Origin of the sequence: Streptomyces sp. NPDC047515 (assembly GCF_040643055.1) — a bacterium.
Lineage (GTDB): Bacteria > Actinomycetota > Actinomycetes > Streptomycetales > Streptomycetaceae > Streptomyces.
In genome coordinates, this window is the sequence record NZ_JBEYTM010000013.1 from 1 (window position 1) to 44,782 (window position 44,782).

Annotated in this window: 41 protein-coding genes and 1 pseudogene; 9 read left to right on the forward strand and 33 right to left on the reverse strand. The window is 67.6% G+C overall.

From position 1 onward, the window contains the following. Positions 1-41: 41 nt before the first annotated feature. Positions 42-434 (reverse strand): DUF317 domain-containing protein, encoded by a 393-nt coding sequence (locus tag ABZ826_RS13670; protein ID WP_361446955.1) that lies wholly within the window; start codon positions 432-434, stop codon positions 42-44. 187 nt (positions 435-621) lie between these two features. Between ABZ826_RS13670 and ABZ826_RS13675 the strand changes: the two genes are divergently transcribed. Next, entirely contained in the window at positions 622-813 is a 192-nt protein-coding gene (locus ABZ826_RS13675; protein WP_361446685.1) for a hypothetical protein, read from the forward strand. Positions 814-991: 178 nt separating this feature from the next. Here ABZ826_RS13675 and ABZ826_RS13680 read toward each other — a convergent pair whose 3' ends face one another. The 25 genes and pseudogenes from ABZ826_RS13680 to ABZ826_RS13800 all read right to left on the reverse strand — a co-directional run bounded on the left by ABZ826_RS13680 (position 992) and on the right by ABZ826_RS13800 (position 21,837). Continuing rightward, positions 992-1,867, reverse strand: coding sequence for a DUF317 domain-containing protein (locus ABZ826_RS13680; RefSeq protein ID WP_361446687.1), 876 nt, complete (start codon positions 1,865-1,867; stop codon positions 992-994). 30 nt (positions 1,868-1,897) lie between these two features. Beyond that, positions 1,898-2,101 (reverse strand): hypothetical protein, encoded by a 204-nt coding sequence (locus ABZ826_RS13685; RefSeq protein WP_361446689.1) that lies wholly within the window; start codon positions 2,099-2,101, stop codon positions 1,898-1,900. 388 nt (positions 2,102-2,489) lie between these two features. After that, a pseudogene (locus ABZ826_RS13690) lies at positions 2,490-2,801 on the reverse strand (hypothetical protein); the annotation flags it as partial. Continuing rightward, complete coding sequence (locus tag ABZ826_RS13695; protein WP_361446691.1) at positions 2,798-3,271, reverse strand: hypothetical protein; 474 nt, start codon at positions 3,269-3,271, stop codon at positions 2,798-2,800. The pseudogene ABZ826_RS13690 and the gene ABZ826_RS13695, both read right to left, overlap by 4 nt. Then, positions 3,268-4,077 carry a hypothetical protein gene (locus tag ABZ826_RS13700; RefSeq protein ID WP_361446693.1) on the reverse strand — a complete coding sequence of 270 codons (810 nt, stop codon included), beginning with the start codon at positions 4,075-4,077 and terminating at the stop codon, positions 3,268-3,270. The genes ABZ826_RS13695 and ABZ826_RS13700 overlap by 4 nt, the downstream gene beginning before the upstream one ends. Position 4,078: 1 nt before the next feature. Then, positions 4,079-4,684 carry a DUF4913 domain-containing protein gene (locus tag ABZ826_RS13705; protein ID WP_361446695.1) on the reverse strand — a complete coding sequence of 202 codons (606 nt, stop codon included), beginning with the start codon at positions 4,682-4,684 and terminating at the stop codon, positions 4,079-4,081. Between the two features lie 94 nt (positions 4,685-4,778). Further along, entirely contained in the window at positions 4,779-5,669 is an 891-nt protein-coding gene (locus ABZ826_RS13710; RefSeq protein ID WP_361446697.1) for a DNA cytosine methyltransferase, read from the reverse strand. A 22-nt stretch (positions 5,670-5,691) separates the two neighbouring features. Beyond that, positions 5,692-5,982 carry a DNA cytosine methyltransferase gene (locus ABZ826_RS13715; protein ID WP_361446699.1) on the reverse strand — a complete coding sequence of 97 codons (291 nt, stop codon included), beginning with the start codon at positions 5,980-5,982 and terminating at the stop codon, positions 5,692-5,694. Then, on the reverse strand, positions 5,972-6,574 hold the full coding sequence (locus ABZ826_RS13720) for a hypothetical protein (protein WP_361446701.1): 603 nt from the start codon (positions 6,572-6,574) through the stop codon (positions 5,972-5,974). The genes ABZ826_RS13715 and ABZ826_RS13720 overlap by 11 nt, the downstream gene beginning before the upstream one ends. After that, positions 6,571-7,749, reverse strand: coding sequence for a DnaB-like helicase N-terminal domain-containing protein (locus tag ABZ826_RS13725; RefSeq protein ID WP_361446703.1), 1,179 nt, complete (start codon positions 7,747-7,749; stop codon positions 6,571-6,573). The genes ABZ826_RS13720 and ABZ826_RS13725 overlap by 4 nt, the downstream gene beginning before the upstream one ends. Further along, positions 7,746-7,982 carry a hypothetical protein gene (locus ABZ826_RS13730; protein WP_179886750.1) on the reverse strand — a complete coding sequence of 79 codons (237 nt, stop codon included), beginning with the start codon at positions 7,980-7,982 and terminating at the stop codon, positions 7,746-7,748. Before ABZ826_RS13730 ends, ABZ826_RS13725 begins: the two co-directional genes overlap by 4 nt. A 99-nt stretch (positions 7,983-8,081) precedes the next feature. Then, positions 8,082-9,875: a TraM recognition domain-containing protein gene (locus ABZ826_RS13735; RefSeq protein WP_361446705.1), complete on the reverse strand. Its 1,794-nt coding sequence runs from the start codon at positions 9,873-9,875 to the stop codon at positions 8,082-8,084. A 77-nt stretch (positions 9,876-9,952) separates the two neighbouring features. Beyond that, the gene (locus ABZ826_RS13740; protein ID WP_361446707.1) at positions 9,953-10,390 is read right to left on the reverse strand and encodes a hypothetical protein; all 438 of its coding nucleotides are present in this window, start codon (positions 10,388-10,390) and stop codon (positions 9,953-9,955) included. Between the two features lie 29 nt (positions 10,391-10,419). Further along, positions 10,420-11,127, reverse strand: coding sequence for a hypothetical protein (locus ABZ826_RS13745; RefSeq protein ID WP_361446709.1), 708 nt, complete (start codon positions 11,125-11,127; stop codon positions 10,420-10,422). 16 nt (positions 11,128-11,143) lie between these two features. Then, positions 11,144-11,641 carry a hypothetical protein gene (locus tag ABZ826_RS13750; RefSeq protein WP_361446711.1) on the reverse strand — a complete coding sequence of 166 codons (498 nt, stop codon included), beginning with the start codon at positions 11,639-11,641 and terminating at the stop codon, positions 11,144-11,146. A gap of 32 nt (positions 11,642-11,673) precedes the next feature. Then, positions 11,674-12,447, reverse strand: a complete 774-nt coding sequence (locus tag ABZ826_RS13755; protein ID WP_361446713.1) for a hypothetical protein — start codon at positions 12,445-12,447, stop codon at positions 11,674-11,676. Positions 12,448-12,473: 26 nt separating this feature from the next. Further along, positions 12,474-12,935, reverse strand: a complete 462-nt coding sequence (locus tag ABZ826_RS13760; RefSeq protein WP_361446715.1) for a hypothetical protein — start codon at positions 12,933-12,935, stop codon at positions 12,474-12,476. An 88-nt stretch (positions 12,936-13,023) separates the two neighbouring features. Continuing rightward, complete coding sequence (locus tag ABZ826_RS13765) at positions 13,024-14,391, reverse strand: hypothetical protein (protein WP_361446717.1); 1,368 nt, start codon at positions 14,389-14,391, stop codon at positions 13,024-13,026. Between the two features lie 263 nt (positions 14,392-14,654). Next, on the reverse strand, positions 14,655-16,160 hold the full coding sequence (locus ABZ826_RS13770; RefSeq protein WP_361446719.1) for an ATP-binding protein: 1,506 nt from the start codon (positions 16,158-16,160) through the stop codon (positions 14,655-14,657). 19 nt (positions 16,161-16,179) lie between these two features. Then, positions 16,180-16,635, reverse strand: a complete 456-nt coding sequence (locus tag ABZ826_RS13775) for a DUF6238 family protein (RefSeq protein ID WP_361446721.1) — start codon at positions 16,633-16,635, stop codon at positions 16,180-16,182. 44 nt (positions 16,636-16,679) lie between these two features. Next, positions 16,680-18,149, reverse strand: coding sequence for an SCO6880 family protein (locus tag ABZ826_RS13780; protein WP_361446723.1), 1,470 nt, complete (start codon positions 18,147-18,149; stop codon positions 16,680-16,682). Positions 18,150-18,239: 90 nt separating this feature from the next. Next, complete coding sequence (locus ABZ826_RS13785; protein ID WP_361446725.1) at positions 18,240-19,610, reverse strand: ATP-binding protein; 1,371 nt, start codon at positions 19,608-19,610, stop codon at positions 18,240-18,242. Positions 19,611-19,641: 31 nt separating this feature from the next. Beyond that, on the reverse strand, positions 19,642-20,328 hold the full coding sequence (locus ABZ826_RS13790) for a hypothetical protein (RefSeq protein ID WP_361446727.1): 687 nt from the start codon (positions 20,326-20,328) through the stop codon (positions 19,642-19,644). Beyond that, on the reverse strand, positions 20,328-20,636 hold the full coding sequence (locus ABZ826_RS13795; RefSeq protein WP_361446729.1) for a DUF6112 family protein: 309 nt from the start codon (positions 20,634-20,636) through the stop codon (positions 20,328-20,330). The genes ABZ826_RS13790 and ABZ826_RS13795 overlap by 1 nt, the downstream gene beginning before the upstream one ends. A gap of 73 nt (positions 20,637-20,709) precedes the next feature. Then, a complete protein-coding gene (locus tag ABZ826_RS13800) occupies positions 20,710-21,837 on the reverse strand; it encodes a C40 family peptidase (protein ID WP_361446731.1) in 1,128 nt (375 codons plus the stop codon). 637 nt (positions 21,838-22,474) lie between these two features. Here ABZ826_RS13800 and ABZ826_RS13805 point away from each other — a divergent pair. Further along, complete coding sequence (locus ABZ826_RS13805; protein WP_361446733.1) at positions 22,475-23,224, forward strand: site-specific DNA-methyltransferase; 750 nt, start codon at positions 22,475-22,477, stop codon at positions 23,222-23,224. A 95-nt stretch (positions 23,225-23,319) separates the two neighbouring features. Here ABZ826_RS13805 and ABZ826_RS13810 read toward each other — a convergent pair whose 3' ends face one another. The 7 genes from ABZ826_RS13810 to ABZ826_RS13840 form a co-directional block, all read right to left on the reverse strand. Next, the gene (locus ABZ826_RS13810) at positions 23,320-24,255 is read right to left on the reverse strand and encodes a DUF5655 domain-containing protein (RefSeq protein ID WP_361446735.1); all 936 of its coding nucleotides are present in this window, start codon (positions 24,253-24,255) and stop codon (positions 23,320-23,322) included. Positions 24,256-24,466: 211 nt separating this feature from the next. Beyond that, entirely contained in the window at positions 24,467-25,768 is a 1,302-nt protein-coding gene (locus ABZ826_RS13815) for a DNA sulfur modification protein DndB (RefSeq protein WP_361446737.1), read from the reverse strand. A 27-nt stretch (positions 25,769-25,795) separates the two neighbouring features. After that, the gene (locus ABZ826_RS13820) at positions 25,796-26,311 is read right to left on the reverse strand and encodes a hypothetical protein (RefSeq protein ID WP_361446739.1); all 516 of its coding nucleotides are present in this window, start codon (positions 26,309-26,311) and stop codon (positions 25,796-25,798) included. Positions 26,312-26,544: 233 nt separating this feature from the next. Beyond that, positions 26,545-27,381, reverse strand: coding sequence for a phosphoadenosine phosphosulfate reductase family protein (locus tag ABZ826_RS13825; RefSeq protein ID WP_361446741.1), 837 nt, complete (start codon positions 27,379-27,381; stop codon positions 26,545-26,547). 2 nt (positions 27,382-27,383) lie between these two features. After that, a complete protein-coding gene (locus tag ABZ826_RS13830; protein WP_361446743.1) occupies positions 27,384-30,953 on the reverse strand; it encodes an ATP-binding protein in 3,570 nt (1,189 codons plus the stop codon). Next, positions 30,950-32,047 carry a DUF4007 family protein gene (locus ABZ826_RS13835; RefSeq protein WP_361446745.1) on the reverse strand — a complete coding sequence of 366 codons (1,098 nt, stop codon included), beginning with the start codon at positions 32,045-32,047 and terminating at the stop codon, positions 30,950-30,952. The genes ABZ826_RS13830 and ABZ826_RS13835 overlap by 4 nt, the downstream gene beginning before the upstream one ends. A gap of 57 nt (positions 32,048-32,104) precedes the next feature. Beyond that, complete coding sequence (locus ABZ826_RS13840; protein ID WP_361446747.1) at positions 32,105-33,274, reverse strand: cysteine desulfurase family protein; 1,170 nt, start codon at positions 33,272-33,274, stop codon at positions 32,105-32,107. A gap of 454 nt (positions 33,275-33,728) precedes the next feature. On the opposite strand from ABZ826_RS13840, the gene ABZ826_RS13845 reads away from it, so the two are divergent. From ABZ826_RS13845 to ABZ826_RS13875, 7 genes are all read left to right on the forward strand, one after another. Continuing rightward, positions 33,729-35,348: a DEAD/DEAH box helicase family protein gene (locus ABZ826_RS13845; RefSeq protein ID WP_361446749.1), complete on the forward strand. Its 1,620-nt coding sequence runs from the start codon at positions 33,729-33,731 to the stop codon at positions 35,346-35,348. Further along, positions 35,345-37,213: an ATP-binding protein gene (locus ABZ826_RS13850; protein WP_361446751.1), complete on the forward strand. Its 1,869-nt coding sequence runs from the start codon at positions 35,345-35,347 to the stop codon at positions 37,211-37,213. Before ABZ826_RS13845 ends, ABZ826_RS13850 begins: the two co-directional genes overlap by 4 nt. Then, positions 37,210-38,121: a phospholipase D family protein gene (locus tag ABZ826_RS13855; protein ID WP_361446753.1), complete on the forward strand. Its 912-nt coding sequence runs from the start codon at positions 37,210-37,212 to the stop codon at positions 38,119-38,121. Before ABZ826_RS13850 ends, ABZ826_RS13855 begins: the two co-directional genes overlap by 4 nt. A gap of 167 nt (positions 38,122-38,288) precedes the next feature. Further along, the gene (locus ABZ826_RS13860) at positions 38,289-38,933 is read left to right on the forward strand and encodes a hypothetical protein (protein WP_361446755.1); all 645 of its coding nucleotides are present in this window, start codon (positions 38,289-38,291) and stop codon (positions 38,931-38,933) included. A 416-nt stretch (positions 38,934-39,349) separates the two neighbouring features. After that, a complete protein-coding gene (locus ABZ826_RS13865) occupies positions 39,350-40,153 on the forward strand; it encodes a phosphoadenosine phosphosulfate reductase (RefSeq protein ID WP_361446757.1) in 804 nt (267 codons plus the stop codon). A 508-nt stretch (positions 40,154-40,661) separates the two neighbouring features. Continuing rightward, entirely contained in the window at positions 40,662-42,155 is a 1,494-nt protein-coding gene (locus ABZ826_RS13870; protein ID WP_361446759.1) for a hypothetical protein, read from the forward strand. 273 nt (positions 42,156-42,428) lie between these two features. Beyond that, positions 42,429-44,782: AAA family ATPase (locus ABZ826_RS13875; RefSeq protein WP_361446761.1), on the forward strand; the 2,354-nt coding region annotated here is incomplete at its 3' end.

Here is a 44,782-nt window from a genome sequence, read left to right on the forward strand (position 1 = left end):
CAGCAACATGCTGGAACAGTTCTGCCGCACCACCGGGGCGCCTATGCCTGACCTGCGGAAACCAACCGATCACACTCGAAAGAACAACAGCCAGTGAGTGCCGCGAGGAACCCGGCGACGGCCTGGGCCGGGACCCTCGACCCGAAGGTCTGGCTCCATGCCACCCGTCCGTCGGCTTCTTTGACCTGGATGTGCCACAACTCGCCGCGCTCCGCCTCCTTGGTTTCGGGGAGGAACCCGACGTACACACGCTGGTCGGGGCTGGAGCAGTGGACGTTGGCGGCGAGGTCGGCGATGACGTCCCACCCCCGGCCTTTGAGGAGGTCGACGACCGGGCCCGCACAGTGGCAGTCGAGCAGCCACTCGCGGTCGCCGAGCGCCGAGTGACGAGGTGCGGCGGGGACATGGGACAGGGCGGTGGCAGTAAGCGTCACGAGCAGCAAACCCTTCGTTGACCTGTGGTTTTTCGAAGCGGTCGTACGTTGACATGGTCGAGGAGTAGGTCTCCAGTCCTTCCCAGAGGTGGGCGTCTGCCGTGGGCGAACTGGCCATGGCAGCGCCCGCCTGTGACCACTCGGAGGAATGGATCGGTCGCCCCGGGAGCTGTTTCCGGGGCGACCGATGGAAGGCGGGAAGAGCGACGTGCTGGACCACGAGATGGGTACGTACGACGAGACCGTGGATGACGTGGTAGCGGCGTCCTTGGGCCGATCCCGCATGGCGGACGGCAGACGGATCGATCTGAGCGTCGAGGAGCTGGCGGTGGGCGCTGGCGGGGGCGAACTCACCTGGAGCGTCGTGGGGCCGACGTGAGCTAGCGGCGGCTCGTGCGAGCTGCCGGGCTGGTGGTGCCGGGAGCCGCCGCCCGCCGGCGTCCTGGGTACGTAGGGACGACCACGACCGCCTCGGTTGAGCGGGCGCGAGCGGCCTCTACCTGCATCGTGGTCGAACGTGCCAGTGCGCGTGAGAGGCCGTCGGTGCGGGCTGCCGTTCACGAGCGTGCCGCCGCGGCCCGCCGTCGATGGGCGAGGCGGGTCGGTGGGACAGCACTGGGGCTGCCCGTCGTTGCGGACGCCGCTGGTGGTCGGCGGACGAGGTGACCCACGTGGGAGCGTGCGCGTGCGGCTGCGGCACGTCGGACGTCCAGCGGAGTTGGCACCTGGGGAGACACGGGACGTATTCGGGCGGCGCCGCGGTTTCGCTCCGGGACCTCGAGCTCGTAACGGAGCACGGGACTGGGGTCGGCCAGGCGGGCGGTGGTCGCCGTGATCAGATCTACGGGGACGCTGGAGGTGAACGTGGCGTACCAGCGCGAGCTGAAGCCGTCCCGGCCGCCCCAGAGCAGCCAGCGGTCCTGGTCGCCGCGGAGTTCGGCGTGCCGATCCAGGACCCCGCCCCTGTAGGTGAGGCCGGCGAGTTCGTCGGGCGCGGTGAACAGAGTGGTGAGCTGCCAGCTCCCTCGCTTCCATCCGGCTTCTTCCAGGGGCCGAAAGCCTTCCTCGGCCGGTCGCCGCGGACTGGTCAAGGCGGCGTCCGGATCCTTGGCGTAGCTGGTGGCGAGGGCGGTGGTGAAGGCGGTCACCAACTCCGTCGGCGTGTTGGAGTCGAAGGTGGTCAGCCAGTCGGGCGGCCCGAACGGGTCGCTGTGGGCGGCGACCTTCCACAAGGTGTTGTCCGGGCCCTCGGGCAGGAAACCGAGCCGGACATGCTGGTCGGGGGAGGAGACGTAGACGTTCGCCAGCTCGTCGCTGTGCGCCATGAAGCCGTGGTCGAGGAGTGGTTGCATCGCCGGGTCGCCGACGGTGGTGGAGCCGGCGAGGTACAGCGGGGTTACGTGGACGTCGCCGTCGAGCGTGTGTGAGGGCATGCGGGATCTCCGGGTGTGAGCGGCGGGCCGTCAGCGCTGACGGCGTGAACGACCGTGCGCGGCAGGTGATGCGGGCGAGGTTGCGGCCTCCGCCCCGGGCGCGGCTGCGTGGACGGCGTACGGCCGACGGGCCAGGGCCGCCTGAGCCTGGGGCACGGCGGCCATCGGCTCGGCGAGACGCACGTGCACCAGGTCCCGGTGGCGTTCGGGGATGTCGCCGGCGAAACGCGGCACAGCGTCCGCGCTGGTGAGAGCGGCGGCGGCAGCGGCGCGCAGGTGCTAGTGGGGTACTACTGCTGAAGAAGGCCCTCCAGGTCGGCACGTGAACGGGATCGACGCCGCCGGACAGTCGCCACATGGACTTCTCCGGCGTCAGCAGCTCGGTGTACTCGTCGAGCCATCCGCTGCGCGTGCGCAGGGCCGCGCGGCTGTCGGGCGAGACGATCCAGTACGGCCCACTTCCATGAACCGGCTCCCAGTTGCTCTGGCGCAGCACGTCCTCCTGGCCGAGGCCGGTGTGGTGCTTGCCGCCGCTGAAGTAGTCGCGGAAGTGGTTGGGCAGGCTGTCAACGAGCGTCTTGGTGAAGGCGACGATGATCTCGCGGGGCGTGTTGCGGTCGAAGGTGGCGATCCAATCCGGAACGCCGAGCGGGTCCTCGGCGTAGGTGGTCGTCCAGCCGCCATAGGCGCTCTCCACGGGGTTGGCGATACGGACTCGCTGACACGGGCTGGCGTAGTACGTGTCCGTGTCGAAAGCGACGGTCTTCGTCCAGCCGGCGGCGTTGTCGAGGACGCTGAAGACGGCCTCCCTCGTCCCGGGACCCGCGAGGTGGACGGGTGCGACGAGGACCTCGGTATTCGGGGCGAGACCGCCGAGGTCGAGAGGCGACATGGGGAGGTACCTCCGGGCGGCGGATGAGGGGCTGGGCGTCATGACCGGCGGCGAGCACGCGGCGGAGCCGTGGAAGCGGCGGGGGCCGGCGAACCGGCGTGTGCCGGACCTGCGCTCCCGTGCGGGGATCGGGACCGTGCCGCTTGGGCGCGGCGGCCATGGAGCGGTGCGGTCCCGGCGGATGCCTCACGTTCGCGGTCCAGGCGGCGAGCCGCGGTGCGGTACGCGGCCTGGTCCTGGCGCTCGCCGACCGCGAGGAGGTAGATCTCGCGGCGGTGCTGCGAGGTCGCCGGGGCATCTCGGTACTGGACGACCATGCGCCAGCGGGTCTCCGGATCGACGTAGATCTTGTGGCAGCCCGCGAGCTCGCGGGTCAGCGCCGCTCCGCGTTCGTTGCCGTGGACCAGGTGCTGCAGCTCCAGCAGGGCCAGGTCGCGGATGCTCTCAGGAACGGAGCGCAGATCGGCCAGGGCTTCAGGGTGCGCCGCGAAGGCGTACCGCGCCCGGCTCACCGCGCACCCCGGTGAGAGCGCGGTGCGGAAGGAGACACGGGGTGAGGAGTCGCGACGGGCGCCGGGGGGACGGCGATGCTGGCGGTTCCGGCGAGCGGGGAGCGGGTGCGGGCAGCCTGGGCCCTGTGGACGACCGTGGCCTCCGGGGCCGGTGCCAGTGGGAGAGGAGTGCTGCGGTCCATGGCCCAGTCGTCCGCCGCCTCGGCGTTGGCGAAGGCTCCGTCGCGCACCGTGTAGGAGCGGAAGTCCTTGGCTGTCTCTTCGAGGAAGAGCCGGTAAGGGGCGTGCGCCGAGTCCGGGTGGCTGTCGTGGACGAGGGTGCGCACCTCGGCGCCGAAGTTGAACGAGCCCGGGGTCTCGGTGTGGTGGGCGATGACCTCGTACCGGCCATCGGGATTGGTCCGGAGCAGGTCCTCCAGCCGCGAGGTGAGCGCATCGGCGGGGCGTGGCCCGTGGTTGCGGCTCGGAGCGGTGGCCTCCGGCGGGCAGCCCCGGCGGATGAGCCAGTTCTGGGCGAGCGGGACGGTGGGGGCCCGCTCGTACTCGAAGTCGAAGGTCCGCTGCTCCACGTCTCGGGTGAGGTGGAACGCAACGTACTCCGCTGTGCCGGGTACGTCCCAGATGGCCGCCCGGTCGTGGAACAGCAGGTAGCTGTCGCGTCCGTCGTCGCTGTGGTGCTCGGCGAGGGGTACGAACATGTCGTCCGAGAGCGTGACCGAGAAGAAGTCCTCCTCGATCCGCTCGGTGGCTGCTTCGAAGCCGTCGATCCGGTAGTCCGGAGCCTGGGGCTCGTATGTGGCGGTCATGTCAGGCTCCCGCGGGCTCGGGCGAAGCCAGGAGCCGGTGGTTGGGGCGGGTCGGACTGGTGGTGCACGCCCCGAATGGACCGTCGGGAACGCGGAGTTGGAGAAGAGTGGGGTCGAGGTGGTCGCGGTGCCATGTCGAGGGGCCGGTGAGGCCGGCCTCGGTGTCGGTGAGCTGTTGCCAGGCCAGCCACAAGGCATGGAGGCGGGCCACGGCCTCGGGGTGCTCCTGCCACTGCCGGCACCACGGCCGGCCGGTGGTGATCTCCCGCCCGTAGACCGGCAGCAGCAGGTCGTGCACCCAACTCGTCAGCGCCGCGAGTTCCTCGACGTATGCCTTGCCGTCGAGGGCCAGGATGAAGATGGACGCCGGGCGTTCCTGTGAGTCGCCTGGCTCGGCCGCCGACGTCGCGGCGACCGAGCCCTCGCCATCACCGCGCTCGGCTCCGTCGCCCTCGTCGTCCGGGGGCGGGGCGTCGTTGGTGAGCTGGGCGAGCGTCTCGCCCTGCTTACGGCTCTCCGTGACCAGCCTCGCGACCGTGGCGACCAGGTCGTCCAGATCGTGGTCCGCCACGCGAATCGGCTCGCTCTCCTGAGCGGGTTCGGCCATCGCTACCCCTCCGCAAGATCGGGTGGTTGGGGTGGCGAGGATCCGAAGAAAACCGGGTTTGGCCAGGCCGGGAATCCGGTGTAGAGAGCGCCGTTCACCGCGAGCCGTGATGGCTGCAGACCGCGACGGGAGGAGCGAGGATCTCCAGCGCGCGAGCGGCCTGCTGCGGCACGACTCCGTTGCCCAGAGCGGATAGTTGGGCTGGGCGTCCCAGTCCCGGAGTGGCCGTCACCCAGCCGGGTTCAAGCCCTTGCATCCACTCGACGAACAGCGGGCTGAGGCGCCCCGCCTCGTCCGTGGGCAGGGGCGCCGGGCGCGTTGCCCTCTCCCATTGGGCGATGGCGGCGGCGTACGGTCCCCACGCCCTTCGTCCGTCGGCGTCTGAGTCGTGAACATGAGGAGCACTACTGCTGAGAGCGGGGGCCGGAAGTCCGCGCCCGGTCGGCGTCCCGGAGTGCCGGTGTCGCTTGCCCGTGGGGTCGGCAGCAGTCGGGCAGCCGCCGAGGGCAGTGTCAGGCCCCCGTTCCCGTGACGCTGGTTGGGCGATCCCTTGGCTCCGTCCGACGCCTTCGGTGTCGGCAGCAGCCACTCGACCTCGTCCGCCAGATTCGGACCGTGCCCGCCCTGCTTCCTCTTCGTCGGGTGCTGACTCCCTCCGTTCGTCGCCAGGTTGCTCGTCGGCGTCTTCAGCAACGGCGGCCCGCCAGGAGGGCCAGGCGGCGAGGAAGATGCGCTCACGGCGGTGCGGGGCTCCGACTTCAGAGGCGCGAAGCACGCACCAGCGCGCATCGAACCCGAGGTCGGCCAGGGAGCCGAGTACGGCACCGAGTGCGCGCACAGCAGGCTGGCCTGCGGTGTCTCCCAGACACCACGGGCAGGGTTCCACGTCGCCAGGGGAACCGGCGGGGGAGGTGAGGAGTCCTCGGACATTCTCGATGACCACCAGGCACGGGTTGAGGGCTTCGATGGCACGGACGATGTGCAACCACAGACCGGACCGGGTGCCATCAGCCAGTCCGGCGCGACGGCCGGCGACCGAGACGTCTTTGACAGGGGAACCCGGCCGTCAGGACGCACACCTCCGGGACATCGGCCCAGTTCACGGCTGTGATGTCGCCGAGATTGGGCACGGCCGGCCAGTGTCGGGACAGGATCCGGGCTGGGCCTGGATCGACCTCGGCATGCCAGGCGATCGTTCCGCCGAGGACGGCTTGGACGCCGAGATCCAGACCGCCGTACCCGGAACACAGGCTCCCGATCGACGGCGGGTGCGCCGCTGCCTGGAGATCAGCGCGCATGGCGGGACACCGGCATGTAGGCGAGACGGATCGGCTCGGTCGCGGGCAGCTCGGCCGGGACGCGGTAGATCGAGTTCGCTGGGCGTGCCGAGCGGCTCAGTGCCGCGAGGACACGAGGCGGGGTGCCATCGATCCGGTCGGCAGCGTGCCGCAGAGCGACGAAGGCTTCCTGCAGCGAGTCCACGGTGAGGTCCAGCCGGTCCTGCACGACGTCGAACGCGGCCTGGCGGGCGCCATGGAGGTCTGCCGAGGCTGGGGCTTCCGCGTGCTGACGCAGGAAACCGAGCTGCTCGAAGGCTTCGGTGTAGTTGGTCACGGCGCGTCCCGCCGGGGCGGACGCGCCGGTGTACGCGGCGATGACCGGACCGAAGTCGAGGCCCGGGTCGTTGTCGGTGACGCGGAAGAGGACCTCGTCGGACAGGTCCTTCACCAGCCCCGTCAGCGCGGCGAGGTGGTGGGACGCGGTGACGAGGTCAGGCAGGGAGTTCGTTGTGTACGACCCGACAATCTCGTGGCGGGCCTCCTCGAACTCCCCGGCCACTGCGCACAGTTCGTCCTTCTCCAGGCCGGCGCGGCCGGTGTGGTCGGTCATGACGGACTCCGAAGGTTGTGGCGGGAGGGAAGCGCGGCGCAGGAGGCCGCGACCGGCGCCGCGGGGGCCGTCGCATCCGCGAGGCGGCTGCGAGCACGGGCGGCGTCGATACGGGCGGCAGGAGGCGGCGCACCGGGACGGCTTGCCGGCCGCCGCTGCTCGGGTTCGGCTTCGTGCGCGAGGCGCAGTCGGCGGCGCACGTCGTCCAGCGGGCCGAGCGCGTGCAGGGCGTAGCCGATGAGCTGCCCGGGCGCGAGCGCGTCGCGGTTGGCCAGGGCGCCGACCTGCCGGGCCGCGAGGGCAGCCGTGCGGACGAGGGAGGCTTGGACGACCTGCTCGCCGAAGTGCTCGGCGGCCCCGCCCACGAGCGGATCGCAGATCCGCATCACACGCTCGGTGTCGAGCGTCCCGTCTGCGAGGGTGCCGCGACGCTGGATCTCCCACAGCACGGTCAGCTGGTCGATGGGTTCGCCGCGATGGTGCAGGGCTCCCAGCGCGCGGTAGATCTGCTGATGGCCCGGGTCGGCGAAGTCGCCGGGGCGGAGCCGCCGCACCAGGCCGAGCAGTTGCTCGGGGCGGGAGGCGAGGCAGCCGAGGAGGAATTCCTCGTCGGCGAGGACCTGCTCGCCCACCGGCTGCGGGCGCTCGGCCTGGGGTGCGTACGGGGTGGGCGGCTGCACGGGACGTGCCTCGGTGCCCCAGCCGCGGGCCAGGTCGGCGAGTACGTCGGTCAGGACCTGGGCGTGGTGCAGAGTCTCCTCCACCGTTCCGGCCCGGCCGTCGGCGAGCGCGGCCTGGTGGAGGCGGGCGGCGTGCTGGGCCACGCTGCGGTGGATGGCCCCCTCCAGGACCATCCGCCCGTACACCGGGGCGTGGTCGGGGCGCGGGCACGCCGACGCGAGGGAGTGCAGATACGAGGCGGTGAGCCCGCGGGTCCGTGTGCTCGCCTCCCGCAGCGTGTCTGTCACCCAGGCCAGCGGGACGGGGAAGCCGGCCGTTGTGGCTGCCGCCGGGTGACCGTCGGTCTTGAGCTGGAGCATCGCGGCGTAGATCGCCGTGTGCGCGGGGCGGGAGAAGTGTTCCGGGCGCAGCCAGGGCGAGAGCCTGTCGAGTTGGCCGGGCTCTAGGAATATCGCGCCCAGCACGGCCTGCTCGGCGTGGACGAGCGGGGTCACGGCCGTGCCTTGCGCGGGGGCTTGCCCTGGGCGCGGATCTCGGCGACTGCACGGTCGGCCGCGGCTAGGTCGGCGGCGAAGCGGTCCAGTTCACCGGTGAACGCGGGGTCTGAGGCGAGCAGGGAGCCGGACGGGGACACGAGCCACCAGTCGGCGCCGCGCCGTACGACGGGTGTGCCGGCGAGGCGCTCGGACCGGCGGATCGAAGCCCAGGACGGGGCGGGGTGGGACATGGGAGTACCTCAAGGAGATGGGGGCGAAGGCCCAGGGACGCGACGGTTGGGGGCGTGCACCGTTGCGTCTCGCCAGCCGGGCACCTGGCAGCACCGGGGTCATGCGGCCGGACCGAAGTCGTCTCGGCGCAGGTTCTTGGCCAGCGCGCGCTCAGTGATCGCCGCGGTCGCCGTGGCGGACGCGGCGCCGAGCCGGTCGGCGTCCGGCTCCCGGTACCAGGGCTTGAGGTCGAGGAGCGCGGGGCGGATGCCGGTGGCCAGCAGCAGGGCGGAACCCTTGCGCAGGGCGCGGATCGCGTCCGCCGGCAGCACGCGCTCCTGGCGCATGGAGACCGATGTGGACTTGCCCGACTCGCTGGTGGAGACCGAGACCGTACGGACGTCGTGATCGCCCACCAGGCGGCTGAGTTTGTCCGCGAAGTCGGCGTCGTCGATGCCCGAGCCGACGAGTTTGATCGTCGCGGCGGACCACAGGGCGTCCATCCCTGCCTCGCCCCAGACCCGGACGCCCTGGCGGTAGGACTGCAGGATCGTGATCGGGATGACGCCGCGGGAGCCGAGGTGCGAGTACAGGTCCGGCAGGTCGGCGATCTTGCACACGTTGGCGGCCTCGTCGAGGATCGCGAGCAGCGGGGCGTCGAGCCGCCCGCCGTCGCGCTCGGCCTGGACGACGGCCGCGCGCATCACCGCGTCGGCAGCGGCTGCGATGATCGCCGAGGCGGAGCCGCCGCCGTCCTTCGACAGCAGGAACAGGGTGTCCTTGCTGGTGGCGAACGCCTCCGGCTTGAACTCGCAGATCTCGCCGAGGCCGCTGGGCGGCGTGACCCAGGCGGCGATGGCCGGGTCGAGCAGGCAGCTCGCGTACTGCCGCGCGGTCTCGAAGATGCCGTCGCGGGTCTCGACGGCGCCGGCCACGGTGCCCTGGAGCTGGGCGGCGACCGCGTCGAGTCCGGCGTCCTGGAGCAGGTCGATGGGGGAGCGGTCGGCCGGCGAGGCGAGCCAGGCCAGGACGTCGGTGATCGGCCGCCGGTCGCGGGCGGCGGCGAGGAACAGCGCGGTGAGCGTGTTCGCGGCGGCGGTGGACCAGAAGTCGCCCGCGTTCGACTCGTCCACGGAGGCGGTCACGAAGTGCCCTGCCAGACGGCGGGCTCCGGCGAGATCGCGGGCGTCGGCGAGGATGTCCCACCACATCATCTGGGGCGCGTGGGCGATCTGCTGCGGATCGAGCGTCCACACTGTGCCGGCTTCGGCGCGGGCCGCGAGCGTGGCGGTGTAGGCGTCGCGGGCCGCCTTGTTGGAGGTCAGCAGTACCGGTCCGGGAGCGCGCAGGATTGCCGGGATAGCCAGGCCGGAGGTCTTTCCGGACCGGGGTGCCATGATCGCCAGGATCACGTCCTCCCACGAGGAGCGGACCTCGCGTGCGCCGGGCGTGAGCGTGCCGAGCAGGACGCCGCGGTCGTCGGGGACGACGTCCTTGGGCTTGGTGCCCTTGAGGCTCGGACGGAGATCGATCGCCTTGGCCGCGATCTTCTTGGGCATGAGGTCGGCCAGGTCACGCTGGTCGGCCAGCCCCTTGGGGTTGCCGCGCAGCCGCAGCCACACCTTCGCGCCGAGCAGCGCGGCGGCCAGGAGAACGAGTGCGGGCAGGACGTAGCAGGCGCCGACGAGGACCGGCTGTGGAAGGTGCGGCCAGACCTCGTGGGGGTGGAGCAGCGCGTCGGTGGGTTCGTACGGGGTCCAGGGGCCGGACCTGGTGAGGGTGTGGGCGGTGTTGCCGAACAACCAGGCCAGCGTCCCGGCCCCCATCCCGAGGCCGGCGAGGGACAGCATCAGGTACAGCAGGAAGTCGGTGCCGGTGGTGGTCGAGGGCGTGCTGGTGCGTGCAGGAGACAAAGCGCGGTCCCGTTACGTGTTGCGAGAGGGGCGATGGGCTGGGGCCGGCGGGTTCTTCTGGTGATCACGAGGGGCTCCTAACAGCTGCGGTGGGCGGAGGTGGAGGGAGCCGCGGGCGCGGCCGAGGCCATGGTGTCCGGGGGTGCGGGTGGTGCGACCGGGCCGGCGGTCGGCGAGGACGACGAGGCCACGCCGCTGATCCGGTGCCGCAGGATCTCGTCGCGCACGGCGGCGACGGCTTCCTCGGAGACCAGGTCCTCGGCGACGTTCGCGTCGAAGCCCCTGGCCCGGAGCAGACACGCGGCGCGCGTGGCCCGCTGCGCTTGTTCTTCCTCGGACAGCCCGCCGGGTAGCTGGTGCCAGACGTAGTGCGGCGGGACGGTCTTCTTCACGAAGCCGCACGCGGCAAGCACCTCGTGGGCGCGCGGGTCGCCGCAGTCGGCGATCACCTCGTTGCTGAACGGCTTGCGGTAAATCTCGACGTCGGTTCCGTACTCTTCGTGCAGGAAGGACACGCAACGGCCTTTCTGATGAGGCGGATTGGTCAGCGCGTTCGGTTCGGCCTGGACGCGGGCGGTGGAGTGTCCGCAGGTGCCTCGGGCGTGATGGCGGACGTTCCCGCGCGCTGGGTGGCCGGGGCGGTCGCGTAGTAGTTGGCGACTCGCGCCTGCCAGCTCGGCTTCGCCGGCCGATTGAGTGCCCGCAGTTGGTCGGCGGCGTCGTGCAGGTCTTCGCCGAGGTCGGTGAGCGTCGCTGCGGCTTCAGCGAAGTCGTAGGACAGATCCCAACCGGCGTCGGTTTCGGATGCCTTGGCCTGTTCGGCGGCGGCTTCGAAGAACTCGCTGAGGCGGACGAGCACACCATCGTGGGGGTCCAGGACGTGCTCGGTGAGGCCGGCCGCAGTCTCGTACGTCTCGGCGCCGTTGAGTTCGTCGGTCAGCCGCAGGACCTGGTGGCCGTGGACGTGTTTGCCCTGGGGGTCGGAGGGCGTGGTGAGGGGGCCCACGTGCAGATCGGTGCCGAGGTCGACGCGGTAGCCGACGGCGGTGAGCATGCGGGCCGCGTGGCTGGCCATCTGGTTCTCGCGGGCTTTGCCCATGTCCCAGGGCAGGCGATACCAGAAGGACCGGGGCGTCGTCTCGATGACAAAGCCCGCGCGCTTGAGGAGTGTGGTGGCGAGTTCGTCTCCGCCTTCGGCGGTGACATTGCCGGTCGGATGGCGTGTGATGACGACGTCGGGCGGGGTGGGCATCGTGGGGGTTGTCCGTTCAGAAGTGGGGGTTCTCGGTCGGCCGGTCGCTCGTGGAGGCGGCGTCCAGCAGCTCGGGCAGGTCCGCGGGGTCGGCATCGCGCTGATCGAGCCACCAGCCGGCGCGGGTCAGCGGCCGTACGGCGTTCTCGATGGCCTCCCACTCCGCCTCGCTCGTGGTTCCTTCGACGACGAGCGCGGTGTACGCGGAGGAGACGAGCTGGTGGCGACAGCGGGTGGCCCAGGCGACCGCGCGGTCGGTGCCGTCCAGCGGGGGCATGCGGTACTGCGCGGACCACGCCTCGGCCTCGGCCTGCTCGGTCACCCTCTGCTTCGAGAGCCACCCGGCCGTGGACTCGGGGTCCTCCGCGCGGGCGGCCCGCCAGCAGTCGGCGCAGTCCCGGCCGGCGAGCCAGCGGGCGTATCCGGCACGGCGGTCGGCCGGACGGTCGGACAGGTCGGCCTCGGCGGTGTGACCGCAGGTGTGGTCGATGGTCCAGAACTTCTTCACGGCCATGAGCCGGACTCCTTGAAGTTGGAAAGGGCGGATCAGCGCGTACGAATCGGGGCGGTCGGCGTGGCCTGGAGGCGCGTCGCTGGCTCGTCTTGCGGCTTCGGGGCGTTGGCCGGGCGGTTGGGGGACGAGGCCATGGCGGCGCGCGCTCGCGCGGTGTGCGTGACTCGGAGCCACTCCTGCCGCTCGGGCAGCGGCACCTCGGCCAGGGGTGGGGCGTTCTCGGGGGTCACGTCGGGCATGACGGCCAGTTCGAGCTGGGCGCCGACGAGCTGGTCACCGAGGAAGGCGACGTGATGGGCGACGTTCCGCAGATGAAGGCCCAGCTCGTGACCATGCGGAGTGTCGAGCCGCTCGCACCAGGCGGCGGCCGTGTCGATGAACTCCTCCAGGTCGAGCACGACGCCGTGGTGTTCGTCGAGGATCTCGCCCAGGACCTCGGAGACGTCCGCCGCGCGACGCAGCTCGTGCAGCTCGCCGGTCAGCGCGGTAATGGACTGGCCGGGCCGTGTCGCCCGCGCAGGCGCTCCGTCCGGAGTGGGGACCGGCGGCGGGATCATGATCCTGGGATCGGCTGCGACGGACAGACCGGCGTCCTGGAATTCGCGGGTCGCCCTGGCCACGGTCCGTACCGCCGTGTTGTGGGGAGTGTTGTCCGCCAGCAGGTAGACGTCGAGGTACTCGCTGTAGCGGAAGTGGTGCTTGCGCAGGACCTCGTCGAGGAACGGTCGGCCGTCCGCGACGGCGGCGGCCACTCCGTAGTCGGGGTGCATTCCGAACGCGACGTCCGGTTCGAGTTGCAGAGTCATCGCGCGGGCTCCTTGGTGGGTGCGGTCTAGCGGGTGCGGACCGGCTGCGGGGCGGAGGGGGCGGGGCGGTACTCGACGGCGATATCGGGCTGCCGCGCCGGCGTCGCGGTCGCGCGGGCCGGAGAGATGGCGGTGGCGGCCTGGGACCTGCGCTGCTGGGCCGCGGGTGTCACCGTTGAGGCGGAAGGTTTCTCCAGCCGCTCCAGGAGGCCCCGGCCCGTGCCGAGCCGGGTATAGGGCTGGAGGTCGTACGCGACATCGGCCTTGACGCTGTACTGCGCGGCCCGCAGGGACTGGACCGCCTGCGATCCGCGCCGGATGGGATCGCGGTGCGGGTCGGTCAGGCCGTACAAGGCGCTGCCGGGCAGCCGCTCGAAGCCGACGAGCCGCAGGATGTGTTCGGCGACGTGGTTGTCGTGCGACGTCGCCGCCACGACGCCGAACCGGTCGTGGTTACCGACGGTGATATGCGGGCGGGTTTCCGCCACGAAGATGCACCTCGCAGAAGTCGGGGCAGTGGGGAGGACGAGGATGCGGCCGGAAGACGGATTTGGTGTGGCCGGAAATCCGCGCTAGTCAGCGTGAGCGCGGCAACTGACTGGAGTTGAAGAAGCGGATGGCCGGCGGACCGGCAGCCGTCTCGATCGCCGCCGTGATCTGGCGAGCGGCGTGCGGAGACCAGGAACGGGCAGCCTCGGCGCGTGCCGACCGGACCTGCTGCGCACGGAGCGGTCGGGTCGGTGGCGGGGGCGGTGCCTTCTCGGCGCGCGCGATGTCGACGAGGACGCCGGCGTTGTCCATCCAGGTCAGGGAGTAATGCCAGCCCTCGGCGTTACGCATCGCCACGGCGTCTGCGAAGTCTGCCTTGGCATGGGGATGGTCGGGCAGCAGCGCCTCGGCGACCACCTCGAACTCGGCCTGGACTCGGGCGCCGCCGTCCAGCGCCGCGCGCAGGGTGCGTAGCCGGTAGGACCAGCGCCCGGCCATACGCTCTGCAGGGTCAAGGAGGGGGAGCGTCTCCTCGGCGTGCTCGACCAGGGCCGGACCGTGCTCGAGGAACGGAGCGAACTGCGCCCACATCTCCGCGTCCCGCACCTGCTGGCGTAGGCCGTAACGCTCGTCGAGCGGCCAGTGCTCGGCATCGCACAGACTGTCCGAGACGGCGTCCCGTTCGGCCAGAACGCGCGCCCCGGCAGCTACCGACGCGGCGACCTGTTCGATACGGGCCTGGTGAACGGCCTCGTCGTATCGGGGGAATAGGCGGGCGGTCACCTGGGACGCTGCCCGCACCGGGTGGGCGCTCACGGCAATGCCGTTGGGCGCCTCGTTGGTTGTGGCGAACCCGCTGCGTCGTGGCTCCAGCGCGGCGACGAGGAACTCGTGCTTGCGCAGGGGTCGGTCGATGACCAGCAGCTCGACGCCCGATTCGCTGCTGAGCACCGCATCGCGGTGCGGCGTGAACTCGGAGAGGGCCCAGCTCACGTGCCCGCGCCCCCAGACCCGCTCGCTGAGCGGAAACTGGCCTACACCCGTCGCGTGCTTGTGGACGGTGACGGCCCAGGTGCCGGGGAGTCGGGCCGACAGTTCCTCGGCGAACGTCGCGAGATCCCGCCGCGAGTCCGGGCGACCGGGCGATGCGACCGGGATGTGCTGCGCGGGCTGCGAGCGCCCGAGCGGGGCCGAGGTCGCGCGCGCCGGGTCGTCAAGCGAGGCGTCGTCGATGGCGACGTAGTGGGTGGCCACGTCGTTGTAGAGCTGCTGAAGCGTCGCCCGGACATCGACCGGATGGTTGTTGCCGAGGGCGTAGGCGAAGCCGGGGTGGCAGGTGGAGAAGCCGGCATCGAGCAGCAGCTGGTGCGCGGCGCCGAGGTCGTCCTGGGCTGTGGAGGCGGTGAGTCCGAGCTCTCGGTGCTTGTCCAGCGTCATCCATGCCAGTTCAGCCATGGCGCGTGTCGCCGCCCTCGTGCTCGGCAGGGCGTCGGCCGTTCACTCGTCGGGCCGCTTCCTCAGGGCCGAATGAGCCTGTAGCCATGGGAGTGTGACCGCGTGCGGCGTCGGCGTAGAGCTGGACGAGGCGGCGCAGGCCGCGACGGATGGTGCGCTTCAGGTGCATGGGCGAGACTTCCCGTACGGAGGGCGTGGGGAGGGGGAGCCGGCGCGAGGCGTCGGCTCCCGTCGGGCGGGGCGCTTGATCGCGGGCGGGTGGCTCAGGTATGCATCCGGGCGTCTGTGTCGAACAGTTCGCGCTCGTGCGGGTGGAGCAGATGTTGAGTAATGAACGATCGGCCCGCGACCTTCCATAGGCCGCGCCCCTTGGTGAGGGCGGAGACGGCCTGGGTCTCGACGCCGGTGAGGCCCAGCAGGGCTGCGGCAGAGCCGAGTTGGTCGGCTTCCTGGCGGTAGATGATCCGGGTGGAGCAGTCGGTGAGCAGGCCCTCGGCGAGTGCACGGCCCCGGGAGCCGGCGTCGCCCGCGGTGAGCAGGTCGCTGAGGCGGTGGATGACCATCATGTTGGCGATGCCGAGCCCTCGGCTGAGCTTCCATTGGCTCTGCATGCGTTCCAGCAGGGCGACGTGCCGCATCACGCGCCATGCCTCGTCGTAGATTACCCAGCGCCGTCCACCGGTGGGGTCGGCGAGCGCGGACTCCATCCACGCGGAGGCACAGGTCATCGCGAGGACGAGTGCGGTGTCGTCGCCGGTGCCTCCGAGGCGGGACAGGTCGATGGAGAGCATCGGCGCGGCCGGGTCGAAGGCCACGGTGCTCGGCGCGTCGAACATGCCGGCCAGGTCGCCGTGGACGAGGCGCCGCAGTGCGTGGGCCAGGTCCTCGGCTGCCTGTCCCAGGCGCCCGGAGAGGTCTCCCAGTGCGGCGTCGAGCCGCTCGGGTGAGCCGAGTACGTACGCGATGTCGCCGAGCAGCGGGGTGGTGCCGGCGGCTTCGGCGTGCGCGACGGCCTGGTCGAGTGCCACGTCCAGGGCGGTGTGTTCCATCGGGTGCAGGTCACGCCGCAGAACGGTCTTCGCGAGGGAGCCGAGGAGAAGCAGGCGCCGCTTGCGGACCTCGCTGGCCCAGTCCTCCTGGCTGACACCGTCCGGCCTAGCCGGGGCGTCCAGCGGATTCAGCCGACCGGGAAGGCCGGGACCCAGGGCGATGGTCTGCCCGCCCAGCGCCTGGGCGACCACGGTCCACTCGCCCTTCGGGTCGCACGGCACGTAGATGCGGTAGCCGAAGGCCACGGCGCGTACGGCGAGGGACTTGGCCAGGGCGGACTTGCCCATGCCGATGATCCCGGCGAGCAGGATGTTCGGGTTCGTGAAGCCGTCGAGCCGCCCGTACAGCGCGAACGGGTCGTAGGTGAAGGCGGCCTCCGCGTGCACGTCGCGGCCCACGTAGATGCCCTGGGCGCCCAGGCCGCCCTCGGCGAGGAAGGGGTAGGCGCCGGACGCGGTGGCGGTGGTCATCCGGTGGGCGGGGAGCTTGAGCCGGCCGCCGCGGGCGGAGGCGGGACCCGGGCGTCCGGCGGCCGGGTAGGTGGCGCGCAGCTCGGGATCGATGCCGGTCGTGGTGCGGCGGGTTTCGGGTCGGGCGGCGTGGCGGGCCTTGTCGCGGGCGGCGGCGAACTGGTCGCGTGCGGCGCGGGCCGTGCGGCGGTCGGTCTTGCGGGGGACGAACAGCGGACTTGCGCTGGCACGGGTGGTTCGGTTGGGCATGGCGGTGGTGCTCCGGTGGTCAGTGGCGGGTGAGGCCGGTGAAGGGGTCGCGCAGGTCGGCCGGGGTGTGGTCACGGCGGACGCGGGCGGCGGTGGCCAGGTGGCGCTGGCACACGGTGAGGTCGGGGGCGCCCTCGGGAAGGCGGGCCCGGCACGCCTCCCGAGTGGGACGGCGGCCAGTGCCCGGGTGCGGGGCCGCGTGGTACGCGGCGTGGAGGTGCTCGGCTGCCTGCCACAGCCGGATGCGGCAGGCCCTCAGGTGGTCGCCCTCGGCGGCGGCTACCGGGCTGGTCCGGGCGGTGTGCGCGTCCAGCAGCCCGTACAGGGCGACCAGGTGGGCGTGCAGGGAGTCCAGTTCGGTGCGGCTGGCGGCGACCGGGGCGACGGGCATGTTGATGGCCCGGTGGAAGTCGAGCGCGGCGGTGGCGAACGGGACGAAGTCCGGAGCCAGTTCGGGCAGGGGCTCGGTCGGCATGGGTGTGCCCTTCGGTAGAGCGCGGTCGGTGGTGCTGGGCCGCGCTACGGGCGGGCGAGCGGCAGAGCGGCGTTGGTGAAGGCTTCGGCCTGCTGCCAGGTCAGCAGGCGCAGGTCGACGAGGGCGGCGACGGCCGCGGTCTCGATGGCGGCGCAGGCGGCGTTGAGCTCCTCGTCGGTGTCCGCGCTCACGGTGAGCAGGCCGGTGAGTGCGACGTCGGCGTGTCCGGCGATGAGCTGGCGCTCGCGCTGCTTGATGTCGGCGTACTCGACTGAGTCCTCCTCGGAGTCGACCTGGCCCTTGCGGGCCCGCTCGGTGGCGTCCGCGATCACGGTGGCCTTCTTGCGCTGTACGTCCTTCAGGGCGGCGTCCAGCCCCTTGGGCTCGTAGCTCAGCGAGAGGGTGCGGCGCACGCCGGTGGTGAACAGGAGCTGGTGGAGGAAGCCAGGGCTGGTCTCGATCCGCGGCCAGTTCTCGATCCAGAACGTGGCGTGGTGGGCCGAGTCGGTCTGGATACGGTCGGCCTTCTCGACCAGGACGACCGGCCCGGCGGCAGCGGAGTCGGCCTGCGGACGGCCCGAGTCGGACCACCGATCGAGGGCGGCCGACGCCTTGGGGTCGTACGCGGTGCGGATCACGGCGGCGATCTCGCTCGCGGGCAGCCAACCACTCGGCGCGAGCCCGGACGTACGGGCGGACTGGTCGAAGGTGGAGGCGAGCTGGGACAGGACGGCGAAGGCCCCCGTGAGTCCGCCGCCGGCCTGGTTGATCAGGCGGCGGGCCGCCTTGAGGTCGAGGGCGAGGGCGACGTACGCCTCGTGCGGGGCGGCGGCGGGGCCGGCGGCGGCCAGCAGGTCGCTATAGATCGGACCGGCGAGCGGGGCCTGGGCGTTGCCGTGCTCGTGCCAGTAGCGGTTGAGCGCGTCGCCGGAGTCGGGGACAGTGCGCTCCAGGACCTGGACGCGGGCGATGTGCCCGCTGCGCGACAGCGCGGCCAGCGTACGGCCCCAGCCGGAGACGTTGCCGGTCTGAGTGGCCGGGTCCAGCAGAGCGAAGGCGCGGGAGGAGACCTTCACCACGGCGGTGAGGGTGCCGTGGTGCGGATCGTGCACCGCGCCGAGGCGTCCGTCCCGCGAGGCGACCACCCGCAGGGACGCGGCCGTGCCGGGCAGGTGGAGCAGGCCCTCTCGCTGCGGCCGGGTGGACGGATGGGCGAGCCAGACCAGCTGGCCCCGGAAGCGCCGGAGCGCGTACCCGACCGCGATCGGGGCCCAGTCGGCCAGTGCGCGCCCACGGTGTCGGATGAAGACCGCTGCGAGGACGACGGCCCACAGCGGGACGAGCTTGAGCGCTCCGGTCACGCCGGAGGTGAGCAGCACGCCGAGCAGAAGCAGGCCGCAGACCGCGACGACGATCAGCTGAGGAGCCGAGAGACCGAGCAGCACGCCCCGGCGAGACCGGTGAGGGAACTTGACCGTGGCCGGACCATCGGGGTGGGAAGCGTCAGGGAGCATGACGAAGCCGTCCTTGGAACGTGAAGAGAGGGAAGAAGAGGAAGACGGGGCGAGCCGGGCGGGACCTCGGTCCGCCCCGTCAGCTGCGGGCTACGAGCCCCGCCGGTCCGCCGGCCCGGGATAGATCCACCGCTGCGGGGTGGCGCCGCCCTGCGGAGGAGGGCCGCTGCGCCGTGGCGCTGGCGGGTCCAGGTGCGTGACCTGCGGCTGCGCGACTGCGGCGCCTTGTGGCGTCGGCCCGGAGACCGCCGGTGCCGAGTCGGCCGACTGGCTCTCGCCGGGGCGCTGGATGAGCGGGACTCCGCGGTCGCCGTCCGTGGGAGGGCGACGGATCAGCGCACGGCCCTTGTCGCCGGTGGCACCCGGGTCCTCACCGAAGCGGAAGTGGGTCTGCTTCGGCTCGGTGTCGCCGCCGGATCCGCCGGTCGGGTCGATCCCGGAGGCGACGCCACCGGAGCCCTGGCCCGGCACCTTCGCCGGTCCCTGCGGAGCCCGCATCCCCGTGCCGGCCTGCACAGCGAGCTGCCCCGCGGTCTTCGCCGCACCCGAGGCGACCGCCATACCCGCGACACCGGTGCGGTGCAGATCGTCGTGGCCGCCGCCATCGGCCGCCCAGTGCACGAATTTGTACGTGGCGTAGGGGCAGAGCAGCACCAGGACCATCACGACGATGCCAGCGATCGCGTCCGACAGGGCGCTCAGCCCGTCGCTCGCGTCGGTCTTGCCCACGGCGGAGACACCCAGCAGGAACACGATCGTCATCAGGAGCTTGGAGACGATCAGGGTGCTGGTCGCCTCGATCCAGCCGCGCCGCCAGCGCCGCGCGACCTCCCAGCCGCCGCCGGCCCCGGCGAACACGGCCAGGGTGACCAGGACCAGGATGCCGACCTTGCGGGCGACCATCACCGCCCAGTACAGGAAGGCGCCCACCGCGCAGCCGAGTGCGACGATGGCGGGGACGCCCCAGCCCAGGCCGTACATCGCCCCCAGTTCGTTGACCTTGATGATGCGGCGTACCGCGTCGTCCACGGAGCTGTTGGCCGCTTGAAAGAGACCGGCGCTGAGTGCGTCGACCACAGTGATCGCGACGGTGGTGCAGGCGATGGCGGCGAAGGCGAACAGGACGCCGGCCGCGGTTCCGTACACCGCCTGTGCGAGGGCGCGTTCGTCCCGGCGCCAGGCGGCGCGGGTGAGCTGCAGGCAGAACGTGCCGACGGTGAGGATGAGGCCGATGGGCAGGATCAGCTCGTAGTTGCTCCTGAACCATTCGGCGTTGAGATCGATGGCGGTGGTCTTGTCGACGGCCTTCGAGGCCAGGTCCGCCGCGGCCTGGGCCATCTCGCCCATCGACTTGGCGATCCAGGCGCCGATGCCGTCGGTGACGGCTTCGCCGGTCGCGCCGACGACACCGCCGACGGTGTCGCAGACCGTACTCATCAGAGGAAGGTCGCAAGCCCCCATGAGGGCACCTCCTTACACAGGTTGAGGGCGATCACGGCGCGACGTTCGGCAGGACGCCGACCAGGGCGCAGTCGCGGTCCGGTCGGCACTGGACGGCGAGGGTCGTCGAGCGGGACTCGGCTCCGGCACCGGAGCCCTTCCAGGCGATGGACTGCTTGCCGGTGACCGTGACGGCGTAGACGTACGCCTCGGTGATCGCGCCGGGGTCCTGGGCCAGGGCGGTCTTGAACGCCTGCGGGAAGTGGCCCTCGCCTACCGTGGCGCTGGCGTGCTGCCCGTTGTCGTGCATCCGCGACCACAGCACTGGGCTGGGCACCTGGTCCGTGACCGACTTCCAGTCGGCGTACTTCTTCTCGCTGGTCATCCACCGCTTAAGGCCGGCCAGGTGCTCGGCCCGCGAGAAGGACCGGGTGTCGTACGTCCAAAGGACCTTGGTGGCGGCCTTGGCGAACTCGATCGCATCGGTCGTCTTGGGCGGGGAGGCCACCGCCACCGCGGTACGCGCGGTGGCGGCCGGGGAGGGGGAGGCCGAGGAGAACGCTGGCGCGGGGGTGGCCTTCGGCGGGGCCGGGCTCTGCGCACGGGTGATGTACGCGAGCAGTCCGGCGACGGCCAGCAGAACGGCGAGGACGATGCCGCCGATCGAGGCGCGGCGCAGGACCGAGGAGGGGGCTCCATGCCTCCGCTCCCTGGCGGAAGGAAAACGTTTCTTCGGCATTAGTGAACCTGCGTCCCCATCGCCGAGAAGAACGCGACGATGCCGTTGGCCGCGCCGAGTAGCAGAGCGCAGCCGGCGGCGACGACCGTGCCCTTCTTGCCGTTGGCCTCGGCCTGGTGGCCGCCGCTGTGGTGACCCCAGGCCCAGACGAGGGCGGAGATGGCGAGGGCGCCGACTACGGCGATGATGCCGAACAGGTTGATGCTGCCCATGACCTTCTTCAGGACGTCGAGGCCGGGCAGGCCGCCCTCGCTCGGCGTGACGCCGGGGTTGTACGCCAGGAACTGGGCATGCTCAATGAGCTTCACTAGAACTCCAGTACGAATATGGGCATGCGAAGGCCCGGAAGGGGAGGAGCGAGAGGAGAGGGGAGGGGGTCGGTCAGACGATCCGGCGGGCAGCGAGGACGTCCGGCCGCCACTCGGCGAGGGTCGAGATCTTGACCACGTCACCGGTGCGCGGCGCCTGCAGGAGCAGGCCGTCGCCGATGAACATTCCTACGTGTTCCGGGACTTCGGACGTGCCGCGGGTGAAGAGGAGATCGCCCGGCTTGAGGGCGTCGACGCTGACCGACTTGCCCTCCTTGACCTGCGTGTACGTGGTCCGGGAGATCGAGACGCCCCCGGCCTTGTACGACATCTGCATCAGGGACGAGCAGTCGCAGCGGCCCACTGGGTCCTGGCCGTGCGGATCGGTGCACGCGCCACCCCACTGATACGGAGTGCCGAGCTGACCGAGACCCCAGCGGATGGCGGTGCGGACCGACTTGGGCGCATCAGCCGGGATCTTGTAGTCCTTGGGGACGGAGCCTGCGGGGATCGGACCGAATTTGGCCCCGTCCTCACCGGTGCCGCACGCGCCGGGAGCCGCATCCGTCTGCTCGCCCTCGTCGCCTCCGTCGGAACTCGACTCCTCCGACAGCGACGTGGCGATGGCCTTCTGTAGAGCCGTGCTCAGCGGCTTCCACTTGGCGTAGGCGTCAGGGAAGCCGCTCTTCTGGACCGCCTGTGCCGCCTGCGTGACGGTCATGGACTGCCAGCCTGGGACCTTGAGTAGAGTCTCGTAGAACCTCGTCGAGGCGTGCACCGGATCGCGGACCTGCTGGGCCGTTCCCCAGCCCTGGCTTGGGCGCTGCTGGAACAGGCCGAGTGAATCCCGGTCGCCGTAGTCCAGATTCCGCAGCCCCGACTCCTGCAGGGCCGTGGCCAGAGCCACGACCTGCCCCCGGGCCGGTACCTTCATGGCGACGCCCGTGGCCTGGATCGTCTTGGCGTTCGGGATCTGCTCCGCGGGATCGTCCAGCCCCGGGACCGACACTGTGGCCTTCCCGCCGCCCTTGAGGATCGACTCCACCTGCTTGGCGACCGCCGCGGTATCCACAGCCTGTGCATCGCCGCTCGCACAGGCGGCCTGGGCACTGCTCGCGCCGGCCAGAGCCATAGCGAGCGGGGCGATCAGCAGTAGTGGGCCAAGAGCCACGGACCCGACTATTGCCGCGCCCGCCTTCACGGCCGCAGGCCGTCCGCCGAGCGGAGGTCGCAGGAGTCGGACGTCGGGGAAGGGCGTGCCTGGGCATGCTGCATCAGCAGCTCCTTACTCGTAGGCAGCGCGGCACCAGCGTTCTCTTCGAAAAGGTCACTGGCACCGCACCGGTCGGGAATTCACAACACCTGAGATCAGGGAATGGAGATTCCAGGGGTCGGGAGCGGCTAACTCCCGACTCCTGGGAACCCCGTTACTGGAGAGCGGCAGCCAGCCGCGCTCTTAATCTCACACGCCACACAGAGAATCCCCCTCGCCGAAATGCCAGGCCGTTTCGTGAGTGCTTCCGGGCCGCCGCTTGGACGAGGCAACACGCATCAGCACAGCTCAACAGGGCGGGAGCGGGGCCCCGTCCGTCGAACACGGCGAGACTGTAGAGACGAATTCCGGCCGCGCCAAACGACGCCTCGTCTGGCAGTCGAGGCCCGTGATGTGGCGGCAGAGCGTCATTAGGTGCGGCCGGGGATGGTGGTTACTCTCCAGCCCATCGCTCTCCTCAGGCGGCTGCTTCTGTGGCTTCCGGGAGCGAATCACGCCACGTGTGCGGTATTCCGGGAACGCGGAATCCCGCACGACCGTCCCCGCGGAAAGAGAGAACCGCACAATGTCGTACACCCTGCACCGAGGCGACGCGCTGACCGCCCTCGCCGGCATCCCCGACAACAGCGTCGATGCCGTCATCACCGACCCGCCCTACAACAGCGGTGGCCGAACCAGCGGCGAACGAACCGGCCGCAGTGCCCGCGCGAAGTACACCTCGGGCGACGCCGAGCACGACCTTGCCAACTTCCCCGGCGAGAACCGCGACCAGCGCTCGTACGACTTCTGGCTCACCCTCCTGCTCACCGAGTCCTACCGGGCCACCGCCGAGTCGGGCGCCGCGCTCGTCTTCACCGACTGGAGGCAGCTGCCCACCACCACCGACGCGCTCCAGGCCGCCGGCTGGACCTGGCGCGGGATCGCCTCGTGGCACAAGCCGGTCTCCCGACCGCAGAAGGGCAGGCTCAAGCAGTCCTGCGAGTACATCGTCTGGGGCACCAAGGGCCCGGTCGACCCCGACCGGAACCCCGTCTACCTGCCCGGCCTCTACACCGCGAGCCAGCCCCGGAAGGACCGCGTGCACATCACGCAGAAGCCCGTGGAGGTGATGCAGGAGCTGGTGAGGATCTGCCCGCCGGGCGGAACGGTCCTCGACCCCTTCACCGGCTCCGGAACGACTGGCGTCGCCGCCCTGCGCGAGGGCCGCAAGTTCATCGGCGTCGAGCTCTCCGAGCACTACGTGGACATCGCCGAACAGCGCCTTCGCAATGCCCTCACTCAGGAGGACCTCGAGCTGGCAGGCCCCGAGGAATGAAACGGGGTCCGTCAAGCCACCACAGCTGAACCAAAAAGAAGGGGGTGTTCGGGTCATCGGCGTAGCGATGACCCGAACACCCCCTTCTCCTGGGATCAGTTTCCCCCGATGCTGCGCCGAACCAGGTCGCCGGCCCTTGCCAGATCCTTCTGGGACCGGACCCGCACCTCCAAGTCGCCGGTACCCAGAGACCCGATCCGTCGCACGTCACGAGTGAAGCCCTCGCACAGCTCGACCGTGTCCGGATCGACCGTGAGCCGTACCACGAGCGTGTGGCTCCGGGGCTGGAAGCGGACCGTGGCGACATTCTTGATCTTGCGGTAGACGATGTAGTGGAGCTGGAACTCCTTCTGTACATCGCCATGGCCGATCAGCATCGCGTCGAGGTCGGCGTACAGACCCCGCAGGGACTCGGGCGCACTCTCGAAGATCTGCCGCACGGACTTGACCGTTGAACCGCCGCCCGCAGGCAGGACCGACGGGGCACTCACGGCGCCGGCCTGGATCCGAGGCGGCGTCGAGGAGCCGGTCATGGAGGCGACGAGCTGTAGTGCCAGTAGCCCGCCCCCGAAGTCGCGATAGCTCACCAAGTCGATGCGGCGCCCGATCTCCTCCACAGCATTCACGTCGTGCACGGTGAAATCCCCCGCGATGCAGACCAGGCGGGGATTGGTCCAGTCGACCGAGCTGGCCACCTCGTCGCCCAGCCGCTTCTTCACCAGGCTCTCGAACTCGTGCCGGTGATCTCGCAGCCACGCCAGGTACGACAGAGCCTGCGTGATGACCGCTTTACCGTTCGAACGTTTGTACTCAATGATGACCGGGTTGCTGTTCTCGTCGAGGCCGAGTGAATCGATCCTCCCGCGGTGACGAGGGCCGGTGGCGTACTCCGAGGCCAGGAACCGGATCCCGAGCATGGCCTCCATGTTCGCCTCGATCAGCGTCTGCAGATGGCGCTCCAGCGCCACCGCCGAGCCGACGACCTCGACTGACCGGCCATCCACGACACGGAACAGTCTCAGATCGTTCACCGGTTTCCCCCGTTCACCCCAGCACCTTCTATCGAACAATCGCTTCGGGGTCGGGCAGTATTCCGGACGGGTGGGCGCTTCGTGATGTACTACAGATCACCGCCGCCCGGCGGATGCCCGTGGTGGAGGCCGTCGGTCAACCGCTGAGGCGAGATTCCCAGGTTGGCGATACGAGTGACGGTGAGGCCGTTCACTCGAGGCACTGATTGGTTCAGTCAGCCTCGATCGGAACAAGGGCAGTCAACGACTCCACCGGGACCGGGTACTTGGTCTTCATGAGGTCGGAGTAGGAACGAAGTGCCCTGCTGATTTGTACCTTTGTGCGGGGGGCGAGGTGGACGAGAAGCAGGTCGTAGAGCAGTTGGGTGTGGTCCTTGCCGCTGGCCATCTTGCCCTGCTGCTTCCCCTCAGGAGTCTCGATCCACATGGACGAGAAGGGCGCTGCTGACATCTTCCAGTCGAGGGCTGAGAGGCGCTTCATCAGCTCTTCCCACTCCAGTGTTTCCTGTTCCAGGATGTGTCGTACGGCCCGTGCAACTTGCACCTGGACCGCCGGGCGCATGAACGGGTGGCCTGCTCCATCTCGGCCCTTGGGCGCGCGTACATCCTTGGGGGCCTGGGCGGTGAGATAGCGCTGGCGCAGGTTCCCGCAGGCGTCAAGGAGATCCTGGATACGTGTCGCGAGGAGATCGTAGCTCTGGTCGAGGAGGTCGTCCGTGGCCCGTTGCGTCGACTGCTCCGCGGTGCACGGGAGGTCGAAGCCGATTTCCTTGACGACGTCATAGAGCACGCCGATCGTGCTCCAGGCGGGGCTAGTGGCTGTGATCGAGCGCTGGGCTAGGACCAGTTCCCCATCCTGGCCGACCTTGCTGAACACGAGGACGACCTTGTCCCGGCTCAGGAAGGGGTGATCATCGAGCAGGCGGCGGGTGAGAATGGCGAAGCTGTCGTCCTCGTCGAGCGCGATGTTCTCCTGCGCGTTGGTGCTCTTGGCGTTGCGGTTGATGTTGGTGAACAACCGCCTGGTGCGGCGACGCCCGTCCGGGGTGTCGAAGTGGGGTACGACGATGACGTTGATGTCTTCGCCGCCCAAGTCGGGGTCACGCTTGATCGCATCCTTGATCGCCTTGAGCCGGTGCTGACCGTCGAGGGCGAAGAACTGTTGCGTTCCATCGAAGGTGAGGACGCCGAAGTTGCGGTCGAGGCCGGCAAGAACTGCCTGGTTCGCATCGTCCGTGTCCATCGTTACTTCAAGGTAGTTGGGATCCCCGCCCCAGACCGCGATGATGATGGCTCCGAGGAAACGGTTCTCGTTGCTGAGCAGGTAGTCGGTGATCTGCGCCGTGCGGGTTCCGACGCCGCGCTGGATCATGGTGCCGAGGTCCTGGTTCCCCCCGAGTTCATGCGCGAAGTTGATCTCGCGCGCCACCTGCGCGTAGCTCATCAGGCAGGAGTAGTAGGTCCAGTTGCCCACCTGGGCCTTGAAGGCGGGGACGAAGGTCTTGGATGCCATGTCTTCCTCGATGTCGGGATGCTGAAGTCAGCTATCGCGCAGGGCCGGTTGGGGGATGCTGCTGAGCCGGCCACGCAGCTTCGGCCGGTTCTGGTTGTTGAGGGGCGGGTTGTACAAGTTGATCAGCCGGGCCTCTAGGTTCTTGATCTTGGCGCGGTCTTCAACTGTGGCGAACCAGAACTCCAGCGGGCGAAGGGCAAGGTAGTGCGTAAGTCGGCCGGCCCGGGTGGTTGGAGGCTCCTCGGTCCAGAGGTTCTCAGGGTTGCCTCGGAGGTGCTTCTTGTAGTCCTTGTACCTATTTCGGAGCGTGTTGCCACGTTGGCCTGATCCACCTGCCTGGCCTATGTAGAGAACCTGGTGGAAGCTGCTCCAGGAGTCGTCAGCCATCGCGAGCCTGATGGATGAGCGCCAGACGAACATGTAAAGCCCGGCCTCGTCAGGTAGTGCGCTGCCGAGGCTCTCGACCGCGAGGGCTTGTTCCCAGAGAGAGGCATGCTCCTCCAGGTCGTTCTGCAGGACCCTGTGGGCTGGGACATCGAGCATGGGAGCGATGCCGAGTCGGATGTCCAGCGAAGGGCCGGCTTCAGTGCGGTGGCGGATGACGGAGCGCTCGTGGGTGTCTGGTGTCGCCATTCCTCAAGGCACTCCGGCTGCAGCGGCGGTAGATGGAGGAACATCCTTACACGCGGCACTGACAGTCGGTGCGATGAGACGAAAATAGGCCCCGATAGTGATCAACCATCACTATCGGGGCCTACTAGGGAACTTGGGGTCAATCAGAGGTGGCAGACCGAGCAGCCGGCCTCGTCGTCGTCCGCATCCAAGGCGTCGGACAGGACCTCCAGCAGTGGCCGGTTCGGCTTCACACGCTTCGCGGCGCGATCGAGCGCATCCTGATGCTTTGCTTCGATGTCCTCCCTGCGCTCTATCAGCTGATGCAGTGACTCCCCCTGCGACCAGGTGTAGTCACGCCCCTGCATGGCGGTCCCTTGGTGCCGTATTTTTTCCTCATAGGCCACAGCCTTGTCGAACAGCTCGGGGTGACGATCCTTCAGCCCGACCCACTCGTGCTTGCGCTGGAAGAAACAGAAGTAGCAGCCGGAGCGGGTGCGCCACTCGTAGTAGCCCGGCAGACCGGTACCAGCCTCGTCGAGGATGCGACCGACGCCTTCGCGGTCGATGCCGTCCTCGCGGAAAGGAAAGACCGCGGTGATGTTGGGCTTGGTACTGACGTAGCCGAGCCTGTTCTCGTCCGCGCGGATGGCGACGTAGGAGATCACCTCGTCCTCGCCGACCCACTCTTCCAGCGGCTTGATCTTCAGGTTTTTGGTGCACCAGCGCATCTGGGGGCTCGGCAGCGTGCCTTGGTAAACCTCCAACCAGTGGTCGAAGTCCCGGTCCGTGTTCAGCCTTGTGATGGGCTTGCCGACCGCTGCCTCAAGCTTGTTGAGGTACTCGTAGGTCTCCGGCAGTTCGGCCCCGGTGTCGCAGAAGAAGTACTCCATCTCCGGCACTCGGTCACGCATATAGATCGCCAATGCGGAGGAGTCTTTGCCGCCGGACAGGCCTAGGACGTGCCGGACCCTCTTCTTGGGAGTGGTGTCGTCGGTCATGGTCACTCCGTCCTCTCGACTGCGGTGTTGGTAGCGGGCTCGGTTACGCGCTGGGCGAGGGCGGCAAGCAGAATGCGGGCGCCGTCCGGACCGAGCATGTTCCTAGCTTGCTCCAGGACACTGACAGCGAGACTTTCGGCCTCCTGCCGGGACTGCTCCGGGACGTAGATCAGCGTCCGCTGTTCGACGCCGTCGTTGTCCGTCAGAGTGAGCAGCCGCGCTTGGAGGTTCTCGGCCTGATCGGTGCTCTGTTCGCGGCTCTCGTACAGGTGGCTGACCCGGTCGAGTGCGGCAGCCATCTCCTTGACGCGTCGGGAGAAGACGGCCGCATCGCTGTCGGACCAGTCGCCGAGGGCTGAGTTCGACAGCCGAACGATCAGTGGATCGAGCCAGTCATCGTCCGACAGATACTCGTTGAGTGCGATGGAGACGAAGCCCCGCAATTCCAGGCTCAGGGAGACGCCGGCGAAGCCCTTGAGCCGTGCCGCAAGCTCATGGCGGAGCTTCGGCAGCGAGGAGGGGACGCGGAACTCACGGCTGATGGTCTCGACGACCTCGGCACGCAGTGCTTTCTCCGCTCCGGAGAGTTCCTCCGCTGCGGCAGCGAGCCGTTCGGCATAACCCTTGTTGCCGCTGCTGCTGATCCGGGCCTCAGGGCCGATCGGATCGAGCCCCAAGGCCTGCGGCAACGTGTGGAAGAGCAAGTCGTCCGGGTCCTGAGCTGTGAGCAGGACGGTTCGGACAGCGATGGCGTCCTGGCTGATGCGTTTGGTGCGGCGGGCGTAGGGGGTCAGGGCCATCACCCGCTCCAACAGCGCTCGGGTCACCGCGAGCAATGCTGGATTGCGGAGGGCCTGAGACCGCGGGGAGTCCACCTTCAGCGAAAGTGACAGGTTCTTTACGACACTCTGGCGCAGGCCGTCTCCGAGCGGCGTGGACTTCACGGAGAAGCGCTTTGGAGCCTTGAGCATGCGCTCGACGATGTCGGGCGTAAGACGGGGTAGGTATGTGCCCTCCTCGAACAGCGCTACGTCCTGGCTGCGCAGGATCAGTGCAGTGACCACCAACAGTGGCACGGCGCCGGCCTTGACGCCGTAGGGCGGCACCATCAGAGCGCGGAAGACCTCGTCGAGATTGGTGCGCTTGTTCGCTGCTGTGAGTGACGCCTCCAAGGCCTCCCAGACCGCGAGGGTGTGCGGGTGAGAGTGGCCAGGACGGGAGAAGCCGTAAGGGAACAAGGAGGTGGAGGAGTCGTCGGCGGGGGTGCCCGTGTTCTCCCGGTGCAGGCCCATGTATTCCAGGGCCCCGCTGTACATGGCACGCTCTGCTGGATGCTTGGCGATGCCGAGATACCGTTCACCGGACTTCAGCAGCATCGCGGTGAGTAGTTCGCGGCGAGCCTTCGCGCCCTGGCTGGTGAGTTCGTGGCGGCCGAGCATCTCATTGCGGATGTGCGGGGTGGCTGAGAAGACCCGGTCGCAGGCGATCGAGGCCAGGCCGCTGAGGCTGCGGCCCTCGATCATTTCACCTTCGTTGTCGTCGGCGGAGATCCCCGAGCGCCACAGTCGCCAGGTCGCACGCTGGGTTTGTGGGTAGAAGGCCGCGTCGAGGAGTTCCAGCAGTTCGCGTTTGGCCCCTGTCGTGCGCTCCCTAATCTCACGCAGTGCCACCGGGTCCAAGGACTTGTCGAGCAGTAGTTCTTGGAGGGCTACGAGATAGGTCGCGGCGCTTACGACGAGTTCCGGTTCCTCCGTGACGCCGAGGACCACTGGCAGCGAGGACTTGACCACGGGCCGGTCCTCGGTCGTGCCGAGGTGGAAGACGAGGAGCCCGTCAGCATGGTCGTTGAGTTCGTCCGGGCCCTTGACCGTCTTGGTTGCAGGGCCGGTGACACAGGTGAACAGAGCGCGCATCATGCCGGTGACCTGGCTGTGACGACCGGCGGTAAGAGCCTGCGGCAGGTACTCGCCGAGCCGTTGGATGACGTACGTGCTGTCGAGATGGTTGGTGATGTCCTTAAGCCGGCCGTCGATGTCGACGTCCGTGCCGAGCCATGCCCTGTACTCGCCATTGAACTTTCGGTGCACCAGGAAGCCCCGGTCGACCAGGCTCTGCAACTGCTCCTCAAGGGCGGTGAAAGCCTCTGCGTCCGCCCCGTCGGACGGCTCATGCAGCGCAAAGTAGATCATGGCGGCAGTGGCTCGCAGAGCACCGTCCGAGTCGATCAGATTCAGCATGCCAATGGTGCGCAGCAGGTTCTGATCGGCCGTGGACAAGCCATTGGCCTCTGTGACCCTGGCCTCGATCTCGATCCAGCGGCCTGCGTTGGTAGAGGCCAGGAGGGAAGTACGACCGGAGTCGAGGAAGAAGTCGTACAGCTGCGGCAGCTGGATGGTGCTGGCCCGCCGCGGTTCGGCGAGCGAGAACAGGTCCAGCGAGCGGCGGACCGTGTTGGGCTCGTCGCTGTTGAGGAAGTTTGTCAGGCTGCGGTCGTGCTGGCCGATCTGAGCCGCGAGGAGAGGGGCCGCGACCGCGGTCAGCGGGTGCAGCGGGTACAGGTCCGCAAAGTCCCGTGCCTTGAGGTCAACGACGGTGTTGAGGCCGTGATCTTTCCAGGCTTCCTCGGCAGCCTCGGCCTGGGCCTGGATCAGCTTCTGGCCGGACTCGGGAGCAGCGGACTGGTCGAGCCGACGGCGCATCAGCTGGACGGCGTCGCCAATGTGCGGGGTGAAGGTGATGTCCTCGAACCGGCCCTGGATCTTCGCCCACTCGCGGGTCTGCAGCTCGCTGGAGCGGGCGGCGTAGTCCATGAACGACATGTGCTGCAGCGTCATCATGAACAGCGGCAGCCCCTGATCGCCGGCGCTCTTCTCGGCGAGTTCCTGCAACAGGAACAGGTCGTCCTTGGTGCTGGCGAACTCGCTGTGTCCGGCAAGGTGCTCAAGGGTCTTGCCGAACTCGTCGATGACCAGCAGCAGCGGCTGCAGTGAGCACAGGGCCCCGACGGCGTTCAGGATGTCCTGCGGCGACGTCGTTGCCGGGTCGGTGCAGGCGGCAAGGGCTGCACTGACTGCCTTGGGCGGGCGGGTCTTCCAGCGGCGTTGCGCAGCGGTGTGGAGAGCCCGGGACAGCGTCGCGACGAGCGGCTCGCGGCGGGCTGTGGCGACGGCGCCGAGAAAGCCGGCCGGGGCGAGCTGCTCGCGGCCGGCGGGTAGACGCTTGGCGAGGCTGGGGCTGGTGGCGCCGAGCAGGGACTCCGCTTCGGCCCGGCGGACCTTGTCATGGCCGAGGAGTGCATCGATGAGGTTGGTCAGGGTGGACTTGCCGGAACCGTAGGGTCCGGTGAAGGACCAGGACCGGGGACGGCGCAAATTACCGAGGGAGCTTGCGACGCGTTCGAGTACGTCGACTGCACGCGCGCCGATGTAGAGCGAGTTCAGCTCGGTCTGGACGTCACGTTCCAGATTGGTCGAGCGCATCTGAGAGCCGACCAAGGTGATGCCGGTCGGGAACTGCGGGCCACCGGGGTTCTTGCCGGCGGCGTTGCGCCGCGTGGGGGTCGCGGTGGTCACACGTTCTCCTCAGTCAGGGCGAGCTGCGGCTCGACGGCGTCCTGGTTCTTCAGCTCGCGCTTTTCGGCGTCCGCGAGCTTGGGATACTTGCGAGCCCACTCCTCGCGGGTGGGGAACCCCGGCCGTGAGCGGACCTTGTCGTACTGATCGTCCAGGACGTCCCAGGCCAGCTCGAACGGATCAGAGGAGAACGCGAGGCTGCGCTGTCCGATTGCTTCGATGATCTGAAGGCTCGGATGGTCACCGGAGACTTTCTCCAGGGCGGCGGCGATATCCGGTTCGCGGATACGGAACGCACGGCCGGGACCCCCGTGTTCGTTGGCGAGGCGAGCGAGCGAGATGGAGCCAGCGCCGCGGGTCGTGCGGGCCGCGTAATCCAGGCAGGCGTACGCCACGATCCGAGCCGGCAAGGAGGTGCGAACGCCGGTGGTGAACTGCCATTCCATCTTGCCCCGCTGTCCAACCTGCTCCAGTAGCCCGAGTTCACGGAAAGGGCAGGCGAGCAAGTCCTCAAGCGCGCCTGGGGCACCGATCTTCCCTCGGGGCGCGGGGGCGTACATCTTGGTGATGCAGTCGACGTCCTTGGCGATGGAGGCCTCCACCGGCCCTTCACGGAAGGACAAGTTGACGTGACGCACGATCAGCTGCGTCAAATCCTCCGCCGTGAACCGGGAGAACGGCGCGATGTGGAAAGCGACATACCAAGCCGGAGCCCAGCTCTTGGCACCCGGCCGGGAGCAGAGAAGCCACCAGTGCAGCAACCACAGGCTGCCGGGTTCCTCCAGATAGGGGTCGGCTCCGTCCTCGTCGAGCAGCCACCGAGCCTCCCACGTCGGGTACGACAACATGGCGCGCGAATTGGTGTCGTCGCCGTAGTACTCACGGGTGAGCTTGAACGCCCGGGACCAGTACCGCATGGAATAGACCATGTTCTTGCCGACGCCGAGCTGCACCGGAGCGTCATCCGCGAGGAACGTCTCCGGGTTGTCCTTCACCTGCATGTACGCCTTGTGGAGCCACCCAAAGCGCGGCGCGAATGTCTCATGGCGCGCGAAGGAGGAGTGGGCGGCTTCCGCGAGCCGAGTGTCTGACATGCGGGATCTCTCCGTGTCCGTTCAGGTTTCGGTGGGTTTCAAGGCTGATGCGTGAAATCAGATCGGGATCGACAGGAGTTTTCGCACCTTCCGCACGGCCCGGACGATGGAGGCAACAGCCCGATCGACATCGCGCTCCGTGGTGGCGTACCCAAGGGACAACCGCACCGTGGAGTCCGCTTCTTCCCGACTGCGCCCCATACCCAGGAGCACATGGCTGGGAGTTGGTGCTCCGGCAGCGCACGCGCTCCCCTCGGAGGCCGCCACGTCCGGCATGGCAGCGAGCACCGCATCAGCCGGCGCGCCGTGGAACGTGATGCTGGTAACCCCAGGAAGCCGCTGACCGATCGCGCCGTTGATCCGGCAATCGTCGACCTGCTCAACAAGCGTGCATTCCAGAAAGTCACGCAACTGTACGATTCGATCCCCGTCACTGATCAAGTCGCGGCGGGAGGCTTCTGCCGCTGCTCCTGCACCCGCGATACCGGCGACATTCAGAGTCCCGGCCCGCCAGCCGCGCTCTTGTCCGCCGCCGAAGATCAGTGGGCGGTACGGCAGGGCAATGCCACGGCGAACAAACAGCGCACCGACGCCCTGCGGCCCCCCGAACTTGTGAGCTGACAGCGACAGCAGATCCACATCGCTCGCCAGTAGGTCAATCGGCAACCGGCCGACCATCTGAGTCGCGTCAGTATGGACCAGGGCGCCGGCCGCATGGGCAGCTTTGACGATCGGGGCGAGGTCCGTCAGGACGCCTGTTTCGTTGTTGGCGGCCATCAACGAAACGATCGCTACGCTACTTGCGGTCAGCGCGAGGTGAAGGCCGTCCAGATCCACCAGGCCGTCTTCGTCGACCGACAGCAGCACGAGCGACTCGGGGGCGTCGCTTGTCAGGGCCCTAGCGGTCTCCAGCACTGCGGGGTGTTCGACCGTGCTCGTCACGAGAGCCCCGCCCGCGCTGTACGCCGCACGTAGGGCGAGATTGTTCGCCTCGGTGGCCCCAGAGGTGAAGACGATCTCTCCGGGAGAGCAGTTGAGTAGATTGGCTACCTGACGACGGGCCACATCGACACGCAGTGCCGCATCGCGACCCGAGCGGTGTGTGCTTGAGGCGTTACCCACGGTGCGCATGGCGTCAAGAGTGGCCGCAACGGCCTCGGGGCGTGTCGGTGCGGTCGCGTTGTAGTCCAGGTATGCCAGATCTGAATCAAGATCCTGTTCTGTCATGCTCCACCCCGCCTTGCGACGCTCTGTTCGCTGAGCTGGCGGAAGTCGTCGCCCGGTGCGACTGCTTCCACCAGTAGTACACCGAGATCCTAGCCGGGCGAGGATGTAGGCGTGGTAACCGGTCGGGTTTGTGCAGTTCGATGCCCGTGTTGCGCCCGCTCTTGAGAACTAATGTTCGCATGGGTGAGGGCTGATGCCTACAGCTGAAGTGGGCGCTGGGAAATCGGAGTTGAGTTCTCCGATGGCCAGATCGCCTCGGCTGATGAGTGCTGGTGGTGGGGATTCCGCCGAGGGTCCTGCGAGTGTCAGTGGTCCCCACTAGGGTTTGCATGCAGGTCGTGGCGCACCTTGTGCGCGCTGTGATGTGACGCGCCGCACGTAGAGACAAGGGATCAAGGTTGCGATTCAGGGAAAAGTTGGGCGTTCGTCAGGCAGGCACGAGTCAGGGAACACCATGACCGGATCTCCAGGCATCGCGTTTCAGTCGCTCCTGGACGCAGCACCCGTGACCTACGTGAGGAGGCTGCTCGGTGAGCACGCCTGCGAGCTGCTCGATCTGCTTCACGCCGGGAAAGGGACCGAAGAGACTCTCCGCAAGGTAGCAGCCTCGGCCGTGTCGCCAGAACAGCTGATCAGTAACCCCGAAGAGCGAGCACAGCTCCTGCAATTGATGCCCGATGCCAAGCGGGCGGAACTCGCTGGCCGACTCGGCTTCGAAGATACAGATAAACCGGACAACCTCCTGGAGGGGCAGCCGTGGTCGCTTGAACAGCGCCGTACGCTTCTCGGCTTCCTCGGCCTGGTCGTCGACCGGGCGCCCGAGGCCCCCGTCTCCTTCCGCAGCAGCAGTCAGCCCGCCTACGCGATGTTCCCCCACCAACGGCTCGCTGCCAGCAAGGTCCGGCGCCTGCTGTACTCCGGGGAACGCCGGGCCGTGCTGCATCTACCGACCGGCGTCGGGAAGACCCGCACCGGCATGAACCTAATCTGCGACCACCTGCGACAGAGCGAGCCGACCGTCGTAGTCTGGCTGGCCCGTGGCCGAGAGCTTCTGGAACAGGCCGCAGTGGAATTCGAGCGGGCGTGGGGCGCCCTCGGTAACCGTGAAGCCACCGTCCTTCGGATGTGGGGCGATGCCCCCACCGATCTCGATGGCGTGACGGACGGGATCGTCGTGCTCGGTCTCGACAAGGCCAGCGCAGCCGCCAAGGCTGATCCGACCTTCCTGGACCGGCTCGCCGTGACTGCCACCCTCACGGTTTTCGACGAGGCCCATCAGGCCATCGCCCCCACCTACCGCAGGATTGTCGATTCACTCACGCTACGTAGCGACGCGAGCTTGATGGGGTTGACAGCCACCCCGGGCCGCACTTGGGCCAACATTTCCGAAGACGAGAAACTGTCCGATTTCTTCGCACGCCAGAAGGTGATGCTGGAGATCGACGGTTACGACAATCCTGTTACCGCCCTCATCGAGCAGGGGTACCTCGCACGGCCGGACTTCCGCACCGTGGCTGCTGACTCCGGCATGCAACTCAGCACGCTAGACAAGCAGGCACTGGCCGCATCCTTTGATATCCCCGAAGCTTTGATCGGGCGGCTCGCCAACAACGTGCAGTGGAATCTGCAGGTCGTACGCACCATCCTCGACCTTAGCCAGCATCACCGCCGGATCCTGCTGTTCGCCGCCTCGGTCGAACACAGCCGACTTCTGGTCGCCATCCTGTCCGTATTCGGACTCGACGCCGAACAGGTCTCCGCTGAATCCTCACCACGGCACCGCGACCGGGTCATCAACCGTTTCAAGGGCATCGGTACCCAGCCGATGGTCTTGTCTAACTACGGTGTGCTCACGACTGGATTCGACGCTCCGGCGGCGAGTGCTGCTGTAATTGCACGACCCACCCGCTCCCTGGTGCTCTACAGCCAGATGGTCGGGCGGGTCATCCGCGGCCCCAAAGCCGGCGGCACCTCGACTTGCGACGTAGTGACCGTTGTTGATCCCACACTCCCGGGCTTCGGAGACGTGGCAGACGCATTCACCAACTGGGAAGACGTGTGGAAGGCCCCATGACATCCAAGTATTCGATCGTGACGCCGGATCTTACGGTCAAAGCGCTGCAGGACAGCGGTTATAAGTCAACGGCGCATGCCATCGCCGAATTGATCGACAACGGCATCGAGGCCGGCGCCGACCTTGTCGAGCTGTTTGCCGTGGAGTCCATCGAACGGCCTGGACAGAGGGGTCGGCATCGCATCGAGAAGATCGCCGTTCTCGATAACGGAAGCGGTATGGACGAGGAGACGCTTCGGCACTCCCTCCGCATTGGTGCTGGTACCCGCCAGAGTCGCAAGGGCATAGGGCGCTTCGGTGTCGGACTGCCCAACTCCAGTATCTCACAGTGCGATCGAGTTGACGTTTGGTCATGGACGAACGGTCCTGACAACGCGCTCCACACCTATCTCGACCTCAAGGAAATTGCCCACGGTCTTGACGAGGTGCCCGAGCCCAAGCCCAATAGCCTCCCAGATGAGTGGCAGGCGCTGGCCGAGGGTCTCGGTCCCACCGGAACCCTCGTCCAGTGGAGCGAGCTAGAGCGGGTGCAGTGGCGGGGCGCCGAAACGACACTCAATAACACAGAGATTTTGATCGGGCGCATCTACCGGCGCCTGATCGCCAAGGGGACGCGCATCAAGCTCGTTCCCGCCCGAGGCTGGGCTCAGTTGCCGGGCATGAGGTACGCCAGGGCCAATGACCCGCTGTACCTTATGACCCCCAGCGCGACACCCGAACCCTTCGATGTGCGACCGATGTTCCGCGCCCGCGGAGGAGGAAACGTTGGCGAGATCGGCGTTGAACGGTTCCCGGTTCGGGCAGCAGATGGCAAGGAATATCCCGTTTTCGTCCGCTCTGCCATTGCGGTAGATGCCGCGCGCCGTCCTGACATCGAGGGCGAGGAGTGGCCCACAAATGTCTCGCCGGGCCTCAAGCCCGGCGACACGCCTTGGGGCAAGCACGCAAAAAGGAACCTTGGCATCTCGCTAATCCGCGCCGACCGGGAGCTTGATCTCGACGCGGGCTGGTGCAACCCCTCTAGCCCGGTTGAGCGTTGGTGGGGCATCGAAATCGACTTCCCGCCGGCCCTCGATGAGGTTTTTGGCGTTACTAACAACAAACAGGCGGCCACTACCTTCTCCAGCCTCGCGCACTTCGACTGGAAGGAAGAAGCGGCAGGATTGTCCTGGGAGGAGTTCCGCGAGCAGTTGCGTGACGAGGGTAACCCGCGACTTCCCCTAATCGAGATCGTCTACCACATTCGAGAAAAGCTGATCGGAAAGCTCCGGTCAGATCTGGATGTACAGACCCTCGGAACAGGTACAAGCCGTAAGCGGTACGAAGTAGTCGAAAGCAAGGTCGAAGAAGCAGTCAAGCGCCGCAGTCGTGAGACTCAGCCGAGTCTGACGGCCAAGCTCTCCGAAGAGATCACCCAGGAGGAGAGCAAGGAGCTGCAGTTCAAGAGCCTTGTGGAGACCCACCACTATGCGCCGGTGGACGCAAGGCGGATCATCGAAGACACCATGTCGCAAGGCAAGCACGTTCGCTTGCTCACTAGCCCGAATCCTGACTCTCCGTCGTTCTTCAACGTCGAGTACATCCCGGGCGTGCTGCAGGTTGCCCTGAACATGGACCATGCTGTCTACAGCGACTTGATCGCTGTGCTTGACTCCGACATCGAGGGTGCCACGCGAGAACAGCTTGCCGAGCGTCTCGCCAGCGCAGCCAGCGCCTTCAAGCTCCTGCTCTTTTCGTGGGCACGCTTTGAGGACGAGCAGCCGGAGCTTCCTCGCAAGCGCGCCAAACAGATGCGTCAGGACTGGGGTCGGATCGCCAGTGAGTTCCTCGGTGCCAGTGACGCAGACGACGAGGACGGAGAGTGACGGAGGACCACGTTTGGCGGCAGATCGAGCAGATGCTCGCCTGCGCGAGTCAGAGAGTCATCCTGGTCGCCCCGTTTATCAAGAAGGACGTGTTCAAGGCGACCCTCGCTGCTATCCCTAGTCACGTACACAACATTCGCTGCGTCACCCGCTGGTCGGTCGCCGAAGTCGCCGCTGGTGTCTCGGATCCGGAAATCGCGGACCTTGCAGCGGCGGACGGACGTGCTTCCATTGCTTTGTGTCATGACTTGCACGCCAAGCTCTACGTTGCTGACGATGTGTGCCTGATTGGGTCAGCGAACCTCACTGGTAAAGCCACAGGCCGTGCTCCTGTCCCGAACATCGAGCTGTTGATCGAAACCAGTGCGGGGCACCCAGAAGTGCAGCGAGTGCTCCGAGCTATCGAGGGCATGGAGGTTCCCGGGACGGTAGACCTTGCGCACCAGATCAGGGAGCAGGCGAACCTCTTCCAAGCCGACGAGGAGGCTCCACGCGTGCTCATCGCTGGTCACGATGAACGCCCGATCCGATGGTTGCCGGAGACCAGAAACCCGACGAGACTCTACGGTGTGTACAACGGACGACACGGCAAGGTCGGTCCTGATGTACTCGCCGGGATCCTTCGGGATCTCGCGACCCTCGACGTAGCCCCAGGCTTGGGCGAGCAGGCGTTCGGCAAAGCTGTCCTGTCCCGGCTCCGGGCCATTCCCGAAGTGCAGCGACTCGTTGAAGCGGGCCGTCTCAGCATGGACGATGTCCAGCGCGAGTTGATGGGCAGCGTCGGTTGCACGGAGGAGCAGGCCCGCAGGGCCACAGAAACAATTGCCGAGTGGCTCCGCTACTTCGACGAGGTCCACCTCGTGCCCATCGGCCCATGGGAGATACGGCAGGGCCGAGAGATCACGTGACGCAGCCTGTACCTAGTGCGATGTGCCGTAGGCGTCCAGGAGGCGCTACTGCCAGACCTCGGCGGGGCTGGCCAACGCTGTACGCCGGCAGCGCTATCTTTAAGCCCACCTAGCTCGCTGGAGCCGGGACTGCCTTGGTTGCCGCGACTATTGAGGGGGTGCAAGGTATGGCTGGGGCGCGCACCCCATACCTGCTCGGCCATACCGAGATCGCGGCGCTCTTCGGCGTCAAGCGGCAGACCTCGCAACTCTGGCGCACCGACGGGACCCTCCCAGAGCCAGATCTCCTTGCCTCCGGGAATCCGTATTGGTTGCTCAGCACCGTCCTGCGCCTTGACGGACACTCAGGCCGGGCGGCAGCTAGCGACCGGTTGCGGGCTTACCGAGAAAGTCAGTCTGGCGGGTACGAGGTTGATGACAAGTCGCACCTACCCACGATCCTGGGCATCAAGGAGGTCGCTGAGGTCTGCCACGTCGATGTGCAGACCATCTCTCGTTGGCGAAATCGGAAGACCATCGCCGAGCCTGACCTTTTACTGTCGGGATCCCCTCTCTGGCTCCTGGAAACGGTCCTGAACGACGCTGTCCGTCGCGGACGCGATGTCAATGCAGATGACGTCGATCGAGTCAGAGCCGGGGACCGTGCACCACAAAGACCGCGCGGCCGTAAGACGGCGCCTTCGTCGTCGCCGCCGAACAAGCCGTTGCCCCTGTCGCAGACCTTCCAGCCAGGTGAAGAGGCGGAAGCTGCGCGGTTTGTATCCCAGGTGCTCGCGGAGGGGCTGTCCGTAGTGATCCGGCCCAAGCGCTGAGGTTAACCAGGTCTTCGAACTTGAGCGGTGCGCCCCTGTTGGTCGACGTCCGCCCGCAGGGCCCTCGTAAGCCGGGGATGTGATGCTCCCGCGGAAACTGTCACATTCTCGCGGCTCACCAGTCGGCGCCCGGCGTCCGGCGTCCGCGCACCGCTCAACTTCGAATACCCGGTTAGCCGCTCCCGTCCGGTGCTCGGCGTCCATCAGGGCCACACCTTTTTCTGTGTTGCGGTAGGCGCTTCAGCCATCATGAGAGTAACACTTGACTTCCAGATCTAAGTCAATAGAGTCTCTCGTACTTCGATCAAGCGCCCCCCAGGAGTCTCCTTGCCATGCCCCAATGCCAACACCCGTCTGACCGATCACCCGTTGCCTCTGCCTCCGATGGAGAGGGTCCGAAGCGGGGACGCCGGAACTTGAGGGTCATCTCATTCGGGGGCGGCGTTCAGTCGACGGCCCTCCTCGTCCTCGCTGCCCAAGGGCACATCGACTACTCGACTTTCCTGTTCGCCAACGTCGGGGACGATAGCGAGCACCCTTCGACCCTGGCGTACATCCGTGATGTCGCAGTGCCATACGCCGCAGGCGCCGGCCTCGACCTCCAGCAGCTGCATCGGCACCGGCGAGATGGCGCCATGGAGACCCTCTGGCAGCGGCTCAACCGTCCGGATACCCGCTCGATCCCCATTCCCGTGCGCATGGCCAATGGGGCACCGGGCCGTAGGTCCTGTACAGCCGATTTCAAGATCAAGGTCATCGGGCGGTGGCTTCGGGAACACGGAGCCACCGTGCAGGATCCAGCGACTGTCGGCATCGGGATCTCACTCGACGAGATTCATCGCGCCAACAGACGTAGAAAAGAGCCACACGAGGCGATCGAGTACCCACTGCTCGATCTCGGTCTGCGCAGATCCGACTGCGAGCACATAATTGCGGAAGCCGGGCTTCCCGTCCCGCCCAAGAGTGCCTGCTTCTTCTGTCCGTTTCGGACCGTCGAAGCCTGGAAGCAGCAGCGCAGGAATGAACCGGAGCTGTTTGCCAAGTCAGTCCAGCTCGAAGCGACCTTGAACGTGCGCCGCGAGGCCATCGGCAGGGACGCGGCCTACCTCACCCGCTTCGGCTTGCCTCTCGCGGACGCTATACCGGCCGATCAAGCTGAATCGTGGCCCGATGATGAAGACGGCGGCGGTGGTTGCGATTCAGGCTGGTGCATGACCTGAGTGGCTGCGCATGACATGTGGCCGTGCGCCGATCGTACGGCCACTTAACTCTCGAAGCCTGTCAGGCTAGGACCAATGGCGTTCGGCCGGACCTCAGCCGGTTGAGGAGCTCAAGCAGCTGGCCGCGGTTGAGCGTTGCCGTGCTGGCCGGGAAGCCAACTCTGCTTGGCGCAGCGGCCACGCGGTACCGGAGAGGCCACCCGGCAGCAGGGGGCTCAGAGGTTGACCGAGAAGACCCCTTTTCAGTCGACGCGCCAGTTCATCCAGCCGCCACATCACCTCGACTGGAGCAAAATCTTCGGGCATCGAACTGTGGCCGGGGGCGCACCCCGGTGCACAGTCTGATCGGTTCCTCTTCCGAAGGTAAGGCGAAGCGTCATCCTGCGGCGCTATGCCTGGTAATTGAACTGCCTGGGCGTCTACGAGCTGATCCTGCGCTGGTTCCCCACCAGCCCAGTCCGGTCGATCGCACCCTCCGCGCTCCTCATGGTCGATATGGTCATTGACCATGAGGAGTTGGCAGGTTTCCCAGTCGGGGAGCGAACGCGTGTGGAGCCCGCGGCCGTCGGTGAGTCCTGATGTCACCCAGGATGCGGTGATCGTCGTTCCTGGAATCATGGGCAGTGAACTACGAGACACCGAGACGGGAAACCTGCTGTGGGGGCTGGACGTCCGGGTGCTGGAACGGGCATGGCGGCGTGGGGACGGCCTGCAGGGTCTCCATGCCACGGAAGAGGAGCTGGAGGGCGGAACCGGCAGAGTGTCCGCCACTCGCCTGCTGACTCGGCCTGCCTGGGCCCCCTTCCTGCGGGGAATCGAGCCCTACTCGGACTTGCTGGGGACCATCACGGAGGCTGCTGCTGCCCCGGAAGCGGTGCTGGCTTTCCCGTATGACTGGCGCTTGCCAGTCGAGCACAACGGGGCGTTGCTGGCGACAGCCGCCCGAAAGCACCTTCTGCAGTGGTGCCTCCAAGTCGAGGCAAGCGCCAATCTTCGGGCTCTATGCGAGGACCGTCCCCCGCGCCTCGTTTTTGTGGCGCACTCGATGGGCGGTCTGCTTACACGCGCGGCCTTGGCCCGCGAGCCCGACCTCATCCCTGATACTCGCGCGGTCATCAGCCTGGGCACGCCCTTCCTCGGTGCCGCCCAGGCCGTGGCCATCCTCAACGGCGACCGAGCCAATCCCTTGCCGGCTCTCCCGCCTCGACGGATGCAGGCACTGGCGGCCACGTTGCCGGGCGTGCATGACCTGCTGCCCGACTATCGTTGCCTCGACGAAGGATTGGAGATCGCGCGGCTCTCGCCCGAGATCGTAGAAGCGATCGGAGGCAGTAAGGAACTGGCGGCCCGTGCGCTGGAGTTCCAGGAGCGCATGCGCACGACTGCCCCGGGACTGCCTGGGCACCGGGCTGTGATCGGCATCGCCCAGCCCACGGTCCAGAGCCTGCGTATTGAGAACGGTATCGTCCATGCCCAGTACGAAGCCTTCCGGGCGCACGGCGACGGAATGCTGAGGCGGGACGCCGACGGTGTGCCGATCCGGCAAGACAGAACAGGCGACGGCACCGTCTACCGCGACGCGGCATCGACCAGCACGCCCAGCTCCGCGACCTATCTGCCAGTCCAGCACGGAGCCCTGGCCAAGAACAGCACAGCACTCCGCTACGTCCACGCAGTGCTGACCGAGCACGACGAACACCTCGGGGCCCCAATGGGCAGTGGCGATCTGGGCTTGATCCTCCCCGAGGAGGGAGTGATGGCCGAGCAACCATGGATGCTGCGGGTAACCGGTCGACCATCACCAGCGGGGGTGACCTGTCGCGTCGAGGACGTCACGACAGGCAGGTCGATCGCTCGACCGCAACTATCGGGCCGCGACGGCGAACTGGCCGCCCAGATCACTCTGTCGGACACAGGCCTGTACCGTGTGCGCCTGGACGGAGGCGGCAGCGCCCCGGTGACCCAGCTGGTCCTGGCCCTCGCGCCAGAGGACTTGGGCTGAGGCCGCCTGATGCCGACACCCCCTCCGCTGGAGTTTTTCCCCGTCGACATCAGCGACTACAGATACCACCAGCCCTTGCATACAGCTGAGGAAGTCGAGGCTGTCACTGCGGCCCTCGCCGCCTTTGCGCCCTGTCCGCGCCCTTGGAAAGTTATCGGGAGCGAACGCACCGCTGACGCTGTTCAGGAACGTCTGAGTGAATGGGCCACCCCATCCAGCAATGGCAACACCTTCCTATACTGGATTAGCCATGGCGAGAGCGATGGCGAGGACATGGCCCTCCTCGCCCACGCCGGCAGTCCGCACCCGCTTATCCACAGCGGCATCTCACCGGATGATTTCCTCAGGTACCTGACGGCTCGGCAGAACCACCCGGATGCAGAAGGCACATGGGCCATCGTGGTCATCGATGCCTGCAAGTCAGGCCGCTTTGTTGAACTCCTCAGCGCCCGTGCGTTCCTGAAGAGCAACGGTCCGCGCAACTTTCTGCTCGTGTCGACTTCCGAGGACGGGGCCGCGAACCTTGGTGTCTTCCGCCACGCCTTGGAGACTGTCCTCGGTACTACTTTCGCGGCAGACAGCACCATTGATCTACGGGCTCTCGGCGATGAACTTCAACGGAACCTCCGCGGTTGCCCGGTCGTGCCCCACACTAAAATGGGACGAGCTCTGCTCCATAGGATTGTCCCTGCAGCGGCCGGAGCAGTCACCACAACGCTCGACGTGCTCGCCGAGATCCAGGCGGTCATCGACCAGCTGCCGCCAGACGAGCAACGTCACTTCATCCCCAAAGCAACGGGTGCTGAACTTGGCGAACTCGCCTGGTACTTCGAGGGGCGCGAAGAGGAGCGCGACACCATCCTGCGTTGGCTTGACACCGGTGCCGACGGAATGTTGGTGGTCACTGGCACCGCAGGTTCAGGTAAGTCCGCGCTTTTGGGGCACATCCTGCTCCACACCCGTCCCAAGCTTAGGAGCATCCTCCTCCGCACCGGCCACCTCCAACCGCTTCCATCGGGCGTCCCCTGCCCCAGCGATCCTTTCGACGCTGTCATCCACTTATCCGGTGCCACTCCCCAAGAACTGATCGCACGCCTCGCGCTCGCTGCTCAGCTCAGGGAGATACCGCGTGATCTGCTCCTGAATGAGCAGATCGAGTGGCTTCTCGACGGGCTAGCACAACGCGCGCTGCCCTTCGGGGTTTTGCTGGACGCGCTCGACGAGGCCCATGCGCCGCTGGTGATCGCCGACCAGATCGTCCGTCGTCTCGCCGAAGTCCCTGGCACGCGAGTTGTAATCGGTACGCGCCGTTCCACCAAGGAAGGGCCCGATCTCCCGCCGCAAGTGGACAGGGACCTCCTTGACGCCCTCGACATGAACGGCGCGGACTCCGACCTCGCAAAGTCGGTAGTGAGCGTCAACCGCGATTCACTAGCGATGGTCCGCTACGTCCGCCGCAAGCTGGAGACGGCAGAGAAACTCGGCAGGCTCACGGCGTCATCCCAACAGATCGCAATGGCAGCGTCCGAACTCGGTGACAGTGGCCGGGAATTCCTCTATGCCCGCTTGGCTGTGCACGAGGTTATCCATGACTCGGACCTCCTCGACGACTTGACATCCCTGCGCAACAGCAGCCACAGACAACTCTTTGCTCGCGCGGCACAGAGGCTCTCGACGCGTAACCCAGCCTTTCGACCCCTGCTCCATGCCTTGGCGCTCGCGCAAGGACGTGGGTTGCCACTCCGGGACGGAATCTGGGCGACGGTCGCCGCTGTTGTGGCCCCTATGGGTGCGACGATCAACGACGAGGTAATTCATGACCTGACCGCAGATGCTGCGCCCTATCTCATGCTCGACGCCGAGGCTGGGCAGACCGTCTACCGGCTCGCCCACCGAACCTTTATCGAGCACTTCAACTCAACTGGAGAGAAGCATGAGCACCTCCACCAACAGATCACGGAAGCCCTGACCGTCGATGGTGATTTTCGCCTGCCCAAAGCAGAGCTCAACCCCTATGTCATCTATCATCTACCCGCCCACGCGGCTCAAGGACAACTTCCGGCATGGGAATATCTCGCACAACACACCCGTGTGCTGGACCGCCTTGATTCCACTAGCATCACCAGCCAGGTCATGACTCACGCCTTCGGACGCATTACCCTCCCGCCAGCCATCGCCGGGGCGGTGGCCTCGCAGCATATGGCCGTCACGAACAGCCAAGGCGATCGCCGTGGCCTCCGAGAAGTCGCCACCGCACAAACCACCGGATCTTTCGACCGGTCCCACGGTGAGCCGGACGACACCCTTCCCACCTGGTCAGTCACCTGGGCTCGGCTCAACACCAACCCTTTGCACCTGACTCTGCGTGGTCACACTCGTGGGGTGCGTGCGGTGGTGGCGTTCCTCATGCCGGACGGCCGTACCTTGCTTGCTGCCGGCGGCGACGATGGTGCGGTGCGGATCTGGGATCCTCTGACTGGCACTGCTTTCGGTGAACCGTTGCGTGGTCACATCGGTGGGGTGTTTGCGGTGGTGGCGTTTCCCGCGCCCGCGCCCGATGGACGCACTCTGCTCGCTACCGGCGGCAACGACGGGATGGTGCGGATCTGGGATCCGGTGACTGGTGC

Coding starts and splice junctions, on each gene's coding strand:
- ABZ826_RS13675 (WP_361446685.1), top strand. CDS start 622: ATGGAAGGCGGGAAGAGCGACGTGCTGGACCACGAGATGGGTACGTAC.
- ABZ826_RS13680 (WP_361446687.1), bottom strand. CDS start 1,867: ATGCCCTCACACACGCTCGACGGCGACGTCCACGTAACCCCGCTGTAC.
- ABZ826_RS13700 (WP_361446693.1), bottom strand. CDS start 4,077: ATGACCGCCACATACGAGCCCCAGGCTCCGGACTACCGGATCGACGGC.
- ABZ826_RS13705 (WP_361446695.1), bottom strand. CDS start 4,684: ATGGCCGAACCCGCTCAGGAGAGCGAGCCGATTCGCGTGGCGGACCAC.
- ABZ826_RS13715 (WP_361446699.1), bottom strand. CDS start 5,982: ATGCGCGCTGATCTCCAGGCAGCGGCGCACCCGCCGTCGATCGGGAGC.
- ABZ826_RS13720 (WP_361446701.1), bottom strand. CDS start 6,574: ATGACCGACCACACCGGCCGCGCCGGCCTGGAGAAGGACGAACTGTGC.
- ABZ826_RS13730 (WP_179886750.1), bottom strand. CDS start 7,982: ATGTCCCACCCCGCCCCGTCCTGGGCTTCGATCCGCCGGTCCGAGCGC.
- ABZ826_RS13745 (WP_361446709.1), bottom strand. CDS start 11,127: ATGCCCACCCCGCCCGACGTCGTCATCACACGCCATCCGACCGGCAAT.
- ABZ826_RS13750 (WP_361446711.1), bottom strand. CDS start 11,641: ATGGCCGTGAAGAAGTTCTGGACCATCGACCACACCTGCGGTCACACC.
- ABZ826_RS13755 (WP_361446713.1), bottom strand. CDS start 12,447: ATGACTCTGCAACTCGAACCGGACGTCGCGTTCGGAATGCACCCCGAC.
- ABZ826_RS13765 (WP_361446717.1), bottom strand. CDS start 14,391: ATGGCTGAACTGGCATGGATGACGCTGGACAAGCACCGAGAGCTCGGA.
- ABZ826_RS13770 (WP_361446719.1), bottom strand. CDS start 16,160: ATGCCCAACCGAACCACCCGTGCCAGCGCAAGTCCGCTGTTCGTCCCC.
- ABZ826_RS13775 (WP_361446721.1), bottom strand. CDS start 16,635: ATGCCGACCGAGCCCCTGCCCGAACTGGCTCCGGACTTCGTCCCGTTC.
- ABZ826_RS13780 (WP_361446723.1), bottom strand. CDS start 18,149: ATGCTCCCTGACGCTTCCCACCCCGATGGTCCGGCCACGGTCAAGTTC.
- ABZ826_RS13785 (WP_361446725.1), bottom strand. CDS start 19,610: ATGGGGGCTTGCGACCTTCCTCTGATGAGTACGGTCTGCGACACCGTC.
- ABZ826_RS13790 (WP_361446727.1), bottom strand. CDS start 20,328: ATGCCGAAGAAACGTTTTCCTTCCGCCAGGGAGCGGAGGCATGGAGCC.
- ABZ826_RS13805 (WP_361446733.1), top strand. CDS start 22,475: ATGTCGTACACCCTGCACCGAGGCGACGCGCTGACCGCCCTCGCCGGC.
- ABZ826_RS13815 (WP_361446737.1), bottom strand. CDS start 25,768: ATGGCATCCAAGACCTTCGTCCCCGCCTTCAAGGCCCAGGTGGGCAAC.
- ABZ826_RS13820 (WP_361446739.1), bottom strand. CDS start 26,311: ATGCTCGATGTCCCAGCCCACAGGGTCCTGCAGAACGACCTGGAGGAG.
- ABZ826_RS13825 (WP_361446741.1), bottom strand. CDS start 27,381: ATGACCGACGACACCACTCCCAAGAAGAGGGTCCGGCACGTCCTAGGC.
- ABZ826_RS13835 (WP_361446745.1), bottom strand. CDS start 32,047: ATGTCAGACACTCGGCTCGCGGAAGCCGCCCACTCCTCCTTCGCGCGC.
- ABZ826_RS13840 (WP_361446747.1), bottom strand. CDS start 33,274: ATGACAGAACAGGATCTTGATTCAGATCTGGCATACCTGGACTACAAC.
- ABZ826_RS13845 (WP_361446749.1), top strand. CDS start 33,729: ATGACCGGATCTCCAGGCATCGCGTTTCAGTCGCTCCTGGACGCAGCA.
- ABZ826_RS13850 (WP_361446751.1), top strand. CDS start 35,345: ATGACATCCAAGTATTCGATCGTGACGCCGGATCTTACGGTCAAAGCG.
- ABZ826_RS13860 (WP_361446755.1), top strand. CDS start 38,289: ATGGCTGGGGCGCGCACCCCATACCTGCTCGGCCATACCGAGATCGCG.
- ABZ826_RS13870 (WP_361446759.1), top strand. CDS start 40,662: ATGAGGAGTTGGCAGGTTTCCCAGTCGGGGAGCGAACGCGTGTGGAGC.